This window comes from Pseudomonas sp. NPDC089408 (assembly GCF_044749445.1).
Lineage (GTDB): Bacteria > Pseudomonadota > Gammaproteobacteria > Pseudomonadales > Pseudomonadaceae > Aquipseudomonas.
In genome coordinates this window covers 22,868-79,490 of record NZ_JBIVHY010000002.1, presented here as the reverse complement: position 1 = coordinate 79,490, position 56,623 = coordinate 22,868, and the positions used below count along the sequence as shown (strand labels likewise).

52 protein-coding genes, 4 tRNA genes and 1 pseudogene (1 of these 57 only partly in view) are annotated in these 56,623 nt (G+C 62.4%); 23 read left to right on the top strand and 34 right to left on the bottom strand.

The genetic code is table 11. From position 1 onward, the window contains the following. From ACIP02_RS03820 to ACIP02_RS03805, 4 genes and pseudogenes are all read left to right on the top strand, one after another. Positions 1–1,198, top strand: partial view of an APC family permease gene (locus ACIP02_RS03820; protein WP_400613391.1) — the 3' portion only. The gene continues 155 nt to the left of window position 1, outside the view; only the last 1,198 of its 1,353 coding nucleotides appear in the window; the start codon falls outside the window, past its left edge; it ends in the stop codon at positions 1,196–1,198. Between the two features lie 66 nt (positions 1,199–1,264). Further along, positions 1,265–2,473, top strand: a pseudogene (locus ACIP02_RS03815) (HAMP domain-containing protein); the annotation flags it as partial. 102 nt (positions 2,474–2,575) lie between these two features. Continuing rightward, positions 2,576–3,331 carry a methyl-accepting chemotaxis protein gene (locus ACIP02_RS03810; RefSeq protein ID WP_370739335.1) on the top strand — a complete coding sequence of 252 codons (756 nt, stop codon included), beginning with the start codon at positions 2,576–2,578 and terminating at the stop codon, positions 3,329–3,331. A gap of 128 nt (positions 3,332–3,459) precedes the next feature. Continuing rightward, positions 3,460–4,419 carry a cation diffusion facilitator family transporter gene (locus ACIP02_RS03805; protein WP_400613389.1) on the top strand — a complete coding sequence of 320 codons (960 nt, stop codon included), beginning with the start codon at positions 3,460–3,462 and terminating at the stop codon, positions 4,417–4,419. Between the two features lie 222 nt (positions 4,420–4,641). Here the strand turns inward: ACIP02_RS03805 and ACIP02_RS03800 are convergent. The 18 genes from ACIP02_RS03800 to ACIP02_RS03715 form a co-directional block, all read right to left on the bottom strand. After that, a tRNA-Lys gene (locus ACIP02_RS03800) sits at positions 4,642–4,717 on the bottom strand. Positions 4,718–4,776: 59 nt separating this feature from the next. Further along, positions 4,777–5,451: a 7-cyano-7-deazaguanine synthase QueC gene (gene queC / locus ACIP02_RS03795; RefSeq protein ID WP_201204561.1), complete on the bottom strand. Its 675-nt coding sequence runs from the start codon at positions 5,449–5,451 to the stop codon at positions 4,777–4,779. 17 nt (positions 5,452–5,468) lie between these two features. Beyond that, complete coding sequence (gene queE / locus ACIP02_RS03790; RefSeq protein WP_201204552.1) at positions 5,469–6,116, bottom strand: 7-carboxy-7-deazaguanine synthase QueE; 648 nt, start codon at positions 6,114–6,116, stop codon at positions 5,469–5,471. A gap of 168 nt (positions 6,117–6,284) precedes the next feature. Continuing rightward, a complete protein-coding gene (ybgF, locus tag ACIP02_RS03785) occupies positions 6,285–7,088 on the bottom strand; it encodes a tol-pal system protein YbgF (RefSeq protein WP_201204550.1) in 804 nt (267 codons plus the stop codon). 6 nt (positions 7,089–7,094) lie between these two features. Further along, the gene (gene pal, locus ACIP02_RS03780; RefSeq protein WP_012273762.1) at positions 7,095–7,595 is read right to left on the bottom strand and encodes a peptidoglycan-associated lipoprotein Pal; all 501 of its coding nucleotides are present in this window, start codon (positions 7,593–7,595) and stop codon (positions 7,095–7,097) included. Between the two features lie 54 nt (positions 7,596–7,649). Further along, the gene (tolB, locus tag ACIP02_RS03775) at positions 7,650–8,921 is read right to left on the bottom strand and encodes a Tol-Pal system beta propeller repeat protein TolB (RefSeq protein ID WP_236548651.1); all 1,272 of its coding nucleotides are present in this window, start codon (positions 8,919–8,921) and stop codon (positions 7,650–7,652) included. Between the two features lie 26 nt (positions 8,922–8,947). Next, a complete protein-coding gene (gene tolA / locus ACIP02_RS03770; protein ID WP_400613384.1) occupies positions 8,948–10,057 on the bottom strand; it encodes a cell envelope integrity protein TolA in 1,110 nt (369 codons plus the stop codon). After that, entirely contained in the window at positions 10,057–10,509 is a 453-nt protein-coding gene (gene tolR, locus ACIP02_RS03765) for a protein TolR (RefSeq protein ID WP_008090221.1), read from the bottom strand. The genes tolA and tolR overlap by 1 nt, the downstream gene beginning before the upstream one ends. 14 nt (positions 10,510–10,523) lie before the next feature. Continuing rightward, on the bottom strand, positions 10,524–11,219 hold the full coding sequence (gene tolQ / locus ACIP02_RS03760; RefSeq protein WP_010952367.1) for a protein TolQ: 696 nt from the start codon (positions 11,217–11,219) through the stop codon (positions 10,524–10,526). Positions 11,220–11,221: 2 nt separating this feature from the next. After that, positions 11,222–11,674: a tol-pal system-associated acyl-CoA thioesterase gene (gene ybgC / locus ACIP02_RS03755; RefSeq protein ID WP_400613380.1), complete on the bottom strand. Its 453-nt coding sequence runs from the start codon at positions 11,672–11,674 to the stop codon at positions 11,222–11,224. Between the two features lie 125 nt (positions 11,675–11,799). Further along, the gene (ruvB, locus tag ACIP02_RS03750; protein ID WP_400613377.1) at positions 11,800–12,846 is read right to left on the bottom strand and encodes a Holliday junction branch migration DNA helicase RuvB; all 1,047 of its coding nucleotides are present in this window, start codon (positions 12,844–12,846) and stop codon (positions 11,800–11,802) included. Beyond that, complete coding sequence (gene ruvA / locus ACIP02_RS03745) at positions 12,843–13,460, bottom strand: Holliday junction branch migration protein RuvA (protein WP_110743812.1); 618 nt, start codon at positions 13,458–13,460, stop codon at positions 12,843–12,845. Before ruvA ends, ruvB begins: the two co-directional genes overlap by 4 nt. 109 nt (positions 13,461–13,569) lie before the next feature. Then, positions 13,570–14,094, bottom strand: coding sequence for a crossover junction endodeoxyribonuclease RuvC (gene ruvC / locus ACIP02_RS03740; protein WP_012273769.1), 525 nt, complete (start codon positions 14,092–14,094; stop codon positions 13,570–13,572). A gap of 140 nt (positions 14,095–14,234) precedes the next feature. Beyond that, positions 14,235–14,981 (bottom strand): YebC/PmpR family DNA-binding transcriptional regulator, encoded by a 747-nt coding sequence (locus ACIP02_RS03735; protein WP_400613373.1) that lies wholly within the window; start codon positions 14,979–14,981, stop codon positions 14,235–14,237. 113 nt (positions 14,982–15,094) lie between these two features. Next, complete coding sequence (gene aspS, locus ACIP02_RS03730; protein ID WP_400613370.1) at positions 15,095–16,870, bottom strand: aspartate--tRNA ligase; 1,776 nt, start codon at positions 16,868–16,870, stop codon at positions 15,095–15,097. A gap of 93 nt (positions 16,871–16,963) precedes the next feature. Then, positions 16,964–17,185, bottom strand: a complete 222-nt coding sequence (locus ACIP02_RS03725; RefSeq protein ID WP_027919960.1) for an FmdB family zinc ribbon protein — start codon at positions 17,183–17,185, stop codon at positions 16,964–16,966. Between the two features lie 92 nt (positions 17,186–17,277). Continuing rightward, the gene (locus tag ACIP02_RS03720; protein WP_400613368.1) at positions 17,278–17,607 is read right to left on the bottom strand and encodes a ribbon-helix-helix domain-containing protein; all 330 of its coding nucleotides are present in this window, start codon (positions 17,605–17,607) and stop codon (positions 17,278–17,280) included. A gap of 256 nt (positions 17,608–17,863) precedes the next feature. Continuing rightward, positions 17,864–18,337, bottom strand: a complete 474-nt coding sequence (locus ACIP02_RS03715; RefSeq protein ID WP_028690591.1) for a Dps family protein — start codon at positions 18,335–18,337, stop codon at positions 17,864–17,866. A 281-nt stretch (positions 18,338–18,618) separates the two neighbouring features. Here ACIP02_RS03715 and ACIP02_RS03710 point away from each other — a divergent pair, with 281 nt between their 5' ends. Next, entirely contained in the window at positions 18,619–19,212 is a 594-nt protein-coding gene (locus ACIP02_RS03710) for a cold shock domain-containing protein membrane protein (RefSeq protein WP_201204515.1), read from the top strand. A 351-nt stretch (positions 19,213–19,563) separates the two neighbouring features. On the opposite strand, the gene ACIP02_RS03705 is transcribed toward ACIP02_RS03710, so the two are convergent. Together ACIP02_RS03705 and ACIP02_RS03700 are read right to left on the bottom strand one after the other, a co-directional pair. Next, positions 19,564–19,770 (bottom strand): SlyX family protein, encoded by a 207-nt coding sequence (locus ACIP02_RS03705; RefSeq protein ID WP_400613364.1) that lies wholly within the window; start codon positions 19,768–19,770, stop codon positions 19,564–19,566. Position 19,771: 1 nt separating this feature from the next. Then, positions 19,772–20,191, bottom strand: coding sequence for an HIT family protein (locus ACIP02_RS03700; protein ID WP_400613362.1), 420 nt, complete (start codon positions 20,189–20,191; stop codon positions 19,772–19,774). A 692-nt stretch (positions 20,192–20,883) separates the two neighbouring features. Here ACIP02_RS03700 and ACIP02_RS03695 point away from each other — a divergent pair. From ACIP02_RS03695 to ACIP02_RS03685, 3 genes are all read left to right on the top strand, one after another. After that, positions 20,884–22,167: an OprD family porin gene (locus tag ACIP02_RS03695; protein WP_400613360.1), complete on the top strand. Its 1,284-nt coding sequence runs from the start codon at positions 20,884–20,886 to the stop codon at positions 22,165–22,167. A gap of 160 nt (positions 22,168–22,327) precedes the next feature. Then, complete coding sequence (locus tag ACIP02_RS03690; RefSeq protein ID WP_400613357.1) at positions 22,328–24,043, top strand: proline--tRNA ligase; 1,716 nt, start codon at positions 22,328–22,330, stop codon at positions 24,041–24,043. A gap of 20 nt (positions 24,044–24,063) precedes the next feature. After that, positions 24,064–25,017: a hypothetical protein gene (locus ACIP02_RS03685; RefSeq protein ID WP_400613355.1), complete on the top strand. Its 954-nt coding sequence runs from the start codon at positions 24,064–24,066 to the stop codon at positions 25,015–25,017. A 165-nt stretch (positions 25,018–25,182) separates the two neighbouring features. Here the strand turns inward: ACIP02_RS03685 and dinB are convergent, their stop codons facing one another. Continuing rightward, positions 25,183–26,241, bottom strand: a complete 1,059-nt coding sequence (gene dinB / locus ACIP02_RS03680) for a DNA polymerase IV (protein WP_400614137.1) — start codon at positions 26,239–26,241, stop codon at positions 25,183–25,185. A 221-nt stretch (positions 26,242–26,462) separates the two neighbouring features. On the opposite strand from dinB, the gene ACIP02_RS03675 reads away from it, so the two are divergent. From ACIP02_RS03675 to ACIP02_RS03655, 5 genes are all read left to right on the top strand, one after another. Then, a tRNA-Met gene (locus ACIP02_RS03675) sits at positions 26,463–26,539 on the top strand. A gap of 134 nt (positions 26,540–26,673) precedes the next feature. Continuing rightward, positions 26,674–26,750 (top strand) — tRNA-Met (locus ACIP02_RS03670). A 133-nt stretch (positions 26,751–26,883) separates the two neighbouring features. Next, positions 26,884–26,960 (top strand) — tRNA-Met (locus ACIP02_RS03665). A gap of 262 nt (positions 26,961–27,222) precedes the next feature. Next, positions 27,223–29,865, top strand: coding sequence for a bifunctional lysylphosphatidylglycerol flippase/synthetase MprF (mprF, locus tag ACIP02_RS03660; protein ID WP_400613353.1), 2,643 nt, complete (start codon positions 27,223–27,225; stop codon positions 29,863–29,865). Further along, positions 29,865–31,157, top strand: coding sequence for a virulence factor family protein (locus tag ACIP02_RS03655; protein ID WP_400613351.1), 1,293 nt, complete (start codon positions 29,865–29,867; stop codon positions 31,155–31,157). Before mprF ends, ACIP02_RS03655 begins: the two co-directional genes overlap by 1 nt. 214 nt (positions 31,158–31,371) lie before the next feature. On the opposite strand, the gene ACIP02_RS03650 is transcribed toward ACIP02_RS03655, so the two are convergent. The 3 genes from ACIP02_RS03650 to ACIP02_RS03640 form a co-directional block, all read right to left on the bottom strand. After that, positions 31,372–33,282: a potassium transporter Kup gene (locus ACIP02_RS03650; RefSeq protein ID WP_400613349.1), complete on the bottom strand. Its 1,911-nt coding sequence runs from the start codon at positions 33,280–33,282 to the stop codon at positions 31,372–31,374. 151 nt (positions 33,283–33,433) lie between these two features. After that, positions 33,434–33,760 (bottom strand): helix-turn-helix domain-containing protein, encoded by a 327-nt coding sequence (locus ACIP02_RS03645; RefSeq protein ID WP_400613347.1) that lies wholly within the window; start codon positions 33,758–33,760, stop codon positions 33,434–33,436. Beyond that, a complete protein-coding gene (locus ACIP02_RS03640; protein WP_400613345.1) occupies positions 33,744–33,998 on the bottom strand; it encodes a type II toxin-antitoxin system RelE/ParE family toxin in 255 nt (84 codons plus the stop codon). The genes ACIP02_RS03645 and ACIP02_RS03640 overlap by 17 nt, the downstream gene beginning before the upstream one ends. A 310-nt stretch (positions 33,999–34,308) precedes the next feature. Here ACIP02_RS03640 and rimO point away from each other — a divergent pair, with 310 nt between their 5' ends. Further along, positions 34,309–35,640, top strand: coding sequence for a 30S ribosomal protein S12 methylthiotransferase RimO (gene rimO, locus ACIP02_RS03635; protein WP_201207575.1), 1,332 nt, complete (start codon positions 34,309–34,311; stop codon positions 35,638–35,640). A 71-nt stretch (positions 35,641–35,711) separates the two neighbouring features. Here the strand turns inward: rimO and ACIP02_RS03630 are convergent, their stop codons facing one another. The 4 genes from ACIP02_RS03630 to ACIP02_RS03615 all read right to left on the bottom strand — a co-directional run bounded on the left by ACIP02_RS03630 (position 35,712) and on the right by ACIP02_RS03615 (position 39,988). Next, complete coding sequence (locus ACIP02_RS03630; protein ID WP_400613343.1) at positions 35,712–36,461, bottom strand: hypothetical protein; 750 nt, start codon at positions 36,459–36,461, stop codon at positions 35,712–35,714. 53 nt (positions 36,462–36,514) lie between these two features. Next, the gene (locus tag ACIP02_RS03625; RefSeq protein WP_400613341.1) at positions 36,515–38,227 is read right to left on the bottom strand and encodes a DUF5666 domain-containing protein; all 1,713 of its coding nucleotides are present in this window, start codon (positions 38,225–38,227) and stop codon (positions 36,515–36,517) included. After that, on the bottom strand, positions 38,224–39,069 hold the full coding sequence (locus ACIP02_RS03620; RefSeq protein WP_400613338.1) for a DUF6502 family protein: 846 nt from the start codon (positions 39,067–39,069) through the stop codon (positions 38,224–38,226). The genes ACIP02_RS03625 and ACIP02_RS03620 overlap by 4 nt, the downstream gene beginning before the upstream one ends. A gap of 199 nt (positions 39,070–39,268) precedes the next feature. Further along, a complete protein-coding gene (locus ACIP02_RS03615; RefSeq protein ID WP_400613336.1) occupies positions 39,269–39,988 on the bottom strand; it encodes a hypothetical protein in 720 nt (239 codons plus the stop codon). Positions 39,989–40,185: 197 nt separating this feature from the next. On the opposite strand from ACIP02_RS03615, the gene ACIP02_RS03610 reads away from it, so the two are divergent. From ACIP02_RS03610 to tsaA, 4 genes are all read left to right on the top strand, one after another. Further along, the gene (locus tag ACIP02_RS03610; protein ID WP_400613334.1) at positions 40,186–40,641 is read left to right on the top strand and encodes a GNAT family N-acetyltransferase; all 456 of its coding nucleotides are present in this window, start codon (positions 40,186–40,188) and stop codon (positions 40,639–40,641) included. 120 nt (positions 40,642–40,761) lie between these two features. Then, on the top strand, positions 40,762–41,472 hold the full coding sequence (locus ACIP02_RS03605) for an rRNA pseudouridine synthase (RefSeq protein WP_400613332.1): 711 nt from the start codon (positions 40,762–40,764) through the stop codon (positions 41,470–41,472). Between the two features lie 49 nt (positions 41,473–41,521). Beyond that, a complete protein-coding gene (locus ACIP02_RS03600; RefSeq protein ID WP_400613330.1) occupies positions 41,522–41,983 on the top strand; it encodes a DUF1456 family protein in 462 nt (153 codons plus the stop codon). Positions 41,984–41,989: 6 nt separating this feature from the next. Beyond that, entirely contained in the window at positions 41,990–42,682 is a 693-nt protein-coding gene (gene tsaA / locus ACIP02_RS03595; RefSeq protein WP_400613327.1) for a tRNA (N6-threonylcarbamoyladenosine(37)-N6)-methyltransferase TrmO, read from the top strand. A gap of 210 nt (positions 42,683–42,892) precedes the next feature. Here tsaA and ACIP02_RS03590 read toward each other — a convergent pair whose 3' ends face one another. The 4 genes from ACIP02_RS03590 to ACIP02_RS03575 all read right to left on the bottom strand — a co-directional run bounded on the left by ACIP02_RS03590 (position 42,893) and on the right by ACIP02_RS03575 (position 47,450). Further along, on the bottom strand, positions 42,893–44,215 hold the full coding sequence (locus tag ACIP02_RS03590) for a dicarboxylate/amino acid:cation symporter (protein ID WP_201207850.1): 1,323 nt from the start codon (positions 44,213–44,215) through the stop codon (positions 42,893–42,895). A 475-nt stretch (positions 44,216–44,690) separates the two neighbouring features. Then, entirely contained in the window at positions 44,691–46,037 is a 1,347-nt protein-coding gene (locus ACIP02_RS03585; protein ID WP_400613324.1) for an ATP-binding protein, read from the bottom strand. Beyond that, positions 46,034–46,711 (bottom strand): response regulator, encoded by a 678-nt coding sequence (locus tag ACIP02_RS03580; protein WP_025340281.1) that lies wholly within the window; start codon positions 46,709–46,711, stop codon positions 46,034–46,036. Before ACIP02_RS03580 ends, ACIP02_RS03585 begins: the two co-directional genes overlap by 4 nt. A gap of 133 nt (positions 46,712–46,844) precedes the next feature. Continuing rightward, positions 46,845–47,450, bottom strand: a complete 606-nt coding sequence (locus ACIP02_RS03575; protein WP_201207853.1) for an outer membrane beta-barrel protein — start codon at positions 47,448–47,450, stop codon at positions 46,845–46,847. Between the two features lie 129 nt (positions 47,451–47,579). Between ACIP02_RS03575 and ACIP02_RS03570 the strand changes: the two genes are divergently transcribed. Next, positions 47,580–48,371 (top strand): dienelactone hydrolase family protein, encoded by a 792-nt coding sequence (locus ACIP02_RS03570; protein ID WP_400613321.1) that lies wholly within the window; start codon positions 47,580–47,582, stop codon positions 48,369–48,371. Between the two features lie 201 nt (positions 48,372–48,572). Beyond that, positions 48,573–49,274, top strand: coding sequence for a 4'-phosphopantetheinyl transferase (locus tag ACIP02_RS03565; protein ID WP_400613319.1), 702 nt, complete (start codon positions 48,573–48,575; stop codon positions 49,272–49,274). A 4-nt stretch (positions 49,275–49,278) separates the two neighbouring features. Here the strand turns inward: ACIP02_RS03565 and ACIP02_RS03560 are convergent, their stop codons facing one another. Together ACIP02_RS03560 and ACIP02_RS03555 are read right to left on the bottom strand one after the other, a co-directional pair. Then, entirely contained in the window at positions 49,279–50,886 is a 1,608-nt protein-coding gene (locus ACIP02_RS03560) for an ATP-binding protein (protein ID WP_400613317.1), read from the bottom strand. After that, the gene (locus ACIP02_RS03555; RefSeq protein ID WP_400613315.1) at positions 50,883–51,581 is read right to left on the bottom strand and encodes a response regulator; all 699 of its coding nucleotides are present in this window, start codon (positions 51,579–51,581) and stop codon (positions 50,883–50,885) included. The genes ACIP02_RS03560 and ACIP02_RS03555 overlap by 4 nt, the downstream gene beginning before the upstream one ends. Before the next feature lie 815 nt (positions 51,582–52,396). Between ACIP02_RS03555 and ACIP02_RS03550 the strand changes: the two genes are divergently transcribed. The 3 genes from ACIP02_RS03550 to ACIP02_RS03540 all read left to right on the top strand — a co-directional run. Continuing rightward, entirely contained in the window at positions 52,397–55,276 is a 2,880-nt protein-coding gene (locus ACIP02_RS03550; protein WP_400613313.1) for a ribonucleoside-diphosphate reductase subunit alpha, read from the top strand. 139 nt (positions 55,277–55,415) lie between these two features. After that, a complete protein-coding gene (locus tag ACIP02_RS03545; RefSeq protein WP_400613311.1) occupies positions 55,416–55,544 on the top strand; it encodes a hypothetical protein in 129 nt (42 codons plus the stop codon). Between the two features lie 531 nt (positions 55,545–56,075). Continuing rightward, positions 56,076–56,623, top strand: a 548-nt coding sequence (locus tag ACIP02_RS03540) for a ribonucleotide-diphosphate reductase subunit beta (protein WP_400613308.1), incomplete at its 3' end; no start/stop codon positions are given.

The following is a 56,623-nucleotide window of genomic DNA, read 5'->3' as shown; positions in this document are numbered from 1 at the left end:
CGCCTATATCCTGGCGCTTGCCGGGATCCTGTTCACCGCCGTGAGCTACGGCACCCTGGTAAAACGCTTCCCGCAATCGGGCTCGGCCTACACCTACACCCAGCGCGCGATCAACCCGCACGTGGGCTTCCTGGTCGGCTGGTCGTCGCTGCTGGATTACCTGCTGCTGCCGATGGTCAATGCGCTGCTGGCCAAGCTGTACCTTTCGGCCATGTTCCCGGAAGTGCCGGAGTGGATCTGGGTGGCCGGCTTCGTCACCCTGATCAGCCTGATCAACATGCGCAGCGTGAACCTGGTGGCGCACTTCAACCTGCTGTTCGTGGGCGTGCAGGTAGCGATCATCGCCGTGTTCATCTACCTGTGCGTACGCGGCCTGGACCACGGCGAAGGGCTGGGGACGGCCTGGAGCCTGATGCCATTTGCCGACAGCCAGACCCAGTTCAGCGCCCTGGCCGCCGGTGCGACCATCCTGTGCTTCTCGTTCCTGGGCTTTGACGCGGTCACCTGCCTGTCCGAGGAAACCCGTGACCCGGCCAAGACCATCCCACGGGCGATCTTCCTCACTGCCCTGATCGGTGGCGTGGTGTTCATCACCGTGTCGTACTTCATCCAGGCCTACTTCCCGACCATGGCGCGTTTCCATGACCAGGAAGCCGCCCTGCCGGAAATTGCCCTGTACGTGGGCGGCAAGCTGTTCCAGTCGATCTTCATTGCCTGCACCGTGATCAACACCATCGCCTCGGGCCTTGCCTCGCAGACCAGCGTCTCGCGCCTGCTGTACGTGATGGGCCGCGACAACGTGATCCCGGCCAGCGTGTTCGCCCGCCTGCATTCGCGCTATAAGACGCCGGTGCTGAACATTGCTGTGGTCGGCGTCATTTCGCTGTCGGCGATTTTCTTCGACCTGGTGACCGCCACCTCAATCATCAACTTCGGCGCCCTGGTCGCGTTCAGCTTCGTCAACCTGTCGGTGATCAACCACTGCTACCTGCGCGAAGGCAACCGCAAGGGCCTGGGCAACCAGTTGAAGTACCTGGTGCTGCCGACCATCGGTTTCTGCATTATTGTCTCGCTGTGGCTGGACCTGAATGCGCATTCTCTGATGTTTGGCGGCATCTGGGCTGCGCTCGGGCTGGTTTATCTGGGCTGGCTGACCAAAGCCTTCCGCGCGGCGCCGCCCAACTACGTCGCCGAATGACCCACGCTGCCAACAACGCCCGCGCCTGATCGCGGGCGTTGTACTTGATCGAAAAGGAAAGCCCTCATGCCGCTGCGTCGCCTCTCCATCCAGTGGAAGATCACCCTGCTCGCCGGCCTGTGCCTGCTGGCCATCGTCGCCTTGCTGGTGGCCACCTCACTGACCCAGGCGCAGCGCAGCGCTGCCCTGGTCAACCAGGCCAATACCGCCATGCTCGACAGCAGCGCGCGCCAGCGCCTGCAGGCCCACGCCGAAACCCAGGCCCTGCGCATCCAGCGTTACTTCATGGACGCCTACCAGTACGGCAACGGCTTTGCCCGCCTGGTGCAGGTGCTGAAGGCCCGTGGCGGCAGCGACCTGCGTGCCGAGCTGACTCAGCAGGCGCGTGCCAGCCTGGCCGGCAACCCGGACGTGATCGGCCTGTACCTGGTGTTCCTGCCCAATGCCCTGGACCAGCAAGACACCCAGTACCGCGGCCAGGACGCCATGGGCAGCAACGAGAGCGGGCGTTTTTCGCTCTACTGGTCACAACCAAGCCCCGGCAACCTGGAGCGTGAAGCCATGCCGGAATCGATGCTCGGCGATGCCAGCATCAGCAGCAACGGCGCGGCGAAGAACCGTTGGCTGACCTGCCCGCAGGACACCGGCAGAACCTGCATGCTCGAACCGTATCTGGACGAGGTCAACGGCCGCCAGGTATTGATGACCAGCATTGCCCTGCCCCTGCTGGAGCACGGCAAGGTGGTCGGCGTGGTCGGCCTGGACATCGGCCTGGCCAACTTGCAGCAACTGAGCGTGGACGGCCGCCGCGAGCTGTTCGATGGCCAGGGCCAGGTGAGTATCGCCAGCGCCGCCGGCCTGCTGGCTGGCAACAGCCGCGACGACAGCTCGCTTGGCAAGCCCATGGACCAGGCCGTTGCCGACGGCCTGCTGCGCGTCGCCCACCCGTTCACGCCCATTCCAGGCGCCGCCCCATGGCAGGTCTTGCTGGAGCTGCCGGAAAGCGTGCTGCAGGCGCCCGCCGTGGCCCTCAACCAGCGCCTGGATGCACATAACCAGAGCGCCAACATGACCAGCCTGCTGATCGGCCTGGGGGCCGCCGTGGTCGGTTTACTGCTGGTGTGGCTGACCGCACGCGGCGTTACCCGGCCAATCCTGGCCGTGGCCGCACGCCTGGAAGACATCGCCAGTGGCGAAGGCGACCTCACACGTCGCCTGGACTACGCCCGGCAGGACGAACTGGGCCAGCTCACCGGCTGGTTCAACCGCTTCCTCGACAAGCTGCAGCCGGTCATCGCTCAGGTCAAAGGCTCGCTGCATGAAGCCCGCGGTACCGCTGACCAGTCGGCCGCCATCGCCAGCCAGACCAGCAACGGCATGCAACAGCAGCACCGGGAAATCGAGCAGGTGGCCACTGCCGCCAACGAAATGAGCGCCACTGCGCTGGATGTAGCCCACAACGCTTCGCAGGCAGCCCAGGCCGCACGGGCCGCCGACCAGGCCAGCCAAGAGGGCCTGCAACTGATTGACAGCACGCGCCAGGGCATCGACCGCCTGGCTGCCGGCATGAACACCGCCATGGACGAGGCACGCGCCCTGGAAGGCCGCAGCGGGCAGATCGGCTCGGTGCTGGAGGTGATTCGCACCATCGCCGAGCAAACCAACCTGCTGGCACTCAATGCCGCCATCGAAGCGGCCCGCGCCGGCGAAGCCGGGCGTGGCTTTGCCGTGGTCGCCGACGAGGTGCGCGGGCTGGCCCAACGCACCCAGGTGTCGGTGGAGGAAATCCGCCAGGTCATTGAAGGCTTGCAGCAAGGCACGCAGGATGTGGTGGGCGCCATGCACGAAGGCCAGCGCCAGGCGCAAGACAGTGCCGCACGAATGGAACAGGCATTGCCGGCACTGCAACGCATTGGCGAGGCGGTGGCGGTGATCAGCGACATGAACCTGCAAATTGCCTCGGCCGCTGAAGAGCAGAGCGCAGTGGCCGAGGAAGTGAACCGCAACGTGGCCGGCATTCGCGATGTGACAGAATCGCTGGCCGGCCAGGCCGATGAATCGGCACGCATCAGCCAGGCACTGAACCGGCTGGCCAACCAGCAGCAGGCGCTGATGGAGCAGTTTCGCGTCTAACCTGTAAGGGCCTTTTCGCGGGTAAACCCGCTCCTACAGGGTTGCGCGCCAGACCTTGTCGGAGCGGGTTTACCCGCGAAGAGGCCCTCCCAGGCACTACAGCACTATCGATTTTACCGAGCACATTTATGCAAACCGCAACCCGCTCCACCTTCTTCGACATCACCAGCGAACAGGGCCTGTTACGCACCTCGATCGCTGTCACCCTGTTCATCGCCAGCATCGGCATCGCCTTCGGTGTGGCCTCCGGCTCCTACTCCATCGTCTTCGACGGCGTCTACTCGCTGGTCGACGCCAGCATGAGCGGCCTGTCGCTGGTGGTGGTCAAGCTGATCACCTCGCACACCACCAGCGTGCAGATGTCCCGCAAGCTGCGCGAGCGCTTCACCATGGGCTTCTGGCACCTGGAACCGATGGTGCTGGCACTCAACGGCATCCTGCTCAGCGGCGTGGCCATCTACGCGCTGATCAACGCCGTCAGCAGCCTGCTACAAGGCGGCCGTCACCTGGAGTTCGGCATTGCCATGGTCTATGCCGTGCTGACCGTGATCACCTGCGTGACCATCGCCGTGATCGAAGCCCGCGCCAACCGCACACTGAAGTCGGACTTCGTGGCCATGGACGTCAAGGGCTGGGTGATGTCGGCCAGCATCACCGCTGCGCTGCTGGTCGCCTTCTGCTTTGGTTATGCGGTGCAGGGCACGTCGCTTGAATGGGTATCGCCCTACATCGACCCGGCGGTGTTGGCGCTGGTGTGTCTGGTAATCGTGCCACTGCCGATGTCGGTGGTGCGCCAGGCGCTGTCGGAGATCTTCCTGGTAACCCCTGGCGACCTCAAGCTGCACGTGGATGAAGTGGCCAAGGCTTTCGTCGCCCGCCATGGGCTGCAGTCGTACCGGGCCTATGTGGCCAAGGTCGGGCGCTCGCGGGAGATCGAGTTGTATTTCATCGTGCCCAAGGCCATGGCCGCGAAGACGATCGATGAATGGGATGCGTGGCGCAACGAGATTGGTGATGCGGTGGGGGGTGAAGGGCCGGACCGTTGGCTGACGGTGGTGTTTACTGGCGACCCTGAGTGGGCTGAATAGCCAATTTGAAGCTTGTGCGATCCCTGTAGGAGCGGCCTTGTGTCGCGATCGGGCTGCGAAGCAGCCCCAGGGTGTCAGCCCCGATGCACAAATTGCCGGGGCTGCTCTGCAGCCCGATCGCGACACAAGGCCGCTCCTACAGGGGACCGGCAACCCCAAAAACCAGTGGATAACGAAAAAGCCCGCGACCATTGCTGGTAGCGGGCTTAGACGTACTGAGTATGGTGGGTCGTGTAGGATTCGAACCTACGACCAATTGGTTAAAAGCCAACTGCTCTACCAACTGAGCTAACGACCCGTTGGATGGCGCGTATAATACTGATTTCTAACAGGAAATCAATACCCCATCACAATTTTTCAAGCGTATCGCGTCGGGTCTTGCACACCGGCGGCCTTGAAACCGTCGGCGCGCAGGCGGCAACTGTCGCATTTGCCACAGGCACGGCCATCGTCGTCAGCCTGGTAGCAAGACACGGTCAAACTGTAGTCCACACCACGGGCCATGCCGGCCTGCACGATCTGCGCCTTGCTCATGTTCTGCAGCGGCGCCTGAATGCGGAAGCCCTGCCCTTCTACCCCGGCCTTGGTCGCCAGGTTGGCCATGCGCTCGAAGGCTTCAACAAACTCGGGGCGGCAATCCGGGTAACCGGAATAGTCCACGGCATTGACGCCAATGAAAATGTCCCGCGCCTCCAGCACTTCTGCCCAGCCCAGCGCCAGCGACAGGAACACGGTGTTACGCGCCGGCACGTAGGTGACCGGAATACCTTCGCCGGGGGTTTCCGGCACGTCGATGCTGCTGTCGGTCAACGCCGAGCCGCCAATGCCATCAAGGCTCAAGCCAATCACTTTGTGCTCCACCACGCCCAGGTCGCGGGCCACGCGGGCGGCAGCGTTCAGCTCGGCGCGGTGGCGCTGGCCATAGTCGAAACTCATGGTGTAGCAGCTGTAGCCTTCGGCCTTGGCCATGGCTACCACGGTGGCCGAGTCCAGGCCGCCCGACAACAGGATTACTGCGCGTTTTTCGGTCATGTGTGCTTGCTCCTCAATCAACGTCCGGGTTCGTCGTTCCACAGCAGCTTGTGCAGCTGCAGCTGGAAGCGCACGGGCAGGTTGTCGGCAACGATCCAGTCGGCCAGGTCGCTGGCCTTCACCTGGTGATGGCTGGGCGAGAACAACACCTCACCGGCACGCTCGGCCAGGTTGTACTGGATCAGCTTGGAAACCGCCCAGTCGTAGTCCTCGCGGGAACAGATGACGAACTTGACCTGGTCATTGCGGGTCAGCTGCTCGATGTTCGAGTAGAGGTTACGGTGCGACTCCTCCGAACCCGGGGTCTTCAGGTCGACCACGCGGCTGACACGGGTGTCGGTGCCGGCGATATCCAGCGCGCCGCTGGTCTCCAGCGACACCTCGTAACCGGCATCGCACAGCCGCTGCAACAACGGCAAGGCGTTGGGCTGGGCCAGTGGCTCACCACCGGTGACGCAGACATAGCGTGGCTTGAAGCCCGCCACTTGCTCAAGGATCGAATCGAGGGTGCGAACGGTACCGCCACTGAAGGCATAGGCACTGTCGCAGTACTGGCAGCGCAGGGGGCAACCGGTGAGCCGCACGAATACCGTGGGCAGCCCAGCCGTTCGCGTTTCACCCTGCAAAGAGTAAAAAACTTCGGTTATGCGTAATGTGTCTTGCATGCTCGCCACGGGCGTGACAGCTAAACAGGCTGTCCGCCTCCGTCAGGCACTGTCGCGGACTCGACATGGCGTTATCCGCAGCAGCGTGTTTATGAAAAAAGGGCACAGATTCTAACGAAAAAACCCGCGACTGGCGCGGGTTTCTTTTGAACGGTACTGCTACAACGCTCACAGCTTTTGCAGGTCACGCTGGGCCAGTTGCGCGGCAGAGGTGCCGGGATACTGGGTGATGACCTGTTGCAGGATGCCCTTGACCTTGTCGGTGTGGCCCATGCGGCGCTCGACATCGGCCAGTTTGTACAGCGAATCTGGCACCTTGCTGTGCTTCGGATACTTCTGGCTGACCTGGGCAAAGGCCTGGCTGGCGCCTGGCAGGTCACCCTTGGCCAGGTTCACTTCACCCAACCAGTACTGGGCGTTGCCGGCATACTGGCTGTTCGGGTACTTGCGCAGGAACGCGTTGAACGCCTGGCTGGCCTTGTCGAAGTCTTTCTGCTTGATCAGGTCGAAAGCGGCATCGTAGTAGAGCTTTTCTTTCGCCGGATCACCGGGCTCGCTACTGGCGGCCGGTTGTTGCGCAGCAGCACCGGCTGCTGCACCGGAGGCGGCATTGGATGCACCACCGGAGGAATTGTCAGGGGTTGCGGCAGGCGCAGCGCCACTGTTGATGCGACGGTCCAGGTCCTGGTATCGCTCCAGGTTTTCCTGCTTCATGCGCGACACATCGTTCTGCAGCTCTTCGATGATGCCTTGCTGGCGGGAAAGCTGGTCCTGCATCTGTTGCAGCTGCATGAACAGCTGACCCTGTGCAGAGGCAGGGGCCGAAGCCCCCGACCCGGCATAGGCGCCGCTCGTGCCATAACCCGCAGGCGGATAACTGCCTGCGTTGTCATCTACTACAGGGACCTCAGCCCAGGCCGCGAGCGGCAGGCTGAGTGCGAGGACGGTTACTACACGGCGGCACATACGCATAAGAACTTACTTACGCAGTTCTACGCGACGGTTCTGAGCCCAGGACTGCTCGTCGTTGCCGGTAGCAACTGGACGCTCTTCGCCGTAGGAAACCAGTTCCAGCTGAGCAGGGGAAACGCCCTGCAGAACCAGGTAGCGCTGAACGGCTTTCGCACGACGCTCACCCAGAGCCATGTTGTACTCGCGGGTGCCGCGCTCGTCGGTGTTGCCTTCCAGAACAACGCGGTTGCCGTTGGACTTCAGGTCCTTGGCGTGAACGTCCAGAGCGCGCATGGCTTCTGGCTTCAGGTCCGAGCTGTCGTATTCGAAGTAGAAGGTGGTGATTGCGCGCAGGGCGGCTTCTTCGCTCAGGGAACCGTCAACTGCGCCAGTGTTGGCACCGTAGCCAGCGTTAGGATCTACAGCAGCGCCTTCGCCTGCGTTGTCACCGCCCTTCGAGGAGCAACCTACAGCTACGGCCATGGCCAGTGCCAGCGCAGCAAATTTACCAAACTTCAGCATTTCCATCGTGAAACTCCTAATGAAACCCCAGTGTGTTAAGCAAAACGTATTACGCCGCAATCAGTTCAGGTAAGGGGACCAGGACGGTTCTCTGACTTCGCCTTGAGCGGTAGGAAGTGGGAGCCTCACGCGGCCATTAAGCGACACGAGCATCAAGACTCCCCGGCCCTGCTGGCGGGTGGCGTAGATTAGCATGGTGCCGTTAGGCGCAACAGTGGGAGACTCATCAAGACTTGTTTCAGACAGAATCTTTACACTTCCGCGTTGCAAGTCCTGTGCCGCCACTTTGAAGTTGGTAAAGCCCTGTTGGCGATGGATCATCACCAGGGTTTTTTCGTCTGCCGAAAGTTTCGGGTTGGCGTTGTAGTTACCCACGAACGTTACACGCTCGGCACCACCACCACTGACCGACTGTTTGTAGATCTGCGGTTTGCCGCCACGGTCGGACGTGAAGTAAAGGGTGTTGCCATCTTTACCCCAGAACGGCTCGGTATTGATACCCGGGCCTGCGGTGACGCGGCTGATCTGGCGCGAAGCCACGTTCATTACGTAAATGTCCGGGTTGCCGTCTTTCGACAGCACGAACGCCAGGCGCGAACCGTCGGGCGACCAGGCTGGCGCGCCGTTCAGGCCTTCGAAGTTGGTCACCTGCTCGCGGCGGCCGGTATCGATGTTCTGCACGAAGATGCGTGGGCGCTTCTGCTCGAACGACACGTAGGCAATACGCTTGCCATCCGGTGCAAAGCGCGGCGACAAGATCGGTTCACGCGATTGCAGCAGGGTCACTGCACGCGCACCGTCGTAGTCCGAACGCTGCAGGGTGTAACGGGTGTTGTTGACGGAGAAACGCTCGGCCGTCACGTACAGCATGCGGGTAGAGAACGCACCCTTGATGCCGGTGAGCTTCTCGAACGATTGGTCGGCAATGTAGTGCGCCATGTCGCGCAGCTGGTCGGTGCTGCCCGCCACGCTACCGGTCAGCACTTGCTGCTCGGTGGCGACGTTGAACAGCGCGTACTGCACCTGCAGGCGACCGCCCGACGGCACGATGCTGCCAACCATCACGTACTGGGCACCCAGCGCTTTCCAGTCACGGAAGATGACTTCGCTGGCCTGCGACGGCTGGCTGATCATATTCTGCCGCGGAATCGGCGAGTAGTAGCCAGAGTTGCGCAGGTCGTTACCGATGATGTCGGCGATGTCTTCGGGCAGCACACTGCCGCCCTGCATACCGAAGGGTACGACCGCAATGGGTGTGGCCCGGTCGCTGCCGCTGGTGACCAGGATGTTCTTTTCCTCTGCCACCGCCATGCCTGCCACGCAGCAGAGCATGACCAGCAGTCCTCTCAGACGTTTAATCACAACGCTAGATCCTCAGGGGTAAATGTCATCTTGAACGAACGATAACGGTTGAAATCGCTCGGCTTCATACCCTGCATTTCGGTCAAACGACCAATGTTCTTGACCGCAGCCACCGCCGAACTGTCGTACGGGCCGTCACCACTGGACCGGGCCACGCTGACACTGGTAATGGTGCCGTCCGGCAACATGTTGACCTGCAGGGTCACCGTCATGCCCTTGCGCGCGGAAGGTGGGCGCGCCCAGCCCTCGGCTGCGCGAATGCGGATCAGGTCGTCGAAGTCGCCGGCCACCTGGTCCCCTTGCTCGTCAGCCAGCGCCTGCTGCCGCTCGGTGGTGTCAGACAACAGCTCGGCCAGGGCCTGGGCTTTCTTGTCTTCTGCCGCCTTGCGGGCCGCTTCCTGTGCTTTCTTCTTCTGGGCGTCTGCAGCGGCCTTTTTCTTGGCCTCTTCAGCTGCCTTCTTCTTCGCATCCTCGGCCGCCGCTTTCTTCTTGGCGTCCTCGGCTGCTTTCTTCTTCGCCTCTTCGGCTGCCTTTTTCTTGGCATCCTCGGCGGCTTGTTTCTTCGCCTCTTCAGCGGCCTCTTTCTTGGCCTCTTCTTCGGCTTTTTTCTTGGCTTCTTCCTCGGCCTTTTTCTTGGCGATGTCAGCCTGCTGCTTCTCGGCGGCTTTCTTCGCCTCTTCGGCCTTCTTGGCTTCGGCGGTTTTCTTGGCCTCGGCGGCTTCGGCAACCTTGGCAGCGTCCTCGGCTTTTTTCGCTTCGGCGGCTTCGCGGGCCTCTTCGGCCTTTTGAGCGGCGTCGGCTTTCTTTTGTTCCGCAGCCTTCACGGCTTCCTGCTCGACCTTCTTCTGCTCCAGCTGCTCGACTTCGGTCTGGCGCGAGGCGGTTTTCTTCGCTTCCCCGGCAATCTTCTGATTGGTCTGGGTAGTCGCCTGGCTCTTGGACTTGAGCTGGTACAGGGTAGCCTGAACAATCGGCTTGGATGGCGGCAGCTCAGGCGTCATGGCAAAACTGACGAACAGCAGGGCGAACACCAGCACATGCAGGCCGATGGCCCAGACACTGGGCCAGAAGTAGCTTTCCGAGGCGGATGGCTCTCGCTGTTGCATCAGGGCGCCTCGGTAATCAGGCCAACGTTACCGACACCGGCCTTCTGCAACCCGCCCATGGCGCCCATGACGGCGCCGTAGTCGACAGCCTTGTCGCCCCGGATGAACACCTGGGTCTGCTTGCCCTGGTCACGGCCGGCGGCAATGATCTTGGTCACTGCGCTGGTCATGTCGGGCAAGGTCATGGCCTTGTCCATCTGCTTGTCGGTATCGACTTCGCTGCCGAGGTTCCAGTAGTAGGTTTTATCGGCCTTGATGGAAATGGTGAGGATCTGGACGTTGTTGTCCTGCGGCAAGGCTTCGCTGGAAACCTTGGGCAGGTCGACCTTCACACCCTGGTTGAGCATGGGCGCCGTCACCATGAAGATGACCAGCAGCACCAGCATCACGTCGATGTAGGGAACCACGTTCATCTCGGCGACGGGCTTGCGTTTGTGGCGAACTCGGGCCATGGGCTTCTACCTGATTACTCTTCGCTGGTGTGCACTTTGCGGTGCAGGATCGCCTGGAACTCGTCGGCGAAGGTGTAGTAACGGCCGATCAGCACTTCGCTGCGCGCGGCGAAACGGTTGTAGGCAATAACGGCCGGGATAGCCGCGAACAGGCCGATGGCGGTGGCGATCAGCGCTTCGGCAATACCTGGAGCAACCGTGGCCAGGGTGGCCTGTTGGGCGCTGGCCAGGCCGCGGAAGGAGTTCATGATGCCCCACACGGTACCGAACAGGCCGATGTACGGGCTGGTCGAACCGACGGTGGCCAGGAACGGCAGGCTCTGCTCGAGCTTTTCTTCCTCGCGCGAAATGGCCACGCGCATGGCACGGCCAACCCCTTCCATGACCGCGTCCGGGTCAACACCCGGCTGCTGGCGCAGGCGCGAGAATTCCTTGAAACCGGCGCGGAATACCTGCTCGACACCGGAATCCGGGTCAGGGTTGCTGCCTGCCTGACGGTACAGCTTGGACAGGTCGATGCCCGACCAGAAGCGCTCCTCGAAGGCATCCAGCGCACGACGACCGGCGCGCAGCATGGTGCTGCGCTGGAAGATCATGATCCATGAAGTGACCGAGGCGGCCACCAGGGTCAGCATTACCAGCTGAACTACCACGCTGGCATTGCTGACCAGACTCCACATGGAGGTATGGTCGACGACGTTAGCTTCCACGCTTATTCTCCTGCGTTCGATTGATTACCCGAGCCGTCCGCCGCAAAGGCGTCGCGCAGCTGGGGGGGTATGGCTCGGGGTTTGAAAGTGTCGGCACGCACTGCGGCCACCAGGAACTGCCCTTCGCAGAGCAGCGTTTCATCCTTTTCCCGCCAGACCTGCTGCACAAAACGCAGGCTGGCGCGATTGAGTTCAAGTACTTGCGCGGTGACTCGCAGTTCGTCGTCCAGCCGCGCCGGCGCGTAATAGCGCGCTTCGCTGGAATGGACCACGAACAGCAGGTTGTCTTCGGCCAGCAACGACTGGGAAAACCCCAGGTGCCGCAGGCGTTCGGTGCGCGCGCGCTCCATGAATTTCAGGTAATTGACGTAATACACCACGCCACCGGCATCGGTATCTTCGTAATAGACGCGACAACGGTGTGCGAACGGTTCCAGGCCATTTTGCGCGCGCATACTCTAGTGCTTACTCCTCAGCTTGCCAATCCGCTGTGGCAACTGTTTTTTGTTCATTAATGTCTTATTGCCAGCGCACCTTCGGCATGCCAGCGCTAGGACCACGAAAAGTCGCTTTTGATCTGTCATTCATCGGCCGGCTCGGAAAAATCGCCCCCCTCCCCCAGGCGCCCGGGAATATTCAGGCCGAAGTGCAGGTAGGCATGTCGGGTGACTACACGGCCACGTGGCGTACGCATGATGTAACCCTGCTGGATCAGGTACGGCTCCAGCACGTCCTCGATGGTGTGGCGCTCTTCGCTGATGGCTGCTGCCAGGTTGTCGACGCCCACCGGGCCACCGTCGAACTTCTCGATCATGGTCAGCAGCAGGCGGCGGTCGGAATGGTCAAAGCCGCGCGCGTCGACGTCCAGCAGGTTCAGCGCCATGTCGGCCACGGCCTTGGTGATGTGGCCCTTGCCACGCACCTCGGCATAGTCGCGCACGCGGCGCAGCAGGCGGTTGGCGATACGTGGCGTACCGCGGGCGCGACGGGCGATCTCGTAGGCGCCCTGGTCTTCGATGGCCAGGCCAAGGATGTTGGCCGAGCGGCTGACGATGGTGGACAGGTCCTTGTCGCTGTAGAACTCCAGGCGCTGGACGATACCGAAGCGGTCACGCAATGGGTTGGTGAGCATGCCGGCGCGGGTGGTCGCCCCTACCAGGGTGAACGGTGGCAGGTCGAGCTTGATCGAACGGGCCGCAGGGCCTTCGCCGATCATGATGTCGAGCTGGAAGTCTTCCATGGCCGGGTACAGCACCTCTTCGACGACCGGCGACAGCCGGTGGATTTCGTCGATGAACAGCACGTCGTGCGGTTCGAGGTTGGTCAACATGGCCGCGAGGTCGCCCGGGCGCTCGAGGATAGGCCCCGAGGTGCTCTTTACCGACACGCCCATTTCATGGGCGATGATGTTGGCCAGGGTGGTCTTGCCCAGGCCTGGCGGGCCGAAGATCAGGGTGTGGTCGAGCGACTCGCTACGGCCACGGGCGGCCTGGATGAACAGCGCCATCTGTTCGCGCACCACTGGCTGGCCGATGTATTCGTCCAGGCTCAGCGGGCGGATTGCACGGTCCTGGACTTCTTCACGGTCGCGGCCACTGGCGGCGATCAGGCGGTCGGCTTCGATCACTTGGTAATCATCCCTTTCAGGCTGCGGCGGATCAGTTCTTCACTGCTCAGGCCGGCCTTGTCCTTGATCGCGGCGATGGCCTTGCTCGCCTCCTGCGGCTTGTAGCCCAGCGAGACCAGGGCGCTGACCGCATCGGCCTCGGCGCTGGACTCGCTGGCGACCGGCAACGGCCCGTCGGACACCAGGGTAAACATGGCCGGGGAGGTTTCCCAGGCCTTGAAGCGGTCCTTGAGCTCGACCAGCAGGCGTTCGGCGGTCTTTTTACCGACGCCGGGCACGCGCACCAGCGCTGAGGTGTCCTGGGCCTGCACGCAGCGCACCAGCTCGTCCACTTCCAGCCCGGACATCAGCGCCAGGGCCAGCTTCGGCCCTACGCCGTTCAGGCGGATCAGCTCGCGGAACAGTTCGCGCTCGCGTTTTTCGGCAAAACCGTAGAGCAGGTGGGCGTCTTCGCGCACCACCAGGTGGGTGTGCACGGTAACGGTTTCGCCCACTTTGGGGAGACGGTACAGCGTGGTCATGGGAACTTCCAGTTCGTAGCCCACGCCGTTGACGTCGATAATCAGGTGCGGCGGCTGTTTCTCCGCCAGGGTGCCGCGCAAACGTCCAATCACGTTCCGATCCTTCCTCTCGGGGAGCCGGTCAAAGACCGCTCAACCCTATCAGCAAATGCAGCGGGTGAATGCTTCACCCGGACAAATTTTGTATCTGCGCATGAAGCGCTCAAAGACGCAAGCGCCCACCGCGCCGCCGCGCCGTGGCCAGGCCATGCGGCACCAGGCTGGAACGGGTATGGGCGTGGCACAGGGCAATCGCCAGGGCGTCGGAGGCGTCGATCTGCGGCTTTTGCGTCAGTTTCAACAGGTGCATGACCATCATCATCACCTGCTCCTTGTTGGCCCCACCGGTGCCGGCCACGGCCTGCTTGACCTGGGTAGCGCTGTATTCGGCGATTTCCAGGCCAGCCTCGGCAGCGGCGACAATAGCCGCGCCGCGGGCCTGGCCTAGTTTTAGCGCCGAGTCGGCGTTGCGGGCCATGAACACCCGCTCGATGCCCATGGTCACCGGGCCATGCTGGGCGATGATTTCACTGACACCACGAAAAACGATCTGCAGCCGCTCGTGCAACTCGCCGCTGCCGGTGCGGATACAGCCCGACGCCACGTACTCGCAACCACGGGCGGTCTGGCGGACAACGCCATAGCCGGTGATGCGCGAGCCGGGGTCGATACCTAGAATCAGAGTCATAGTGCCTGTTTGTTCAAAATGTACCGGCCTATTCGCGGGCAAGCCCGCTCCCACAGAGACCGCACCAAACCTGTACCTGATGCAATACCTGTGGGAGCGGGCTTGCCCGCGAATAGGCCCTCAAGACCAAAAACTCAACCTTAGCCGAGGTTTTCCATGATCTCATCGGAAATCTGGGCATTGGAGTAGACGTTCTGCACGTCATCCAGGTCTTCGAGCATGTCGATCAGCTTGAGCACCTTTTCGGCACCGTCCTGGTCGAGTTCCGCGCTGGTGGTCGGCTGCATGACGATTTCCGCGTCAGCGGCCTTGAAGCCGGCCTCTTCCAGGGCGTTACGCACGGCATAAAAGCTGTTGAACGAAGTGAATACCTCGAACGAACCGTCGTCGTTGGCCACCACGTCGTCGGCATCGGCCTCCATCGCCGCTTCCATCAACGCGTCTTCGTCCACACCCGGAGCAAAGCTGATCTGCCCCTTGCGTTCGAACAGGTAAGCCACCGAGCCGTCGGTCCCGAGGTTGCCGCCACACTTGGTGAAGGCATGACGCACGGCGGCGGCGGTACGGTTGCGGTTGTCGGTCATGGTTTCGACCATGATCGCCACGCCGCCCGGGCCGTAACCTTCGTAGCTGAGCTCTTCGACGTTGTCGCTCTCGTTGGTGCCAGCACCACGGGCCACGGCGCGGTCGATGATGTCGCGGCTCATGTTGGCGCCCAGGGCCTTGTCCAGCGCCAGGCGCAGGCGTGGGTTGGATGCCGGGTCAGGGCCGCCCTGCTTGGCAGCGACCGTCAGTTCGCGGATCCACTTGGTGAAGACCTTGCCTCTCTTGGCATCCTGGCGCTCTTTGCGGTGCTTGATGTTCGCCCACTTGGAATGACCAGCCATAACGACTCCGAATTCTTTGAATCACAAACAGCCCCGCCCCATGACGGGGCGGGACGGGAAAATGCCTGCGCCGAAACGCAAAGGCGCATCCATGTGGATGCGCCCGGGACTGCTTATTCGACCTTGGTCTGTTCGCGCAGTCGGATGTGCAGCTCGCGCAGGGCCTTGGCGTCGACCAGGCCAGGGGCCTGGGTCATGACACACGCAGCGCTCTGGGTTTTCGGGAAGGCAATCACTTCACGAATCGACTGGGCGCCGGTCATCAGCATGACCAGGCGGTCCAGGCCGAAGGCCAGGCCACCGTGAGGCGGTGCACCGAACTTCAGGGCGTCGAGCAGGAAGCCGAATTTCTCTTCCTGTTCTTCTGCTTCGATACCCAGCAGGCGGAACACGGCCTGCTGCATCTCTTTGCGATGGATACGGATCGAACCGCCACCCAGCTCGGTACCGTTCAGGACCATGTCGTAGGCACGCGACAGCGCGGTGGCCGGGTTGGCCTCGAGCTCTTCCGGGGTGCACTTCGGCGCGGTGAACGGGTGGTGCAGCGCAGTGAAGCTGCCGTCTTCGTTCTCTTCGAACATCGGGAAGTCGACGACCCACATCGGCGCCCACTCGCAGGTCAGCAGCTCGAAGTCGTGGCCCAGGCGGATACGCAGCGCGCCCAGCGCTTCGCTGACCACCTTGAACTTGTCGGCACCGAAGAACACGATGTCGCCGTCTACGGCGCCAACGCGGTCGAGGATGTTGTTGAGGTTGGCCTCAGGGATGTTCTTGACGATCGGCGACTGCAGGCCTTCGACGCCCTTGGCGCGCTCGTTGACCTTGATGTAGGCCAGGCCCTTGGCACCGTAGATGCCAACGAACTTGGTGTACTCGTCGATCTTGCTGCGCGGCATGCTGGCGCCGCCTGGCAGGCGCAGGGCGGTCACGCGGCACTTCGGATCATTGGCCGGGCCGGCGAATACCTTGAAGTCGACATCTTTCAACTGGTCGGCAACATCAACCAGTTCCAGCGGGTTACGCAGGTCTGGCTTGTCGGAACCGTAGCGGCGCATGGCTTCTTCGAAGGTCATGTGCGGGAATTCGCCGAATTCCAGGTCGAGCACTTCCTTGAACAGCTTGCGGATCATGCTTTCGGTCAGGCCCATGATCTCGCTTTCATCGAGGAAGCTGGTCTCGATGTCGATCTGGGTGAATTCCGGCTGGCGGTCGGCCCGCAGGTCTTCGTCACGGAAGCACTTGGCGATCTGGTAGTAACGGTCGAAGCCGGCGACCATCAGCAGCTGCTTGAACAGCTGCGGCGACTGCGGCAGGGCGAAGAAGCTACCGGCGTGGGTACGGCTAGGTACCAGGTAGTCGCGCGCGCCTTCCGGGGTAGCACGGGTGAGGATCGGGGTTTCGACGTCGAGGAAGCCGTTTTCGTCGAGGAAGCGACGGATGCTGCTGGTAATGCGCGAACGCAGGCGCAGCTTGTCGGCCATTTCCGGGCGACGCAGGTCGATGAAGCGGTAGCGCAGGCGGGTTTCCTCGCCGACGTCGGAGTATTCGTTCAGCGGGAACGGCGGGGTTTCCGCTTCGTTGAGCACGGTCAGCTGGTAGCCGAGAATCTCGATGGCGCCGGAGGCCATGTTGGCGTTGACTGCACCTTCCGGGCGCTTGCGGACCTTGCCGGTAAGCTGCACGACGTACTCGCTGCGCACGCGGTCGGCGGCGGCGAAGGTTTCGGCGCGATCCGGGTCGAACACGACCTGGGCCATGCCTTCGCGGTCACGGATGTCGAGGAAGATCACCCCGCCGTGGTCGCGGCGACGATGGACCCAGCCGCAAAGGGTGACTTCCTGGCCGTCCAGGCTCTCGTTCAGTTGGCCGCAATAATGGCTGCGCATCATGATGGTGGTTTCGCTTCTCGTGATTCGTGTATTCGGTGGAGGCCTTGGCCGCCCGGAGGGCTAATACTGCAAGACCCGGTCACAGCATTCAACTCAGTCGGCCTTGTCGCCGCCTGCCAGATTCTTTTTTGCCCCGGTCTTGAAGTCGGTTTCGTACCAACCGTTACCGCTCAGGCGGAAGCCTGGCACCGACAGCAGCTTCTTCAGCGCTGGCGCCTGACAGGCCGGGCAATCGGTCAGCGGCGCGGCGCTGATCTTCTGCAGCGCTTCCATACGGTGATCGCAGGATGCACATTGATAGTCATAAAGGGGCATGGGTGTCTCTCGTCAACCATAACGCTGGCTGCCGGGGCAGCAAAAAGCGGGATTATATATGGTTAGCAAGCACTGCGCAGCCTGCCAGGCGATCAGCGCACACTTGGCGGGTCTTGCAGCCACGCCACGCAGATCACCCGGATCAGCCCGCTGAAATTGCGCACCCCGCCCTGGCGCAGGTGGACCTCGCGGTCGACATAGGACAATACCGCACTGACCGAACAGCGGTTGGCGGCGGCGATGCGCTCGAGGATGCCCCAGTAGACGGCCTCCAGGCGCAGACAGGTAGAAAAGCCGTTGAGCCGTACCGAGCGCGACACCGGCTGGGTCTGCAGCATGTCGAAATCCGCCCTGAACGGGTCGATGCACTGCTTTCCCGGCCAACGCCCCTGGCCAATTACACGCTTGCTCGCTTGCATCATGCGCCACACTTCCTCGTCACAGGTACCAGGTGGCCTATGAAGCGCTGATGGGCGAGCTTAAAGCAGCGGCAAAATGTTCCTGCACAAAATACATAAGGCCTCCACAGAACCTGTGGGAGCGGCCTTGTGTCGCGATGGGCTGCGCAGCAGCCCCGGCACTCTTTGCGGAGACTGCAATCTTGGGGCTGCTGTGCAGCCCATCGCGACGCAAGGCCGCTCCCACAAGGATCTGTGCAGGCCGGACGGACCTGTGAACTCAATTGCCGTCGAGCAGCACCCGCAGCATCCACGCGGTCTTCTCGTGCACCTGCATGCGTTGGGTCAGCAGGTCGGCGGTCGGCTCGTCACTGACCTTGTCCACCACCGGGAATATGCTGCGTGCGGTGCGCACCACGGCTTCCTGGCCCTGCACCAACTGGCGGATCATCTCTTCGGCAGGTGGCACGCCTTCCTCCTCCTTGATCGACGAGTGCCGTGCATAGAATGCATACGACCCCGGCGCCGGGAAGCCCAGCGCGCGGATGCGCTCGGCGATCGAGTCGACCGCCAGCGCCAGTTCGTTGTACTGCTCTTCGAACATCAGGTGCAGGGTACGGAACGACGGGCCGGTGACGTTCCAGTGAAAGTTATGGGTTTTCAGATACAGCACGTAGGTATCCGACAACAGGCGGGACAGCCCATCGACGATGGACTTGCGATCTTCTTCACTGATACCGATATCGATTGCCATGAAGTTCCCCTTTCCATAAGGCTTGAGACTCAAGCGGGCGCCGACCACTGTAGCAACACTTGGCGCCTGGCGCATGTGACATGGCGCAACACTTCGCCCGCCGGGCGGCCTGCGGTTTGAGTAGCCTGCGGCTTTACTGTTAAATAGGCACGGTGCCACCCGTGCGGACTGTCATTGCCGGGTGCATAGGCTGGCCTGCCACGTGTTCGCGCTTTACACCTCATGCGCACCGTGCTGCCAGCTCTTCCTGTGATCGGCCTTATCAACTGTGAGCCAACCCCATGTTCAAGATCGTCCATCTGGTGACGGGCGTGGCAGCTTTGCTGCTATCGCTCATGCCCAGCCTGAAAACCGATGCAACACCCTTCCTGCAGCAACCCGACGCGGTCTACCTGGCCCTGCTCGGCCTGCTTAACCTGGTCCTGGCCCCGGTCGTGCCCCTGTATTACCGCGGTGCACGCCAGCAACTGCAACACTTGGCCTGCGCCTTGTTGGTGGTCGCCGTGGTGCTGCAGACCCTCACCCTGCTGGCCCGCCCGGAAATGGGCAACCTGGCTGCCCTGGTCTGCGCCACGCTGGCCGTGGCCCTGCACCTGGCCGTGGGCTTTGCCCGCAGCCCGCGCAAGGCACGCAACAGCCAACATACGGTGCAAGATGGCGGCAATCGCGATACGGGTACCGTCAAATGGTTCAACACGTCGAAAGGCTTTGGCTTCATTTCCCGTGACTCGGGTGATGACATCTTCGTGCACTTTCGCGCCATTCGTGGCGAAGGCCACCGCATTCTGGTTGAAGGGCAGCGCGTGGAATTTTCGGTGATGCACCGTGACAAGGGCCTACAGGCTGAAGACGTGGTGGCCGTTACCCGCCGCTGAGAGACGTTCGCCGTGCCTTTAGCATCGCCTATGCGATCGAGCGCCGCCCGCGCGGCGCTTCGCGGCACAAGGCCGCTCCCACATCTGTTTCGGGCCAGTTACTCCTGTGAGATCTCCTGCGCCTGCCTTGTTTGTTCCATTCGATATCGGCTGCGCCTCTGCTCTTCATCAAACGCCAGCCATACACCCAGGGTGCGCGCGCCACAGGCACAGGAATAATTGGCCCGAAACAGATGTGGGAGCGGCCTTGTGCCGCGAAGCGCCGCGCGGGCGGCGCTCGATCTCACAGACACTCAACATTTCAAGGCAAGCCCACCTCAGGCTTTACCGCTTAACTGACTGGCTTCGGGATCAATAATGCGGCGGCGGCGCCTCTTCCCCTTCGCTGCCGTACTGGCCGACCATCTCTTCATAGCGTTTGATCAGCTCGGCCACCTGCATTTGCAGGCGTTCGATCACCCGCCCCTGCTCGACAACCACATCGTTCAACGCCTGAATGGTGTCATCCTGAAACGCCTGACGGGTTTCCAGCTCAACCATACGCATTTCCAGCGACATTTCAGGCCTCCTGGTAACCGGCAAGCTGCAGCCCGCGCAGACGCTCGCGCACGGCCTGCAACTGGTCATCGGTATAAGCCACTGCCGGGCACTTGCCCCACACCGGTGCAGGCCAGGCAGCGTCGTCGCGCTGGCGCACGATCACATGCATGTGCAGTTGGCTGACCACGTTGCCCAGCGTTGCCACGTTCATTTTATCCGCGCCGTAACTGGCCTTCAGCGCTTGCGCCAACTGGGTGGTTTCCTGCCACAGCTGCTGCTGTTCTGCCGCATCCAGATCGAACAGCTCACTGACGTCGGGGCGCTTGGGCACCAGGATGAACCATGGGTAGTTGGCATCCTTGCTCAGCAGCAGCTGGCACAGCGCAAATTCCCCCAGCACCAGGGAATCCTGCTGCAAACGCGAATCGAGGACGAACACGGCATATCTCCTTAAGGCAAAAGCAACCCGCTTCAAGCGGTGAACAGGCCTGCAAGGATACCTTGCACATTCCCGGTAACACAGCGCTACTTTTCGCACCAAAATGAGGCCGATTACTCACACCCACCCCGCTTGCCACACCACAAACGAGTCTGCATGAACAAGTTGCGGTAACACATTGACTTTACTGACAGCTTTTTAAACTTTAATGATTCTCGACTCCAACATGCCAGCAAGGTGGCTTCGCCCAGTATTTACGGCACTTTCCGACCCTCGGTAGCAGGTTTTGTGAAAATTTCATGAAGTGTTGCGAATTTTGAGCACGCTTGTTGCATTCCCTTCACGCCAAGTCGGCACGACATCTGCAGTACCAGGTGTACGCGACAAATAACAACAGCGGCATTGGTTACCAGGGAGTTTCTTCAACCGGAACCACGCGTTACAGGTTCGTTACGGTGACAGGAACAGCGCTGGGGTTATACGACCCTTAAACCGGGGGCGTGATTTGCGACATGGAACTACCTAAAAGCGACATGGTGAAAAAGTTCCGAAAAGAGTGTTTATCGCCATATCGCCAACAACAGTCAGCGTGCTATACCTTTTCGCCGACATAACAAGAAAGAGCTGCCCCATATAACTAAAACACTTGGACGCAGCGGTACTCTTCCTAAAAACCAAAGGAGCAAATCACGATGCGCGTGATGAAGTGGAGCATGATCGCCCTGGCCGTTGCGGCAGGGACCTCGCAGTTGGCAATGGCCTCGGCACAAGACGAGTCCAAAGGTTTCGTTGAAGACAGCAAGCTGAACGTCAAGACCCGCATGCTGTATTTCAGCCGTGACTTCCGCAATAACGAGCCTGGCACTCAGAGCCGTGTTGAGGAAACCGGCCTCGGCTTCCTTGGCACCTTCGAATCGGGCTTCACCCAGGGCACCGTGGGCTTTGGCGTAGACGCCATCGGCATGCTCGGCATCAAACTGGACAGCGGCCGCGGCCGTGCCGGCACGGGCCTGTTCCCGGAAGGCTCCGACGGTCGTTCGCAAGATGACTACTCGGAAGCTGGCGGCGCTGTAAAAATGCGCATTTCCAACACCGTACTGAAGTGGGGCGACCAGTTCACCGCACTGCCAGTGCTGGCCACCGACGACAGCCGACTGCTGCCGGAAGTTGCTGAAGGTGGCTTGATCACCAGCAACGAGATCGATGGCCTGACCCTGCACGCCGGTCACTTCACCGCGCTGAATGCCCAGGCTCAAACCTACCACGACAGCCTGAACCTGACTGAGGCCAACGTCTTCGGTGGCACCTACGCCTTTACCGATAACCTTAGCACCAGCGTTTACTACTCGCACATCGAAGATCACTTCCGCAAGTGGTACGGCAACATCAACTGGGCACTGCCGATCAGCGACAAGCAAGGCCTGGTGTTCGACTTCAACATCTATGATACCAAGTCGATCGGCAACAACCTGACAGGTGCATTCGTCAGCAAGTCCGACGGCAGCAACGACCTGGACAACATTGCAGCCAGCCTGTCGGCCGCCTACAACATCGGCGCCCACACCTTCACCCTGGCTTACCAGAAAGTCAGCGGCGACGGCGACTACGCCTACGGCGTGGACGGTGGCGGCACGGTCTTCCTGGCCAACTCCGTGGCCCGTTCCGACTTCAACGCCGAAGACGAAAAATCCTGGCAGGCACGTTACGACCTGAACTTTGCCGAGTTCGGTGTACCTGGCCTGACCTTCATGACCCGCTACGTGCGCGGTACCGGTGCAACCACCCGCACCACCGACGACGGTAAGGAATGGGAACGCGACATCGACGTCAAGTACGTGATGCAGAGCGGCCCTGCCAAGGACCTGAGCTTCCGCGTACGTCAGGCCACCTACCGTTCGGGCGATGGCGTGTACTACGGCTCCCCATCGATCGACGAACTGCGCCTGATCGTGGAATACCCGCTGAGCATCCTGTAAGCCTGGCTTGCAGTGCCCCCCACCTGAAAAAGCCCGGCGATCACGCCGGGCTTTTTCTTGGCTGACAAGTGTCACGCCCTGGGGCATCCTGTACGCCTTCGTTTCACCCCCGTACAATGCGGGGCTATTTCAACGTCTTAGGCAATCGACACGGCTAACCATGCGCACCAGTCAATATTTGCTCGCCACCCAGAAAGAAACCCCTGCTGACGCAGTGGTCATCAGCCACCAGCTCATGCTGCGTGCCGGCATGATCCGCAAACTGGCCTCCGGCCTGTACACCTGGCTGCCGATGGGCCTGCGGGTAATGCGCAAGGTCGAAGCCGTGGTGCGCGAGGAAATGAACGCCGCCGGCGCCCTGGAAGTGCTGATGCCAAGCATCCAGCCTGCCGAGCTGTGGCAGGAATCCGGTCGCTGGGAACAGTACGGCCCGGAACTGCTGCGCCTGAAGGACCGCCACCAGCGCGACTTCTGTGTTGGCCCGACCCACGAAGAAGTGATCACCGACCTGGCCCGTAACGAGCTGTCCAGCTATAAACAGCTGCCGCTCAACCTGTACCAGATCCAGACCAAGTTCCGTGACGAAATCCGCCCGCGCTTCGGCTTGATGCGTGGCCGCGAGTTCATCATGAAGGACGCCTACTCGTTCCATGCCGACCAGGCTTCCCTGCAGGAAACCTACGACCGCATGCACCAGGCGTACAGCAACGTGTTCACCCGCCTGGGCCTGGACTTCCGCCCAGTGCAAGCCGACACCGGCTCGATCGGTGGCAGCTACTCGCACGAATTCCACGTACTGGCCGAGTCCGGCGAAGACGACGTGATCTTCAGCGACAGCTCCGACTACGCCGCCAACATCGAGAAGGCCGAGGCCATCCCGCGTGAAACCGTGCGCCCTGCCCCTACCGAGGAGCTGCGCCTGGTTGACACCCCGGAAGCCAAGACCATCGCCCAACTGGTGGAAAACCACGGCCTGGCGATCGAAAAGACCGTCAAAACCCTGATCGTGCGTGGCGCCGAAGAGGGCAAGCTGATTGCCCTGGTGGTACGTGGCGACCACGAACTGAACGAAATCAAGGCCACCAAGCTAGAACAGGTCGCCGAGCCACTGGTCATGGCCACCGAAGCCGAACTGCGTGACGCCATTGGCGCCGGCGCCGGCTCGCTCGGCCCGCTGAACCTGCCGCTGGAAGTGGTGATCGACCGTTCGGTTGCCCTGATGAGCGACTTCGCCATCGGCGCCAACATCGACGACAAGCACTACTTCGGCGTCAACTGGGAGCGCGACCTGCCCGTACCACAGGTTGCCGACCTGCGTAACGTGGTAGAAGGCGACCCGAGCCCGGACGGCCAGGGCACCCTGGTAATCAAGCGCGGCATCGAAGTTGGCCATATCTTCCAGCTGGGCACCAAGTACAGCGAGGCACTGAAATGCCAGGTACTGGGTGAGAACGGCAAGCCGGTGGTGCTGTCGATGGGTTGCTACGGTATCGGTGTATCTCGCGTGGTCGCTGCTGCCATCGAACAGAGCTACGACGACAAAGGCATCATCTGGAACGACGCCCTGGCACCGTTCCAGATCGCCCTGGTACCACTGCGCTACGAAACCGAGGTGGTGCGCGAGGCGACTGACAAGTTGTACGCCGAACTGACCGCCGCCGGCTTCGAAGTCCTGCTGGACGACCGCGACAAGAAGACCAGCCCAGGCATCAAGTTTGCCGACATGGAGCTGATTGGCATCCCGCACCGCATCGTGGTCAGCGATCGCGGCCTGGCCGACGGCAACCTGGAGTACAAGCACCGCACCGAGCAGGACGCCCAGGCGTTGCCGCTCAATGAAGTGCTGACCTTCCTGCAGGCCCGCGTTCGCCGCTGATAACCAATGCACGAGTGATCATGTACAAGCGAAGTACCTTTACCCTGGGGGGCGCCGCACTGTGCGGCGCCCTGCTCGTCAGCGGCTGCGCCAACCAGATGTCCCAGCGCAGCGACCATGAGGAGCGCGTCGAGCGCAAACTGCTCGAGCACACCCTGCAGATCGATGTCGGCGAGCCGAAGGTGATGGAGCTTCCGCAGCGACGTGTGCGCGTGCATGAGCAGAAGCGCTTCGAAGTCACCGAGTTCGAAGTCACTCGGCGCTATGACCGCTACACGCCTTACCAGCCCTGGCGGGAGATCTACGAGATCCCGCTGGGTGCAGTGGCCGTGGTGGCGGGCGTTGGCGCCAACGTGGTCAACGTCTTCGCCTTGGGCAACCTGCCGCAAAGCATCACCCACGATTGGCTGATCTACGGCGTGGACGGGCTCAACCCGTTCATGAACGTGGCATCCAATGGCCGTGCCCAGCAGAACCTGGCCGGCATCAGTGAGGTGCAGAAAGGCCAGCGCGAGGAATCCACCAGCTTGCCCTGGAGCGAACGACTGGTCGAGGTCAAGGCTGGAAAGATGAACCATGAGTTGACCACCGATCGTAACGGCGTACTGCGCCTGAACCTGCTCGACAGCCCGTTTTCCGAGCAGAACCTCAACCACGTCGGCACCCTGCACCTGCAGGTGCTCGACGAGGACAACGCGGTACGTGGCGATGCCAGCCTGCTGGTCAGCGCCACCCTGCGCAACAAGCTGCTCGAAGCCCATGAGCTGATTTTCGATGACCTTGAAGATGACGATGTCGGCCAATGGGTACACCGGGTGAAGCGCCTGTCCGAGCTGGGCCTTGAAGAGGAAGCCAGCGAAATGGAACAGAGCCTGATCGAACTGACCCGCAACGACCCGGAGCTGCAACAGGAGTTTCTGCAGTCGCTGACCAAGGCCACAGGGCGGTTGGTGGCTGATCCGGGGGTGCAATAACACGCTCGCAGGCTGCCGCGATCCCTTGTAGGAGCGGCCTTGCGTCGCGATGGGCTGCAAAGCAGCCCCGGCAATTCATGCATTAAAGCTGAAATCCTGGGGCTGCTTTGCAGCCCATCGCGACGCAAGGCCGCTCCTACAGGGGACCGCGTAAAGCTGCTTTCTTTATTCAGGCGTGAACAACTCCAGCTGTTCATGCGCCCCACGCAAGTCTCGCAACCTCACCCCCACCCCCAGCAAGCGCACCGGCTTGCCACCCCGGGCGAACGCCTGCCCCAGCAACTGCCGATAACTTTCCAGGTCCCTGCCCGCCCCCGCCTGTTCCAGGGTGGTCTGGCTGAAGTCATGGAACTTGACCTTGACGAACGGCTTGTCCGGCCGGTAACTGCTGTCCATACGGGCGATGCGTTCGTTCAGGTTCTCCAGCAGCTCCGGCAAGCGCGCCAGGCAACTGGCCAGGTCCGGCAAGTCAGTGTCATAGGTGTTTTCCACACTGACCGACTGGCGGCGGCTGTCGTTGTGCACCGCGCGCTCGTCAATACCCCGCGCCAGCCCCCACAAGCGCTCGCCAAAACTGCCGAACTCGCGCACCAGCGCCAGGCGTGACCAGTCACGCAACTCCAGGCAGGTCTCGATACCCAGCCGGGTGAGTTTTTCCGCTGTGACCTTGCCGACGCCATGCAGCCTGGCCACCGGCAAGGCGGCAACGAACGCTTCCACTTCGCCTGGGGTAATCACGAAAAGCCCATTGGGCTTGCGCCAGTCGCTGGCGATCTTGGCCAAAAACTTGTTTGGCGCCACCCCCGCCGACACGGTGATATGCAGGGTGCGGGCAACACGCCGGCGAATATCCTCGGCGATGCGTGTAGCACTGCCCGAATACCACTGGCTGTCGCTTACATCCAGGTAGGCCTCGTCCAGCGACAGCGGTTCGATCAGCTCGGTGTAGTCGCGAAAGATCGTGTGGATTTCCCGCGAGGCCTCTCGGTAAGCCTCGAAACGCGGCTTGACGATCAACAGGTCTGGGCACAGTTTCAGCGCATGTCGCGACGACATGGCCGAACGCACGCCATAGGCACGCGCCTCATAGTTGCAGGTGGCAATCACTCCACGGTGCTCAGGCGAGCCGCCCACCGCCATCGGCCGACCAGCCAAGCGCGGGTCGTCACGCATCTCGATCGCGGCGTAGAAGCAATCGCAGTCGACGTGGATGATCTTGCGCAAGGACATGGATGACCGTCAGCACTGTAAATTCATACAGATAGTACCGCATGCACCCGGCCCTTAAACAGCTTGCCGCCATCGCCACGCGATAATCGGCCTGAAAGCCCCGTAGCGCCTGAGCTGCGAACCGTTGCGACACGCTAAGGGTTTGAACAAAAAAGGTTTTTCCAAAACAATTGCTTGACAACAGCACGCAAATCCGTAGAATTCGATCTCACAGGCGCGGGATGGAGCAGCCTGGTAGCTCGTCGGGCTCATAACCCGAAGGTCGTCGGTTCAAATCCGGCTCCCGCAACCAGATTCGAGAAAAGGCCACTGTTAACGCAGTGGCCTTTTTCTTTGCGCCTCAAAAAGTAATCGCGAGAAAGTGTCGATAAATCAAAGACTAGCGCTTGACACCTATTCGATTAACTGTAGAATGCGCCCCACAGACGCGGGATGGAGCAGTCTGGTAGCTCGTCGGGCTCATAACCCGAAGGTCGTCGGTTCAAATCCGGCTCCCGCAACCAGCTTTAAGAAAAGGCCACTGTTAACACAGTGGCCTTTTTGTTTGCCTGCAGAAAAGCGTTGCGGGAAAACTTCAGTAATTCAACACATACAGCTTGACACCCTACCGCCAAGCTGTAGAATGCGCACCTCTGACGCGGGATGGAGCAGCCTGGTAGCTCGTCGGGCTCATAACCCGAAGGTCGTCGGTTCAAATCCGGCTCCCGCAACCATATTCGTCAGAACAAACCCCGCCTGTGTAACAGCAGCGCGGGGTTTGTTGTTTCTACCCTCCCCGCTTTTCGTCGCCTCGAATTCCACCGCCCTCAAGCTAACCCTCAGGCTTGAGAGGTCTTGCCCTGCATGAACTATCTTTAACCCTGCCGGACGACTGAAAGTCACGTTGCCCGGAGTAATATCCGGATACGTTTTCCAAAGGGACTTTCACTTGGCCGCACCTTTCCTTCACCTCGCGCTGCACGCACGGGGCATTTCATGACTTCGCACAATCCCGAACCTCCGGTGCCGCTCGCCTCGGCGCTGCCCGGTGCTGTGCAGCGCCTGCCCTTGCTCGAACGCCTCAGCCGCTACCGCCAGCCTATCGGCTTGGCCGTGACCCTGTTGCTGTTCACCATGGCCCTGATTGCCTGCCGCCACCTGCTGAGCGAGCTGGACATCTATGCCTTGCACGACGCCATGCTCAGTGTCCCGGTGCAGTCGTTGCTGGGCGCCCTGCTGGCGACAGTGGCCGGTTTCGTGGTCCTGCTGGGCTACGAGTGGTCAGCCAGCCGCTATGCCGGGGTCAAGCTGCCGGCAAGCAGCCTGGTATTAGGCGGTTTCAGCGCCTTTGCCATTGGCAATGCCATTGGCCTGTCGATGCTCTCGGGCGGCTCGGTGCGCTACCGCTTGTATGCACGCAAGGGGCTGGGTGCTGGCGAAGTGGCGCGCATGACCGTTTTTGCCAGCCTGTCGCTGGGCTGCGCACTGCCGCCCCTGGCCGCCTTGGCAACCTTGAGCAACCTGCCGGCTGCCTCGAGCGCACTGGGTTTGGCGCCAGGCTTGCTGGCGGGCGTCGCCAGCGCCGTGCTGGTGGCCTCTGCCCTGCTGGTTATCGGCTTGTACCGTCGGCGCCTGGCCGAGCAACCACTGGCCAACAACCTGCTCGTGCAACTGGGGCGGCGCACCCTGCGCCTGCCGGATGCACGGCTGGCCGCCCTGCAACTGCTGATCACTGCGCTGGACGTGGCGGCAGCCGCTACCGTGCTGTACCTGCTGCTGCCCGAAGCACCGCCTTTCGGCGCGTTCGTGCTGGTGTACCTACTGGCCTTGGCCGCGGGTGTGCTCAGCCACGTACCGGGCGGCGTCGGGGTGTTCGAAGCAATATTGCTGGCAGCCTTCGCCGACCAGCTCGGTGCCGCGCCACTGGCCGCCGCCCTGCTGCTGTACCGGCTGATCTATGTGGTACTGCCACTGCTGTTGGCCTGCGTGTTGCTGTTGGCCAACGAGGCCCGGCGCCTGCTGTTCGCGCAACAGGCCATCAAGGCGGCCTCGGGGCTGGCCGCCCCCATCCTGTCGATCCTGGTGTTCCTCTCCGGCGTGGTACTGCTGTTCTCCGGCGCCACACCTGAAATCGACACACGCCTGGAACACATGGGTTTCCTGGTGCCCCACCGGCTGATCGATGCCTCGCACTTCGGCGCCAGCCTGATCGGCGTGCTGTGTCTGCTGCTGGCCCAAGGCCTGCGTCGGCGCCTGTCGGCCGCCTGGCTGCTGACCACCGTGCTGTTGCTGGTCGGCGCCTTGTTGTCGCTGCTCAAGGGTTTTGACTGGGAAGAGGCCAGCCTGCTGACCTTTACCGCCACCCTGCTCGCCCTGTTCCGCCGCTCGTTCTACCGCCCCAGCCGGCTGATGGAGCTGCCGTTTTCGCCCGTATTCCTGGTGGCCAGCGCCTGTGTGGTCGGCGCATCGGTATGGCTGCTGCTGTTTGCCTACCAGGATGTGCCATACAGCCATCAGCTGTGGTGGCAGTTCACCCTCGATGCCGACGCCCCACGCGGCCTGCGCGCCGCCATGGGCAGCGCCTTGTTGCTGGCGGCCCTGGCGCTGACCTGGCTGCTGCGCACCGCCCCGCCGGTCATCCACCTGCCCGACGCAGAAGAGCTGCAACGGGCCAACCGCATTCTGCTAGCCTCCGACCAGCCTGATGGCGGCCTGGCGCTGACCGGCGACAAGGCGTTGCTGTTCCACCCGCGGGACAATGCCTTCCTCATGTATGCCCGGCGCGGTCGCAGCCTGGTGGCGCTGTACGACCCGATCGGCCCTGCCCAGGAACGCGCCGAGATGATCTGGCAGTTCCGCGACCTGTGCGACCTGCACCACGCGCGGCCGGTGTTTTACCAGGTGCGAGCGGAGAATCTGCCGTTCTACATGGACATCGGCCTGACCGCGCTGAAGCTGGGCGAAGAAGCCCGGGTCGACTTGCGCCGCTTCGACCTCGAAGCCAAGGGTAAGGAGATGAAAGACCTGCGCTACACCTGGAACCGCGGTGGGCGCGATGGCCTGAGCCTGGAGATTCACGAGCCCGGCCACGCCCCAATGGTAGAACTGAAGGAAATTTCCGACGCCTGGCTCGGTGGCAAGAACGTACGCGAGAAAGGCTTCTCGCTGGGACGCTTCAGCCCGGACTACCTGCAGCACTTCCGGATTGCCCTGATCCGCTTCCAGGGCCGCCCGGTGGCCTTCGCCAACTTGCTGGAAACCCATGGCAACGAACTGGCCAGCCTTGACCTGATGCGCGCACACCCCGAGGCACCCAAGCTGACCATGGAATTCATGATGATTGGCCTGATCCTGCACTACAAAAACCATGACTACGGGCGCTTCAGCCTGGGCATGGTACCGCTTTCCGGCCTGCAGCCGAGGCGCGGCGCCCCTCTGACCCAGCGCCTGGGCTCGATGGTGTTCCGCCGTGGCGAGCAGCTTTACAACTTCCAGGGGCTGCGGCGCTTCAAGGACAAGTTCCAGCCGGACTGGGAACCCCGTTACATGGCCGTGCCCGCCGGGCTTGACCCGCTGGTGGCACTGGCCGACACCGCCGCCCTTATTGCTGGTGGCCTGACTGGATTGGTGAAACGTTGATGACCCGTCGCTATTGGCTGTACCTGCTGGTTCCCCTGTTGCTGGCTGCCCTGGGTGGCGCGCTGGCCTTCTGGCTGTGGACGCGCCCGGCCCCCGAGGCGCGCCTGGAGCAACTGAGCCTCAATGACACCAGCATCACCCGCGTAACCCCTGGCGTGCACCCCAAGGTCCGCGTGGCCATCGGTGTACCTCAAGACCAGGCACTGAGCGACAAGCAACTGCTGGACCTGGCCCAGGCCGGTGAAGCACAACTGGTGCAGGTGATCCTGCCGCCCAACGATTGCAGCAAGCAGCAACAGGCGATGGACCAGGCCCTGACACAACTGCCGGAAAAACCCAACCTGGTCGCTGGTATCGGCCCTGGTGCGGCCCAGGCCTGGCGCTGGCTGGCCGAGCAGAACGATGACAAGGCCCGGGCGATTTCCGTGGACTTCACCGTCGAGCAACCTGGCTGTCAGGCGCCGCTGCCCAAGTCGGCTGCCCATGGCCACTGGAACGTCGCCTGGAACGACAACCCGGATGACGCCAGTGCCGCGTTTGTGCGCGACCAGGCCAATGCCGAAACCAGCATCAGTGACTACGACATCCACCTGCCGCAAGTGCTCAAGGCTCAGTTGACCCAGGCCCTGGTTGGCCACGACGGCAACGCGCTGGCGATCCCGGTGGTTGAAGTGCCGGCCGGGCAGACCACCGACACCGTTACCCTGTTCCTTTCCGGTGATGGCGGCTGGCGCGACCTGGATCGCGACGTCGCCGGGGAAATGGCCAAGCTGGGCTACCCGGTGGTGGGCATCGACACCCTGCGCTACTACTGGCAGCACAAGACCCCGGAGCAAAGCGCCGCCGACCTGTCCGAGCTGATGCAGCATTACCGGCAGAAATGGGGGACCAAGCGCTTTGTACTGGCGGGTTACTCGTTCGGCGCCGACGTGCTGCCGGCCATCTACAACCGCCTGCCGGCCGAGGATCAGCAGCGTATCGACGCGGTGATGCTGCTGGCTTTTGCCCGCAGCGGCAGCTTCGAGATCGAAGTCGAAGGCTGGCTGGGCAAGGAAGGCCAGGAAGCGCCAACCGGGCCGGAAATGGCCAAGCTGCCTGCCGCCAAGGTGGTGTGCGTGTATGGCATCGAAGAAACCGACGAAAGCGGTTGTACCGACGGGACGGCCGTGGGCGAACGCATGAAGCTGCCAGGCGGCCACCACTTCGATGAGAACTACCCGGCGCTGGCCAAGCGCCTGATCGGCGAGATCGAGACACGCCAGGGCAAGTCGAATGTGGCTGAGCAGAACTGACGTCTACCCCTTACAGCCCTGACGCGGACCGTGTAGGAGCGGCCTTGCGTCGCGATGGGCTGCGCAGCAGCCCCTGGATTTGCGCACAAATGCACAAGTTGCCGGGGCTGCTGCGCAGCCCATCGCGACGCAAGGCCGCTCCTACAGGTTCTGTGCATGCCTTGAAGGTGATGCAGGCCAGCTGGGAGTGCGGCCTTGAGGCCTACATTACCCCTCAGATCTCGACCTGGGTCCCCAGCTCGATCACCCGGTTCAGCGGTAGGTTGAAGAAACGCAAGTTACCGTTGGCATTCTTCAGCAGGAATGCAAACAGGTTGCCACGCCAGCGCGACATCCCCTCCAGCCTTGAAGCAATCACCGTCTCACGGCTGAGGAAGTAGGTGGTGCGCATCGGGGTGAAATCCAGGCCGTCCAGGTGGCACAACTTCAACGCCGCGGGCACGTCCGGTTCGTCCATGAAACCAAAGTGCAACAGCACGCGGAAGAAGCCGTCACCATAGGCCTCTACCTCGAAGCGCTCCTGCTCAGGCACCCGCGGCCGGTCTTCACTGACCACGGTCAACAACACCACCTGGCTGTGCAGCACCTGGTTATGCAGCATGTTGTGCAACAGCGCATGCGGTACGGCATCGGAGCGCGCGGTCAGGAACACCGCCGTGCCTTCGACCCGGTGCGGTGGCTGAATGCGGATGCTGCTAATAAACAGCGGCAATGGCAGCGCACCTTCATCAATACGTTCGACCAGGATCTGCTTGCCGCGCTTCCAGGTACTCATCAACAGGAACAGCACACCACCCGCCAACACCGGGAAGGCGCCGCCCTGCACGATTTTCGGCACGTTGGCGGCAAAAAACAGCCCATCCACGAACAGGAAGCCCACCAGAATCGGCACCGCCAGCACGGGCGGCCACTTCCACAACAGCAGCATCACCGCCGATACCAGAACAGTGGTCATCAGCATGGTGCCAGTCACCGCCACGCCGTAGGCCGCCGCCAGGGCACCGGACGACTCGAAGCCGATCACCAGCAACACCACCCCCACCATCAACGTCCAGTTCACCGCACCGATGTAGATCTGCCCCTGCTCGTCGCTGGAGGTGTGCTGGATCTGCATGCGCGGGATATAGCCCAGCTGAATGGCCTGGCGGGTCAGGGAGAAGGCCCCGGATATCACTGCCTGCGAGGCGATCACCGTGGCCATGGTGGCCAGCCCGACCAACGGCAACAGCGCCCAGCCCGGCGCCAGCAGGTAGAACGGGTTACGTGCCGCGTCCGGGTTCTGCAGCAGCAGCGCCCCTTGGCCAAAGTAGTTGAGCACCAGCGCCGGCAGCACCAGGATGAACCAGGCCCGGGCGATCGGCTTGCGGCCGAAGTGGCCCATGTCGGCGTACAGCGCCTCGGCACCGGTCAGCGCCAGCACCACCGCGCCAAGAATGGCTACGCCCATGCCCGGGTGAACCACAAAGAAGTTCACCGCCCAGCCCGGGTTGAAGGCCTTGAGCACCTCCGGGCTTTGCGAGATGCCGTGCACGCCGAGCGCGCCCAACACCACGAACCAGGTGACCATGATCGGGCCGAACAGCTTGCCGATCTTCTCGGTACCGTGCTTTTGCACCAAAAACAGCGCCACCAGCACCACCAGCGAAATCGGCACCACCCAGTGGTCGATACCATCGAAGGCCAGGCCCATGCCCTCCACCGCCGACAGCACCGACACCGCCGGGGTGATCATGCTGTCGCCATAGAACAGCGAAGCGCCGACCAGGCCACAGATCACCATCAGCGTACGCAACCGCGGATAGGCCGCCGTGGCCCGCCGCGCCAGCGCGGTCAGCGCCATGGTGCCGCCCTCGCCCTGGTTGTCGGCGCGCAGGATGAACATCACGTACTTGAACGACACTACCCACAGCAACGACCACAGGATCAGCGACAGGATCCCCAGCACGCCATCATGGTTGACCGGCACCCCGTAGCCGCCGGTGAAGACTTCCTTGAGGGTATACAACGGGCTGGTGCCGATATCGCCATAAACCACCCCGACCGCCGCCACGAGCAGGCCCAGCGACCGCGCCGCGCCCTGCTTCCCCTCGTGCCCGCCCTCAGCGTGACTGCTTGCCTGAACCATCGACCACTCCCGCAGACGGCCATTTAGGCCAGTAGAATTCCCACCTGCGCCAGATTACTGATCGTACCCCTGCCGCAATGGCGCGAAGCATAGCGCAGCGTCCGTCGATTTTCTGCTGGAAAGCCTGTAAGGGGGAATCTTGAGCCTATAACTAAAGGTCCAGAGACTGCATGGGTATCCCGAGCGCTGCGGCAATCTTCTCGCGAGTGGCCTTGCGTGGACGCTCGGCAGCTTCTTGCTGCGCATAGGCGGACTGAGAGATGCCAAGACGCTGGGCAACTTCAGCCTGGGTCAGATCCAGATGCCTGCGCCATGCAGCAATGGCGGTCACGCCCTCTTTCACCATATAACCAACGACTTCGTTGGGCACCAGGTCCGGTTGCGGACGGCTGGCGATGTAATCGGCATACGGCAGCACGACGAAGGCGGGACGCCCGTCGGCATCATTGATGATCTGTACGTTAGTAGGTGTGCTCATCGCGCTTCCTGACCTCCTCGATGTTTACGATTCTCACGCTGCCGTCCCAGTCGAAAAGGACCCGGTAGTTACCCACCCTAAGCCGGTAACCATAGTGGTGATTAACCAAAGCCTTGACGCTTTTAACATGGGGCATGTGGGCCAGAACCTGCACAGCATCGTAGATCTTTGGCTGATCAACCCTGTCGATTTTCCTGAGTTGCTTCACAGCTTTGCGCGTCCAGTTGATCGTATTCATATACACGCCAGCCTTATAAGAAAACTATAAGAATTGAATAAGTTCAAGGGAAGGTTTTACAGACGCGCAGGAGGGTGACGAGTGGGGCCCTTCGATTCAAGGGGAGTCATTGCCGGGCTGTGTTTCGAGGTTTTGCCAGGCAAGCAGCTTGCGGTTAGCTGGCATAGCGCAGCGTTCGTCGTATTTCTGCTGGTCAAGCGACCCCGCGCTCGCTAGAATTGCGCACTTTTTGATCAGAGGCGCCGAAAGCGCCCGTCAAGATCGCCCCCGATTCCGGCCGGGCGACCTGCATTCAATACCGAGGTTAGTCATGTCCACCACGCCCGCCACCCCCAAGGTAGGTTTCGTAAGCCTGGGTTGCCCAAAAGCCCTGGTCGATTCTGAGCGCATCCTGACCCAGCTGCGCATGGAAGGCTATGAAGTCGTGCCCACTTACGAGGACGCCGACGTGGTGGTGGTCAACACCTGCGGCTTCATCGACAGCGCCAAGGCAGAGTCGCTGGAAGTGATCGGCGAAGCAATCAAGGAAAACGGCAAGGTCATCGTCACCGGCTGCATGGGCGTCGAAGAAGGCAGCATCCGTGACGTGCACCCGAGCGTGCTGTCGGTCACCGGCCCGCAGCAGTACGAGCAGGTGGTCAACGCTGTGCACGAAGTAGTGCCGCCGCGCCAGGACCACAACCCGCTGATCGACCTGGTGCCGCCACAGGGCGTCAAGCTGACCCCGCGTCATTATGCCTACCTGAAGATTTCCGAAGGCTGCAACCACAGCTGCAGCTTCTGCATCATCCCGTCGATGCGCGGCAAGCTGGTCAGCCGCCCGGTAGGCGAAGTGCTGAGCGAGGCAGAGCGCCTGGTCAAGGCCGGGGTCAAGGAAATCCTGGTGATTTCCCAGGACACCAGCGCCTACGGCGTCGACGTCAAGTACAAGACCGACTTCTGGAACGGCCGCCCGGTCAAGACCCGCATGCTCGAACTGTGCGAAGCATTGAGCAGCCTGGGTGCCTGGGTCCGCCTGCACTATGTGTACCCGTACCCAAACGTTGACGACGTGATCCCGCTGATGGCCGCCGGCAAGATCCTGCCGTACCTGGACATCCCGTTCCAGCACGCCAGCCCGAAAGTGCTCAAGTCGATGAAGCGCCCGGCGTTCGAAGACCGCACCCTGGCACGCATCAAGAACTGGCGCGAGCAGTGCCCTGAACTGGTCATTCGCTCCACCTTCATCGTCGGCTTCCCGGGCGAAACCGAAGAAGACTTCCAGTACCTGCTGGACTGGCTGACTGAAGCCCAGCTGGACCGTGTCGGTTGCTTCCAGTACTCGCCGGTAGAAGGCGCCCCGGCCAACGACCTGGGCCTGGCCGAAGTACCGGACGACGTCAAGCAGGAACGCTGGGACCGCTTCATGGCCCATCAGCAGGCCATCAGCACTGCCCGCCTGCAACTGCGCATCGGCAAGGAAATCGAGGTGCTGATCGACGAAGTGGAAGAGCAAGGTTCGGTTGGCCGCAGCTTCTTCGATGCGCCGGAAATCGATGGCAGTGTGTTCATCGATGGCGACCACGGCTTCAAGCCAGGCGACAAAGTGCGTTGCCGTGTGGTGGATGCCGACGAGTACGACATGTGGGCTGAGCCTGTCTAAAACGGCTATAACCTGAAAAGCCCCTGCCCCGGCGTTCCCCACAGGGAATGTGCGGCGCAGGGGCTTTTTCGTCAGAACGTGTGAAACAGCATCAACCCGCCTTCGGCATCCGGGCTGGCATCAGAGAACCCTTTGACCGCGTAAAGCTGCACTTTCCACTGCTGGTTGAGCTTGTGGGTGAGAAACAGGGTCAGTTCCTGGATTTGCGAGCCCGTCGAGACCACTTTCTGCCGCCAATCGTAGGAGGCGCCTGCCGAAGTGCCCGTCGCCACCGGTATGGCGAAACCGAGGCTGGCGAAGATCGGGTCGTCGAAATCGCTGTCGGGCGGGTCACCGAACTTCTTCCAGCCCAGCGTGGCGAAACCGGTGACCGGGCCAAAGCCTTTGGTGATATCGACCTGGGCGGTGTAGTCGTACTCACCGGTGCCCAGGCATTGGTCTTCATCGGCCGTGGGAAATTTGACCTTGCCGATCAGGTCGAGCATCAGGCCGCCGTCACTGCCATCGAGTAGCGCATACCCGGCGCTGGCAACCGTGTCACCCAACCCGCTTTCTACATCATGGCAACCGCCTGGCAGGGGGTCACCATTGGGGCCGACTTCGGGGTTAGTGATGCGCAACCAGGGCACGGTGACCTTGTAGGTCAAGGGGCCGGTCTCATATTTGCCGACCAGCGGGACGTACCAGATTTCCGACGTCGTCCCCGTGCCATAGTCACCACTTGAATAGTCCACGCCCGTGGCAATGCTGAAGGTATCGGCCAGGGCCGACGCACTGGTACATGACAACACGCAGGCGATAAGAGGGAGCGCGGGTCTCATCGGCACCTCAGGACGTTTCGGGAAGTGTGGTCGGACTTACCCAGCCTAGTTGGCTAACGCCCGGATCGCTCCGGATGCTCGATTTTTTCGGGAGCCTCGACCTTCTCGACTTTCTCCACCTTCTCGACTTTCTCCACCCTCTCCACTTTTTCTACCTTTTCGACCTTCTCAGGTTTCTCGACCTTTTCAACCTTTTCGACTCTTTCTACCTTCTCCACTTTCTCGACCTTTTCAGGCTTTTCGACTTTCTCCACCTTTTCGACTTTTTCGACCCTCTCTACCTTCTCGACTTTCTCTACCTTCTCGACTTTTTCCGGTTTTTCGACCTTCTCGACCTTTTCTACCTTTTCGACTTCGACCCTCTCCACCCGATCGGAGCGGCCACTGTTGCTGCCTTCGGCTCGCTCCACGGTTTCGACAGGTTCCGACTTGCCAGACTTGTCTACGCGCTCAGAACTGCCAAGCCCAGAGGAGTCCTCAACGGCGCTGCGCCCGCGGTGATCATCACTGCTTTCACTGCGCACGTCGGTCGAAGCGCCGCTGCCATGCCCGTTGCTGCCAGCGCCTGCGGAGTCGTCCGTGTCATGCCCGCTGCCATGTCCCGAATGGTCCCTGTGCGGAGTGTCACCCCGATCATCCTGGAACTCCACGCGAGTTGCCCGTAGTTCGTGAGTACCACTGAGCACCCCACTCACCCGTACGCGCTGATCGAGCGCCTGCTTGCCGACGATCACCGTCCCCTGCCCCAGCGTGACATTGATCCCAGCGACCACCAGTTGCCGCGCCTGTGTACGCTGCACCAGCCCTTCGACCACCGCCTGCTGCACACGGCCTGCAAACGGCAGGCTCGGGTCTGGGCGGGTTTGCGCCACCTCCAGCTGACGCCCCGTCCACTGGCCACGCACCAGCACCTCCCGGGCAGGGGCTACGCGGGTGCCCAGCCTCAGCCCCTGCAGGTTGCCTGGGCTGTCGATCGCGCCAATCGCACTGGCCTCCCTGAGGCCGGGCGCCCGTTCGATACGGGTAGCCACTACTTCGCCACGGGCATCGCGAAGGCCGCTGACCTTGACCGGCTCGCCCGGGCGCAGCCCTTCGGCCACCCGTGCGCCAGCGGCAAGCCGCACCGGCTGGCCCATGACCCGCAGCGGTGCAGAGGCATTGGGCAACGCCGTCAACGGTCCTTCGAACACGTTGAGGATCGAAATGCGCCCTGCTTGCAGGCCACGCTGGGTAGCAAATGCCTCTACCGCCACCACCTGCCCGATGGCCAGGTGGCCACTGCTGGCGGGTGCGCCGTTTTCACTGACCGGCACGTCCTTGCCATAGTGCACTTCCATGCCGTTGACGCAGATCGAGGCGAAGCCGGTGATGGTGCCGACGATGCCGGTACCCCCTGTACCGCCAGGGCGCAGGATCGGGGCGCCAGTCCCCCCGACACCACCGTGACTGTGGTCGAGGTAGGCGCCGTCCACACCGTCGGCCACCGCCCCCGTACCGCCCGTGCCACCGGGGTGCTGAGGAAGTGGCGCGCCGGTACCGCCAACACCGCCGTTGTCACTGCGTACACCTGTACCGCCGACCCCGCCCGCCCTGCCGCCGGTACCACCGGTACCGCCAGGGAACTGCAAGCTTGCGGCACCGGCCATACCCACTTCGTCACGGCTGACGCATACCGGCGCTGCCGCCACCTCGGCAGGCGTCAGCAGGTTCACCCCGAAAACCAGGGCGAACGTGACGGCACTGAGGCAGCGCGCAAACAGGGTCATGGGCCGGGTGTCTTCGACAATTCAGGGTCGGTTGCTTCAGTGTAGAAATAAAGCCCGACAGTGATGCGCTGACGTTGTTCGGCGCTGGGCGCATCCGTGCTTTCCAGCTCTGCAGAAAGCCGGCTGATGGCAAGCAGTGCCTGCATGCCATCCTTCGCAACCACTTCTCGCAATTGTTCGACGCTGGCCGGGCTCAGGGCATCGTAGTGCACGCTGCGTTCGAAAAACGGCGGGCCTTCGCTACTGAGGTTGTGCACCGCAGCGCAGGCATGGTCATGCAGGTTATGGCCGAAGTATGCGGCCTTTTCATCAAAGCCCTTCTGCGGCACGAAGGCCTGGGCTTCCAGGTGCACGCAATCCTGCTCATCAAGCCGCACCACCCCCAGGCGCAACCACTCATCCAACACCACCCGTCCGCGGATATCCGTACTGACCTTGGCCACCAAGGCATCGAATGAGCAATCACCTCCCACACTCGCCAGCCGCGGCAACGCCAGCGCCTGCCCTGGACGCGAACAGAATGGCGGGCTGGTGGTCCAGACAGTGACCAACTGTGCGCCCAGCGTGATGTTTTCCGGGAGGGACTCGCACGCCACTCCGGCGTCACTGCGCAGGCGCCGGACATCCTTACGATGTACGCCTGTCAGCAGGCTGATGCGGCTGTCGGTTGGGGGGGTGTCGTTCAGGCGAAACTCGCGGTGGGCCACATCGACGAACACCTCCTTGAGCAGGTCGGCGAACACCGTATAGGTAACCCCTTTGCGCAGCATCAGGCGTACCAGCGGGCGCATGACACGCCGCAGTGCGCTTAACATCGACGGGGGCAAGGCAGGCGATTGCATCGAGCGCATTCCTTGACAGAGGAACCGAGTATACGACGCGGGAAAACATCCCACACCCACTGCAGCCATTTCCCGAAAGGGACCAGAAAAGGCTGTCGGCGCTCATCGCCAGGACATGATAAGGGCCAGGCAGGCCGGCACCTGCTCACGCAAAACCCGTCCGCTGGGTTTTGCATGTGCTGCTGCAAGTCAGCGCCAATCAGCTTCTGCTGTTGTCATCACCCGGTTCACCACCCACATGATTGCCGTGATCATCACCAGGTTCACCGCCAACATGATTGCCGTGATCATCGCCAGGCTCGCCGCCGACATGATTGCCATGATCGTCCCCGGGCTCACCGCCAACATGGTTGCCATGATCGTCACCGGGCTCACCGCCAACGTGGTTGCCGTGATCGTCACCAACGTGATTGCCATGATCGTCACCCGCTTCAGCATGACTACTGCTGCGCCCGGAGTTCGAGTTGCCGTCGTGGCCCTGGCCATCATGGCCGCTGCCACTGTTGCCGGCATGCCCACCGCCCTCGCCGCCACTGCCGTGGCCACCACCGCTGCCGCTACCACCGCCGTGGCCGCCACCACCGCTGCCGCCTCCACCACCGTGACCGCCGCCGCTGCCACCACCACCGTGACCACCGCCACCGCCACCACCGCCGCCACCGTGACCACCGCCACCGCCACCACCGCTGCCACCACCACCGCCGTGACCACCACCGCCGCCACCGCCATGACCACCACCGCCACCACCGCCACCGCCACCGCCGCCATGACCACCACCACCACCACCACCACCACCGTCTTTGGCATAGGCACTGGACCCATGGGAAATCGAGTCAGGGATCAACACAATTGACGCCGACAGCACGCCAGCTACGGCAGCCGCGAGCAGAGCCTTCTTGAATAGCAGGTGGATTTGCATAGTCCGTCTCCAGGTCTTCGCCACGAGAACGCCAAGTCAGTCAGGAATTCTATTGTCAGTTTGTTCTTTTCACCGCGTGGGATTTTTTCCCACATCAAATTAATAGACCCCGCCAGCCCGGCATTCAAGCGCCGCGCGAACAAGCCGACCAGTGGTTGGCCTGCTATGTTTTCCCTATCGCCACGGAGGAACTCGGCATGCCTGCGCCACTGACGCTGCAAACCCCGCGCTTGAGCGACTACAGCGAACTGGTCCAGGTGTGGGAGGACTCGGTACGCGCTACGCACGACTTCCTGCCAGAGAGCTACATCCTGCTGTTGCGAGAACATGTGCTGCGCCGCTACCTCGACGCCGTGATGCTGATCTGCTGCAAGGACCGCCAACGCATCTGTGGCTTCGCCGGGGTCGCCAATGGCCGGGTGGACATGCTGTTCGTCGCACCGGCCTACCGTGGCCAAGGGGTTGGCAAGCGCCTGCTGCGCTATGCCATCAACGAGCTGAATGCCGAATGCCTTGACGTCAACGAGCAGAACCCACAAGCCTTGGGCTTCTACCTGCATGAAGGTTTCGAAGTGATCGGCCGCTCAGCCACCGACGGCCTGGGGCAACCCTACCCCTTGCTACACATGAGGCTGATGCGTACACCCACCTGAAGTGGCGACTGAATATGCCGCGGCAGGTCGGCAAAATGGCGCAACTGACACAGATTCCCATCATCAACCGCGTAGGGGCAGGTACAATGGTGGTCTTTCCCTGCCTTTGCGAATTACCCCATGTCTGAACCCGTCCGCCTGTCCAAACGCCTCATCGAGCAACTTGGCTGCTCCCGCCGCGAGGCCGAGCAGTACATTGAAGGAGGCTGGGTAACGGTCGATGGCGTGGTGGTCGAGCAACCGCAGTTCAAGGTCGAGCAGCAGCGCGTCGAATTGCTGCCGGGTGCCCGTGCCGAAACCCTCGAGCCGGTAACCCTGCTGTTGAACCAGCCTGCCGGCATGGACAGCGAAACCGCCCGCGCCAGCATGAACATGGGCAGCCTCAGCGAAGCTCACCGTGAAGGCGTGCGCGCCTTGCACGGGCACTTTACCCGTCAGGCCTGCATAGCGCCGCTGGAGCGCGGTGCCAGCGGCCTGCAGGTGTTTACCCAGGACTGGCGGGTAACCCGCAAGGTCGAAGCCGACCTGCGCCGCCTGGAGCAGGAGTTCGTCGTTGAAGTACGCGGCGAAACCACGCCCCAGGCGCTGGAACGCCTGGCCCGCGGCGCCACCCGCAATGACCGCGAGTTGCCCAAGGCCAAGGCCAGCTGGCAGAACGAGACCCACCTGCGCATGGCCCTGAAAAACCCGCAGCCTGGTCAGATCGCCGAGCTGTGCGCCTACCTGCGCCTTGAGCTGGTCAGCATGCGCCGTATTCGCCTGGGTGGCGTGTCAATGGGCAAGTTGCCGCTGGGCCAATGGCGCTACCTGGTCACTACCGAACGTTTCTAAGCAAAACGCCGCGCTGGAACGCGCGGCTACTGAACAGGATTTTGCAGCAATGAACCACAACGACGTCCTGCGCAGCCTGCGCTACATGCTCAAGGTGAACGACGCCAAGATGGCCGAGATCATCGGGCTCTCCGGGCTTGAAGTGAATCCCCTGGTGCTGGCCACCTACCTGAAAAAAGAGGAAGAGGAAGGCTTTGTGCGCTGCCCGGAACGGGTGATGGCGCACTTCCTCGATGGCCTGGTGATCTACCGCCGCGGCAAGGACGACAGCCGCCCGCCACAGCCGGTCGAGCTACCCGTCACCAACAACCTGATCCTCAAGAAGCTGCGGGTTGCCTTCGAACTCAAGGAAGACGACCTGCACGCGATCCTCAAGGCGGTCAACTTCCCGGTCAGCAAGCCTGAACTCAGCGCGCTGTTCCGCAAGGCCGGCCACGACAACTACCGCCCGTGCGGCGACCAGTTGCTGCGCAACTTCCTCAAGGGCCTGACCTTGCGCGTGCGCGGCTAGGTGGCCATGCAGCATACGGTTGCCCCGGTCGGCATCGTCCGCTCGTGCTTCAAGGAGAAGTTCGCTATCCCGCGGCAACCGCAGCTGGCCCCCGCCGCGCGCGGTGTGCTGGAGCTGCTGCCGCCGTTTGACCAGGGTGATGCAGTAGAGGGCCTGGAGCAGGTCAGCCATGTGTGGCTGCTGTTTCTGTTCCATCAGGCCCTTGAAGACAAGCCGCGCCTGAAGGTGCGGCCACCGCGCCTGGGTGGCAACAAGAGCATGGGCGTGTTCGCCACCCGCGCCACCCACCGGCCCAATGGCATCGGCCAGTCGGTGGTGCGCCTGGAGGGCGTCGAGCCTGGGCGCCTGTTGCTGTCCGGGATCGACCTGCTGGACGGCACGCCAGTGCTGGACATCAAGCCCTATGTGCCCTATGCCGACAGCATCGCCGACGCCCGCAACCAGATGGCAAGCGCCGCGCCTGCGGCCATTGCCGTGCAGTGGGCCGACAGCGCCCTGCCCCAGGCCCGCGAGCATGCGCTTCGGTTGGGTGAGCCGCTGGTGGAGCTGATTGAGCAATGCCTGGCGCAGGACCCACGCCCGGCCTACCAGGTGCCACCGGCGGAGCGGGTGTATGGGGTAAGGTTCTGGGATGTGCAGGTGAGGTGGCATTACCCGCAGCCGGAGCAGATCCGGGTGTTGGAGGTGGTGCTGGCCTGACCACGACCCAAGCCTGGTCGCGGTCCCTTGTAGGAGCGGCCTTGCGTCGCGATTGGGCTGCGTAGCAGCCCCGGCAATCTTGCAGGATGGCGGAAATCGTGGGGCCGCTACGCGCCCCGATCGCGACACAAGGCCGCTCCTACAAGGGGACCGCGCAGGCATGAAAAAGGCGACCAGAAGGTCGCCTTTTTCGTTTTTACCGCAACGCTATCAACGCGCCGGGCCTTCCGCCACGCCCAGGTCGTCGGTCGGGCGGGTATCGACCAGCGGTGCACCGCCGGAGGCCAGCTCCGAAGCCAGCTTGTCGTTGTCCATTTCCTTGACCCACTTGGCCACGACCACAGTGGCAACGGCGTTGCCGACCAGGTTGGTCAGGGCGCGGGCTTCGGACATGAAGCGGTCGATGCCAAGAATCAGCGCCAGGCCGGCTACCGGCAGGTGGCCAACGGCCGACAGGGTGGCAGCCAGGACGATGAAGCCCGAACCGGTAACGCCGGCAGCACCTTTGGACGCCACCAGCAGCACCAGCAGCAGGGTGATCTGGTGGGTGATGTCCATGGTGGTGTCGGTGGCCTGGGCGATGAACACTGCAGCCATGGTCAGGTAGATCGAGGTACCGTCCAGGTTGAACGAGTAGCCGGTCGGGATGACCAGGCCAACGACCGACTTCTTGGCACCCAGGCGCTCCATCTTGGCCAGCATGCGTGGCAGGGCCGATTCCGACGAGGACGTGCCCAGCACGATCAGCAGCTCTTCACGGATGTAGCGAATCAGCTTGATCACGCTGAAGCCGTGGGCACGGCAGATACCGCCCAGCACCACCAGCACGAACAGCAGGCAGGTGATGTAGAAGCAGGCCATCAGGTAGCCCAGTTGTACCAACGAACCCACGCCGTACTGGCCAATGGTGAAGGCCATGGCACCGAAGGCACCGATCGGGGCCAGCTTCATGATCATGTTGATGATGTTGAACATGACATGGGCAAAGCGGTCGATCATGTCCAGCACCGGCTTGCCGTAGCTGCCCAGGCGGTGCAGGGCGAAGCCGAACAGTACCGAGAACATCAGCACTTGCAGGATATCGCCGTTGGCGAAGGCGCCGACCACGGTGTTGGGGATGACGTTTAGCAGGAAGCCGACGGTGGTCTGCTGCGCGCCAGCGGCGGCGTAGGCTGCCACGCTGCTGGCGTTCAAGGTGCTGACGTCGATGTGCATGCCAGCGCCTGGCTTGACCACGTTGACGACGACAAGGCCGATGATCAGGGCGATGGTGGAGACGATTTCAAAGTACAGCAGCGCGTAGCCGCCAGTCTTGCCGACCGACTTCATGCTCTGCATGCCGGCGATGCCGCTGACCACGGTACAGAAGATGATCGGGGCGATGACCATCTTGATCAATTTGACGAAGCCGTCACCCAGCGGTTTCAGGGCAACGCCGGTTTCGGGGTAGAAGTGGCCGAGCAGGATGCCGATGGTGATGGCGACCAACACCTGGACATACAGGGATTTGTACAGCGGCTGACGTGTCGTCATGGCTAATCTTCCTCAAGTGTGCCGGTTCACCCTTCCCAGGGTGATGGGGCACCTGAATCGCTAACCCTCCTGCACCCGGAGGGATTTGTCGTTGTGTTCGAGCTGCCTGGGCAGGCCTCTGCGAAGATCAATAGCAAGGGTGGTGCCAAAATGCCCATCAAGGGTGCAAAGGCCATGTTTGCCTGGGATAAATGCCCAACGACAGGGCGATTTGGCTGAGGAAGGCTGGCGGATTTCCGCCCCGTGGCGGGATTTGTACAGGGAGGTGTGGCGGGAATCCGCCCTTTGTGGTTTGCCTGTGCCGGCCCTTTCGCGGGAATCCGCCCTTGTGGGTTGCCTGTGCCGGCCCTTTCGCGGGAATCCGCCCTTGTGGGTTGCCTGTGCCGGCCTCTTCGCGGGTAAACCCGCTCCTACAACGGTACGCGATCGTTGTAGGAGCGGGTTTACCCGCGAAGAGGCCGGCAAAACCAGTCAATCACTCCAGGCTGAAAGTAATTCTGAAGGCAGCACCGCCCAGTGGCGAATCCCCCAGGCTCAACTCGGCGTCATAGCTGTCGACAATATCCTTGACCACCGCCAACCCGATCCCCTGCCCCGGGTGCTGGCTGTCCAGCCGCTCGCCACGCTCAAGAATCCGCTCACGCTGATTGGCCGGCACACCCGGCCCGTCGTCCTCGATACGCAAGGTCAACCGCCCCGGTGCCTGCTCCAAACTTACCCGCACCTGGCTCAGGCTCAGCCGGTAGGCGTTCTCCAGCAGGTTGCCGAGCATTTCCAGTAACGCGCCCTGCTCCATCGGCACCTGAGCCGCGTCGGGCAATTCCAGTAGCACATCTACCCGTTTATCGCGGTAAACCTTGGCCAAGGTGCTGCACAGGCTGTCGAGTAACGGCCGCAACAACACGCTGTGGCGAACCAGGCCACTCTTGCGCAAGCTGGCGCGCTGCAGCTGGTAATCGATCTGCTGGCTCATGCGCTCGATCTGGCTTTGCAGCACCCGCGCCTGCTCACGCTCGCCGCTGCGCTGCTGCAGGCTTTCGCCTACGCCCTGCAGCACCGCCAGCGGGGTTTTCAGGCTGTGCGCCAGGTCGTCCAGCGAATCGCGATAGCGTGTGCGCTGCTCACGCTCACTGCGCAGCAGGCGGTTGAGCGAGCGGGTCAGGCGCAGCAACTCGCGAGGGTGCTCGCCGCTCAAGCCGTCGCGGGCGCCCGACTCCACCTCGTCCAGCTCATGGCTGAGCCGGCGCAACGAGCGCAGGCCCCAGGTCAGGCCGGCCCACAGCAATACCAACAGCGCCAACAAGGCCGCGCCAAAGCCAAGGTAGAGCTTTTCGCGCAGGCCATTGAGGGTGGCCTTGTACTCGCTCACCGGCTGCAGGGCGACAATGCTGTAGGCGGCGCTCTGGCCACCCAGCAGTTTGATTTCGACGTCGTAGACAAAGAACTCTTCGCCATCGGACTGGTGAATGCGGGCAAATTCGTTGCCGCGCCCGTCATACCGCGGGCGATAGTTGATGTGCCGGTCGGCAGTGGCACGCGACTGCCAGACCAGGTTGCCGTCGCGGTCGAAGATATACCCGAGCAAGCCGGTGTACGGCAGGTTGTAGCGCTCGTCCGGCAACAGCGTGGGCATCTGCAACCGGCCATGCTCGATGCGCGCGGCCGATATCAGCGTGGTCACATCCGAAGCCAGGCGCTGCTCGATCGATTCCTGCAGGGCCAGGCTGAAGGCCTTCTGCAAGGCAGGCAGCAAGGCCAGCATGAACAGCAGCGCCAACACGGCGGCGGCCAGCATCAGGCGCACGCGCAGCGAGCGGATCATCGGCAGCGCTCGGTGAACAGGTAGCCCAGGCCGCGTACGGTATCGATCGGTTTGAAGCCATGTTCGCCCTCAAGCTTGCGCCGCAGGCGGCCGACCAGCACCTCGATCACATTCGGGTCGCGCTCCTCGTCACCCGGGTACAACTGCTCCATCAGGCGGTCCTTGGCCACCACCTGCTGGTGATGGCGCATGAGGTATTCGAGGATGCGGTACTCGTAGGCGGTCAGCGCCAGGGGCTGTTCGTCGAGGGTGGCCTGCTTGCGGTTGAGGTCGAGCACCAGCGGGCCGGCGGCGATGGTCGACTGGGTGAAGCCGCTGGAGCGGCGCAGCAAGGCATTCAGGCGCGCTTCGAGCTCTTCGAACTGGAACGGTTTGACCAGGTAGTCGTCAGCCCCGGCGGCCAAGCCCTCGACCTTGTCTTGCCAGTTGCCACGGGCGGTAAGGATGAGAATGGGGAAAGTCTTGTCCTGGCTGCGCAAGCGCGTGATCAACTCCAGGCCACTGATGCCGGGCAGGCCCAGGTCGATGATGGCCAGGTCGAAGTGGTACTGCCCGGCCTGGTACAGCGCCTCTTCGGCATCGGCGACTGCCTCGACCACATGGCCGCTTTCGCCCAGGCGGGTGTAGAGGTGATGGCGAAGCAGGGCTTCGTCCTCGACCACCAGCAGTTTCATGTGCAGCTCCTTGATTTGTGTTGCCTGTGGCGGCCTCTTCGCGGCTAAAGGCGCTCCTACAAGGGAAACGCACTCCTTTGTAGGAGCGGCTTTAGCCGCGAAGAGGCCGCCACAGGATAACGCGACTCGCCCGTCAGAACTTGTAGGAAGCAGCCAGGTAAGTCTGCGCGCTGCTGGTCAGGCGCAGGGTACCGTCCTTCGGCCCGCCATGCGCACCCACTTCGGTCGCAGCATTGGTGCGCAGATAACGGTAGCCCAGTTCGACCGAGGCCTTGTCGGTGATGTCCTGGATCACACCGGCCTGCAGGCCGTAGGCATAACCGTAGTCGGTATCGCGGCTGGCGCCTGGCGAGTCCTGGGTGAGTTTGGTCATGCCCAGGCTGCCGCCGCCGAACAGTTTGGTGGTATCACCCACCGGCAGGAACAGGTCATAGCTGCCCAGCAGGTTTTCCTGGCGCAGCTTCAGGCCGCTGTGGTCGCCCGAGACGTTGTCATAGGTCATGTAGTAGCGGCCCTGATCATTGATCTTGCCCACTCGCACACCCCAGGTGTCATCCTTGCCGATGATACCGTCGGCGTTGAGGTTGTCGGTGTTGCGCTGCAGCAGGCCGGACTTGCGAACCTTGTCGCTGGTCTGGCCGTAGGTCAGGCTGGCAAAGTTGTCGTCGGCGGCCTGGGCGGTGGTGATGCCAGCGGCACAGACGGCCATGGCGGCAAGCAGGGTGTTGAAGGTTTTCATGGCAGGTTACTCCAGTTGGGTGCGCTGTTTCGGTCTGGAAGCTAGAGTAAGCAGGGCACCCTGAACCGCGACTGAACCCTGACTGAACCTCGGCTGAACGAACTGATTGCCGAACAAGGAGTAGTGCCCATGCGTGTCCTGCTGGCCCTGACCCTGATGTGCAGCGCCGCCCTCGCCCAGGCGGCGGTCCAAACCCGCGAAATTCCTTACCAGGACACCGACGGCAACCGCCTGGTCGGCTATTACGCCTACGACGATGCCGTCGAAGGCAAACGCCCCGGCATTGTCGTGGTGCATGAGTGGTGGGGGCTGAACGACTACGCCAAACGCCGCGCCCGCGATCTGGCAGCGCTGGGCTACAACGCGCTAGCCATCGACATGTATGGCGACGGCAAGCACACCGAGCACCCGCAGGATGCCCAGGCGTTCATGGCGGCGGCGATGAAAGAGCCTGCGGCGGCGGCCAGGCGCTTCGACGCCGGCCTTGAGCTGCTGAAGCTGCAACCAAATACCAACAAACATGAGCTGGGCGCCGTCGGCTACTGCTTCGGCGGCAAGGTGGTGCTGGACGCTGCGCGCCGTGGCGAGAAGCTGGACGGTGTGGTGAGCTTCCATGGCCCACTGGCCACACAGACCCCGGCCAAGCCGGGCGTGGTGCGCGCGGATATCCTGGTCGAGCATGGTGCGGCGGACAGCATGGTTACCGCGCAACAGGTAGAGGCGTTCAAGGCCGAGATGGATGCAGCCAAGGTCAACTATCAGTTTGTCAGTATCGAGGGGGCCAAGCATGGGTTTACCAACCCGGATGCGGACCGCTTGAGCCATGGTGAACATGGCGGGCCGGACATTGGCTATAACAAGGCAGCGGACGAGCGTTCGTGGGCGGATATGCAGGCGTTCTTCAAGAAAGTGTTCAAATAAAGCAAATCCAAAGGCTCGCGCGATCTTTGTAGGAGCGGCCTTGCGTCGCGAATGGGGCGCGCAGCGGCCCCGGGGATGTCAGCCACCCTGCAAGATCGCCGGGGCCGCTGCGCGGCCCTTTCGCGACGCAAGGCCGCTCCTACAGGACCGAGTTGCCACGCCTGCTCCCGCAGTGCTTGCACAGCTGGCACAATAGCCCCCATGAACACACTCCCCGCCTGCTGCGCCCCGCTCCTGCATCACTGGCCCCTGCCCCGCCCATTGCCCGGCGCAGTGCTGGTCAGTTGCGCCTTCGACCCCGCCCACCTGGCCCCTGACGACTTCCAGCGTGCCGGCATCGTCCCCAGCGCCAGCCTGCAACGCTCAGTGCCCAAGCGTCAGGCCGAGTACCTGGCCGGCCGCGTATGCGCCCGCGCCGCGTTGCAGCGCCTGGACGGCCGCGACTACGTACCCGGCACCCACGAAGACCGCTCGCCCATCTGGCCCAGCGGCATTCGTGGCTCGATTACCCACGGCAAAGGCTGGGCCGCCGCGGTGGTCGCCGCCGAGGGCAGTTGCCAAGGCCTGGGGCTGGACCAGGAAGCCCTGCTCGATGATGAGCGCGCCGAGCGGCTGATGGGTGAAATCCTCACCCCGGCCGAGCTTGAACGCCTCGACCGCCGCCAGGTCGGGCTGACGGTCACCTTGACCTTCTCGCTGAAGGAAAGCCTGTTCAAGACCCTCTACCCGCTGACCCGTCAGCGCTTCTACTTCGAACACGCCGAAGTGCTCGACTGGTCCGCCAACGGCCTGGCACGCCTGCGCCTGCTCACCGACCTGTCACCGCAATGGCAACAGGGCGCAGAGCTGCAAGGCCAGTTCTGCCTGCAGGAGGGCCACCTGCTCAGCCTGGTCAGCGTCTGACCTTTTACAGCGGCGCCTGCTGCCGCGGCCAATTCAGGCTGAAGCAGGCACCGCCCAGCGCTTCACTGCGCCCCACGGTGGCCCGCCCGGCGTGCCAGTAGATGATCCGCCGCACAATCGACAGACCCAGGCCATGCCCGCCCGAGGCACGGGTACGGCTGTCGTCAAGGCGGGTGAACGGCGTGAAGATGCGATCCCAGACACCTTCAGGTATGCCTGGGCCGTCGTCTTCCACATCAATGCGGCAGCGTTGCTGCCCCAACTGGTAGCTCAAGCGCACCTGCGATTCAGCATGGCGCATCGCATTGCCGACCAGGTTCTGCAGCGCCCGGTGCAGGTAGCGCGGCTCGGCCTCGACCCAGGCGCCGTCGGCATCCGCGCCCTGACACTCACCGCGCACCACGCGCACATCGGCACGCAGTGGCGCCAGCTCTGCGATCACCCGGTCAAGCAAGGCATCCAGGTCGACCCGCTGGAACTGCAAGGCCGGCGCGCCCTGCTCCAGGCGTGCGTAGGTGAGCATCTCGTCAACCAGCTTGTCGAGGTCCTGGATATCGCCGTCCATGCCGGCCAGGTGCTTGGCGCGCGCCTGCTCGGTGCTGGCGCTTTCAATCATCTCCAGGCCAAACCGCAGGCGTGCGACCGGCGTGCGCAGCTCATGGGACACCGCCCGCACCAGTTCGCGCTGCATGGTCAGCGAGCGCTGCAGGTGCTCGGCCATGCCGTTGAAGGCAGCGGCCAGCCGCCCCACCGAGTCGGCGTCGCCGGCCGGTACGCGGGTGTCCAGGCTGCCCTGGGCGATGCGCGTGGCGGCCATTTCCAGGCCAGACACACGGCGCTCCAGCTGGCGCACCAGCAGGTAGACCACCAGGCCGATCAGGCACAAGCCAAGGAACGCGATCAGGATGAGCAACTGCGGCGGGTATGGGTTGAGCTGGTACAGCGGGCCGATTTCCAGCACCCAGGGCGAGCCGGCGAGCCCGGCGAACACCCGGATCGAATCGCCATCCCTGCCCAGCGCCATCACCGTATCACCTTCCTCGACCCGGCGCCGCTGGTCATCGTCCAGGCTGACCCGCTCGATGCGCTGCAGGGCAACACCAAAGCCGAAGCCCTTTTCCTGCTTTATCTGTGCCAGACGCTGCTGCTGTTCGGTTACCGGGTAACGCACCAGTTCGTCGGTCAGCAGGTAAAGAGTAGCCCGCGCCAGCTGCTCGCTGATCTGTTTGATCTGTGCCACCAGCATCAGGTCTTCCTGGCCGACCTTGCGCAGCACTTGTGCCGCATGCGGGCCAGTCTTCTCGACCACCACCAGGCCACGGTACAACCGTGCTCGCTGGCCGCCGTCGAGGCTGCGCGCGGTCATCGGCTGCAGCGTCAGTGGCACGCCGAGCAGGCGCTCCCAGATCAGCAGCGAGCGCTTGCGTTCGGTGTCGTTCTGCATGGCCAGGTTGTCGGCCATCAAGCTGAAGGTGCCCTGGGCCAGGCCCTCGCGGTGCTGGGCGGCGCGCACTTCGTTGACCAAGTGCAGGCTGAGCACGCCAAGCAGGGCCACCAGCACCAGCACGGCCAGCATGCCGCCGTATATACGCAGGAAGATCGAATTGTTCATGGCGCCTCGCCGACGAACAGGTAGCCCTTGCTGCGCAGGGTTTTGATCAGCCGGGGCTGGATGGGGTCATCGCCTATCTTCGGGCGTATCTTTGAGATGCGGATGTCGATGGAGCGGTCCTGGCCGTCGTAGCCGACGCCGCGCAACGCGGTGAAGATCTGCTCGCGGGTCAGCACCCGCCCGGCGTTGCTGGCCAGCAGCCAGAGCAGGTCGAATTCGGCGCCGGTCAGTTCGATCAACTGTTCGCCCAAGCGCGCCTCGCGCAGGCGGTTGTCGATGCGCAGTGCGCCGAAGGCCAGGTCGTGGCGCTTGCTGTCGAGCGCATCGCTGCGGCGCAGCAGGGCCTGGATGCGCGCCAGCAGCAGGCGTGGGCGCACCGGTTTGCACACGTAATCGTCGGCGCCCAGGTCCAGGCCCTGAACCTGGTCGAGTTCGTCGCTGCGGGCGGTAAGCATGAGGATCGGGCCGGGGTATTGGCTGCGCACCCGACGGCAGATGCTCAGGCCGTCCTCGCCGGGCAGCATCAGGTCGAGGATGACCAGGTCGGGCTGGCTGTCCACTATGCGCCGAGCGGCGCGGGCGCCATCGCCCTCCACCGCGACCTCGAAGCCGTTGGCCTGCAGGTATTCGGCGGTGAGTTCGGCCAGGCGCTGGTCGTCTTCGACAATGAGGATACGGGGTGCGGGGTGGTCCATGGCTTTGGCCTTTGCTTGTTATTTTCTGTTGCCTTTGCCGGCCCTTTCGCGGGTGAACCCGCTCCTACACAGGATCTGCACAACAACTGTGGGAGCGGGTTCACCCGCGAAGAGGCCGGCACAGGCAATGCGACCCTTTAACCAAAAGGCAACATCTGCCTCGGATACTACGTCCCGCCTCAGGTACTGCCAACCTGCCAGCTACCCCCTCGACTGAACCGTTTTTTGTGGTAGGGTGCGCCCCCGAAAAAAACTGCTTCGGGGCACCAAGGCGCAGAAAAATACTGCAAACCACTTGGCACAAGGCCTACAGCGAATACCCACCATTCACTCACAAAGTACACACAAGTTATCCACAGGCGCTCGCCTTGCAAAGCCCCCAATACCGCATTATCTTGTATCCCGATCGCAGCGAACCACTAGATATAGGGGTTCGTGCAAAATCACACACAAAAGTCAACCCGCAAGATCAAGCGATTTTGCCGGTGGAACTTCAGGTGATTTCAGCAGCCAAACCGCTCCTGCGGAGGCGACCGAGGCAAGCCCTTCCGGGGCCTTGTTCGGGTATGGGTGTTGCAGGCCAGGCCTGGCATCCATCAGCAACAGTTTTTGGGCCCCGGCCCAGAACCTTTGACTTCGGCCAGGGAGCGGCAAGCTATTGCCCCTTATTCCTGAGTCTGTCCCGAAGTCGGTACGCCCGCGCGGGCGGATGCGCATGCCATTGCGCATCCCCGCGAGGTTATCGAGCAAGTGGACGGAACGGTGGGCGCCCAAAAGGCGCCTGAACAATATAGAAACTGTGGAGACACCCACCCATGCAAACCGACACAACTCGCGAGAACCCGCAGGCCCAGGTGCCGCAGGCCGCCGATTCCAACCAGGATCTGGCTGCCACCGCCCCTGGCCAACTGCGCGTGATCAAGCGTAACGGCACTGTCGTCCCGTACACCGACGACAAGATCACCGTTGCCATCACCAAGGCGTTCCTTGCAGTTGAAGGCGGCACCGCCGCCGCCTCGTCGCGCATCCACGACACCGTCGCGCGCCTGACCGAGCAGGTTACCGCCACGTTCAAGCGTCGCATGCCATCGGGTGGCACCATCCACATCGAAGAAATCCAGGACCAGGTCGAACTGGCCCTGATGCGCGCCGGCGAGCAGAAAGTTGCCCGTGACTACGTGATCTACCGCGACCAGCGTGCCAAGGAACGTGCCACCCGCGCCAACACCGACGCCGTGGTCGAGCCGCACCCGTCCATCCGTATCGCCCTGGCCGACGGCAGCCTGGCGCCACTCGACATGGCCCGCCTGAACACCATCATCAGCGAAGCCTGCGAAGGCCTGGCCGAAGTCGATGGCGACCTGATCCAGCGCGAAACCCTGAAGAACCTGTACGACGGCGTGGCCATCAAGGACGTCAACACCGCCCTGGTGATGACCGCCCGTACCCTGGTAGAGCGCGAGCCGAACTACTCGTTCGTTACCGCCCGCCTGCTGATGGACACCCTGCGCGCCGAAGGCCTGGGCTTCCTGGACGTGGCCGACAGCGCCACCCACCACGAGATGGCCGACCTGTACGCCAAGGCCCTGCCGGCCTATGTCGCCAAAGGTATCGAGTTTGAACTGCTGAACCCTGCCCTGGCCGACTTCGACCTGGAAAAACTGGGCAAGGCGATCAACCACGAGCGCGACCAGCAGTTCACCTACCTGGGCCTGCAGACCCTGTACGACCGCTACTTCATCCACAAGGATGGCGTGCGCTTCGAGCTGCCACAGGTGTTCTTCATGCGTGTAGCCATGGGCCTGGCGCTGGAAGAGAAAGACAAGGAAGCCCGTGCGATCGAGTTCTACAACCTGTTGTCGTCCTTCGACTACATGGCCTCGACCCCAACCTTGTTCAACGCCGGCACCCTGCGCCCGCAGCTGTCCAGCTGCTACCTGACCACCGTGCCGGACGACCTGTCGGGCATCTACCACGCGATCCACGACAACGCCATGCTGTCGAAATTCGCCGGTGGCCTGGGCAACGACTGGACCCCGGTCCGTGCACTGGGCTCGTACATCAAGGGCACCAACGGTAAATCCCAGGGCGTCGTGCCGTTCCTGAAAGTGGTCAACGACACCGCCGTTGCCGTTAACCAGGGTGGCAAGCGCAAAGGCGCTGTATGTGCCTACCTGGAAACCTGGCACCTGGACATCGAAGAATTCATCGAGCTGCGCAAGAACACCGGTGATGACCGCCGTCGTACCCATGACATGAACACCGCCAACTGGATCCCTGACCTGTTCATGAAGCGTGTCTTCGATGACGGCAAGTGGACCCTGTTCTCGCCTTCGGAAGTGCCAGACCTGCACGACCTGACCGGCAAGGCCTTCGAAGAGCGTTACGAGTACTACGAAGCCCTGACCGAGTACAACAAGATCAAGGTGTTCAAGACCATCCAGGCCAAAGACCTGTGGCGCAAGATGCTGTCGATGCTGTTCGAGACCGGCCACCCGTGGCTGACCTTCAAGGACCCGTGCAACCTGCGTTCGCCGCAGCAGCACGTGGGCGTGGTCCACAGCTCGAACCTGTGCACCGAGATCACCCTGAACACCAACAAGGACGAGATCGCGGTCTGCAACCTGGGCTCGATCAACCTTCCGAACCACATTGTCGATGGCAAGCTGGACACCGCCAAACTGCAACGCACCGTGAACACTGCCGTGCGCATGCTCGACAACGTGATCGACATCAACTACTACTCGGTGCCGCAAGCGCGTAACTCGAACCTCAAGCACCGCCCTGTCGGCCTGGGCATCATGGGCTTCCAGGATGCGCTGTACCTGCAGCACATTGCCTACGGCTCCGACGCTGCCGTCGAGTTCGCCGACAAGTCGATGGAAGCGGTCAGCTACTTCGCCATCCAGGCTTCGTGTGACCTGGCCGACGAGCGTGGCGCCTACGAGACCTTCCAGGGTTCGCTGTGGTCCAAGGGCATCCTGCCGCTGGACTCGCAACAGATCCTGATCGAAGCCCGTGGCCAGAAGTACATCGACGTCGACCTGAACGAGAGCCTGGACTGGGCGCCAGTTCGTGCCCGCGTACAGAAAGGTATTCGTAACTCGAACATCATGGCCATCGCGCCAACCGCGACCATCGCCAACATCACCGGCGTGTCGCAGTCGATCGAGCCGACCTACCAGAACCTGTACGTGAAATCGAACCTGTCGGGCGAATTCACCGTGATCAACCCGTACCTGGTTCGCGACCTGAAGGCCCGCGGCCTGTGGGACTCGGTCATGATCAACGACCTGAAGTACTACGACGGTTCGGTGCAGCAGATCGAGCGCATTCCGCAAGAGCTGAAAGACCTGTACGCCACTGCGTTTGAAGTTGAAACCAAGTGGATCGTCGACGCAGCCTCCCGTCGCCAGAAGTGGATCGACCAGGCTCAGTCGCTGAACCTGTACATCGCCGGCGCCTCGGGCAAGAAGCTGGACGTGACCTACCGCATGGCCTGGTACCGTGGCCTGAAAACCACCTACTACCTCCGTGCCCTGGCCGCGACCAGCACCGAGAAGTCGACCATCAACACCGGCAAGCTCAACGCCGTTTCCAGCGGTGGCGACAGCGCCCCGGTCCAGGCAGCCGGCCCTGCGCCAGTGCCGAAGGCCTGCGCGATCGACGAGCCTGACTGCGAAGCCTGCCAGTAAGGCCTGAATGCCGCGCCGGGTGCCCTTGGGTGCCCCGCGCGGCATTTTTGTATCTGCGCCACGGAGAAACCTTGCCCTTTGCCCAGCGCTCGCACAGCTCGGTAAAAGAACAGGACCTCTCAAAAAAGGACGTAAGCCCATGGCGCGGAAAAAAGTGGCATCTCGCAAGATTGGTCGTAACGCTGAAACCGGCCGCTTCACCTCGGTCGAGCAGGCACGCAAGCACCCCAAGACACACATCGTCGAAACGCTGCACCCGACTCGCTAGCTGCGAGTTGACTCGTTCCCTGTAGGAGCGGCCTTGTGTCGCGATGGGGTGCGAAGCGCCCCCACGATTTCAGCTTCGCAGCATGGATCGACGGGGCCGCTAGGCGGCCCTATCGCGACACAAGGCCGCTCCTACAAGGATCGCGCCAACCCCACATGATGTGTTCTGAAAATAAAAATCTACAACATGTAGTGCCTCCCGCTTTTTACCGCTACACTCCATCCCCGTAGTAACAACACAAACCCGGTGAACGGACGCACGCAATTCCGGTCGAAAAACTTACCCTCGCCCGCAAGAGACGCGCCCCGATCCAAGGCGAAATCCTATATACTTCGCCCCCTCTGAAAAGAGCACCATTCGATTGTCCTGGCCCCTCCCCGAGGCCTGGCCAGGTACATGCCAGAACACATTCAGATGTAAACGAGAGTCAGCCTCTCGAGCTGATCATTTGCCCATTGGCCGTGCGTCAGGCATCACATTCTTTAAATCCAAGCGGTTGCCCCAGGGCAACCCTCAAGCAGGAGCCAAACCATGCTGAGCTGGGACGAATTCGACAAAGAAGACGGCGAAGTAGCCGCCAAAGGCAATAACCCTGCGCAGGCCGCTGCCGCCGCTACCCTCGACAAGCTGGACAGCGCCGGTGGTGCTGCCGCCTTGGAAGCCCGTGCGGCTACCGCTTCTGACTCCGAAGCCGTCAAGCGTGCCAAGGCCGCCCTGGACGCCCTCGACGTTGCCGAAGGCCTGGCCGAGCTGGAAGGCTCCTCGGCCCGCGTTGCCGTTGACGAAAAGCGCATGATCAACTGCCGCGCCGACCTCAACCAGCTGGTCCCGTTCAAGTACGACTGGGCCTGGCAGAAGTACCTGGACGGCTGCGCCAACCACTGGATGCCGCAAGAGGTCAACATGACCGCCGACATCGCCCTGTGGAAGAGCCAGGACGGCCTGACCGAAGACGAGCGCCGCATCGTCATGCGCAACCTCGGCTTCTTCTCCACCGCCGACTCGCTGGTTGCCAACAACCTGGCCCTGGCCGTGTACCGCCTGATCACCAACCCGGAGTGCCGCCAGTACATCCTGCG

Coding starts and splice junctions, on each gene's coding strand:
- ACIP02_RS03810 (WP_370739335.1), top strand. CDS start 2,576: ATGCAACAGCAGCACCGGGAAATCGAGCAGGTGGCCACTGCCGCCAAC.
- ACIP02_RS03805 (WP_400613389.1), top strand. CDS start 3,460: ATGCAAACCGCAACCCGCTCCACCTTCTTCGACATCACCAGCGAACAG.
- queC (WP_201204561.1), bottom strand. CDS start 5,451: ATGACCGAAAAACGCGCAGTAATCCTGTTGTCGGGCGGCCTGGACTCG.
- queE (WP_201204552.1), bottom strand. CDS start 6,116: ATGCAAGACACATTACGCATAACCGAAGTTTTTTACTCTTTGCAGGGT.
- ybgF (WP_201204550.1), bottom strand. CDS start 7,088: ATGCGTATGTGCCGCCGTGTAGTAACCGTCCTCGCACTCAGCCTGCCG.
- pal (WP_012273762.1), bottom strand. CDS start 7,595: ATGGAAATGCTGAAGTTTGGTAAATTTGCTGCGCTGGCACTGGCCATG.
- tolB (WP_236548651.1), bottom strand. CDS start 8,921: ATGCTCTGCTGCGTGGCAGGCATGGCGGTGGCAGAGGAAAAGAACATC.
- tolA (WP_400613384.1), bottom strand. CDS start 10,057: ATGCAACAGCGAGAGCCATCCGCCTCGGAAAGCTACTTCTGGCCCAGT.
- tolR (WP_008090221.1), bottom strand. CDS start 10,509: ATGGCCCGAGTTCGCCACAAACGCAAGCCCGTCGCCGAGATGAACGTG.
- ybgC (WP_400613380.1), bottom strand. CDS start 11,674: ATGCGCGCGCAAAATGGCCTGGAACCGTTCGCACACCGTTGTCGCGTC.
- ruvC (WP_012273769.1), bottom strand. CDS start 14,094: ATGACTCTGATTCTAGGTATCGACCCCGGCTCGCGCATCACCGGCTAT.
- ACIP02_RS03735 (WP_400613373.1), bottom strand. CDS start 14,981: ATGGCTGGTCATTCCAAGTGGGCGAACATCAAGCACCGCAAAGAGCGC.
- aspS (WP_400613370.1), bottom strand. CDS start 16,870: ATGATGCGCAGCCATTATTGCGGCCAACTGAACGAGAGCCTGGACGGC.
- ACIP02_RS03725 (WP_027919960.1), bottom strand. CDS start 17,185: ATGCCCCTTTATGACTATCAATGTGCATCCTGCGATCACCGTATGGAA.
- ACIP02_RS03720 (WP_400613368.1), bottom strand. CDS start 17,607: ATGATGCAAGCGAGCAAGCGTGTAATTGGCCAGGGGCGTTGGCCGGGA.
- ACIP02_RS03715 (WP_028690591.1), bottom strand. CDS start 18,337: ATGGCAATCGATATCGGTATCAGTGAAGAAGATCGCAAGTCCATCGTC.
- ACIP02_RS03710 (WP_201204515.1), top strand. CDS start 18,619: ATGTTCAAGATCGTCCATCTGGTGACGGGCGTGGCAGCTTTGCTGCTA.
- ACIP02_RS03705 (WP_400613364.1), bottom strand. CDS start 19,770: ATGTCGCTGGAAATGCGTATGGTTGAGCTGGAAACCCGTCAGGCGTTT.
- ACIP02_RS03695 (WP_400613360.1), top strand. CDS start 20,884: ATGCGCGTGATGAAGTGGAGCATGATCGCCCTGGCCGTTGCGGCAGGG.
- ACIP02_RS03690 (WP_400613357.1), top strand. CDS start 22,328: ATGCGCACCAGTCAATATTTGCTCGCCACCCAGAAAGAAACCCCTGCT.
- ACIP02_RS03685 (WP_400613355.1), top strand. CDS start 24,064: ATGTACAAGCGAAGTACCTTTACCCTGGGGGGCGCCGCACTGTGCGGC.
- mprF (WP_400613353.1), top strand. CDS start 27,223: ATGACTTCGCACAATCCCGAACCTCCGGTGCCGCTCGCCTCGGCGCTG.
- ACIP02_RS03655 (WP_400613351.1), top strand. CDS start 29,865: ATGACCCGTCGCTATTGGCTGTACCTGCTGGTTCCCCTGTTGCTGGCT.
- ACIP02_RS03650 (WP_400613349.1), bottom strand. CDS start 33,282: ATGGTTCAGGCAAGCAGTCACGCTGAGGGCGGGCACGAGGGGAAGCAG.
- ACIP02_RS03645 (WP_400613347.1), bottom strand. CDS start 33,760: ATGAGCACACCTACTAACGTACAGATCATCAATGATGCCGACGGGCGT.
- ACIP02_RS03640 (WP_400613345.1), bottom strand. CDS start 33,998: ATGAATACGATCAACTGGACGCGCAAAGCTGTGAAGCAACTCAGGAAA.
- rimO (WP_201207575.1), top strand. CDS start 34,309: ATGTCCACCACGCCCGCCACCCCCAAGGTAGGTTTCGTAAGCCTGGGT.
- ACIP02_RS03630 (WP_400613343.1), bottom strand. CDS start 36,461: ATGAGACCCGCGCTCCCTCTTATCGCCTGCGTGTTGTCATGTACCAGT.
- ACIP02_RS03625 (WP_400613341.1), bottom strand. CDS start 38,227: ATGACCCTGTTTGCGCGCTGCCTCAGTGCCGTCACGTTCGCCCTGGTT.
- ACIP02_RS03620 (WP_400613338.1), bottom strand. CDS start 39,069: ATGCAATCGCCTGCCTTGCCCCCGTCGATGTTAAGCGCACTGCGGCGT.
- ACIP02_RS03615 (WP_400613336.1), bottom strand. CDS start 39,988: ATGCAAATCCACCTGCTATTCAAGAAGGCTCTGCTCGCGGCTGCCGTA.
- ACIP02_RS03610 (WP_400613334.1), top strand. CDS start 40,186: ATGCCTGCGCCACTGACGCTGCAAACCCCGCGCTTGAGCGACTACAGC.
- ACIP02_RS03605 (WP_400613332.1), top strand. CDS start 40,762: ATGTCTGAACCCGTCCGCCTGTCCAAACGCCTCATCGAGCAACTTGGC.
- ACIP02_RS03600 (WP_400613330.1), top strand. CDS start 41,522: ATGAACCACAACGACGTCCTGCGCAGCCTGCGCTACATGCTCAAGGTG.
- tsaA (WP_400613327.1), top strand. CDS start 41,990: ATGCAGCATACGGTTGCCCCGGTCGGCATCGTCCGCTCGTGCTTCAAG.
- ACIP02_RS03590 (WP_201207850.1), bottom strand. CDS start 44,215: ATGACGACACGTCAGCCGCTGTACAAATCCCTGTATGTCCAGGTGTTG.
- ACIP02_RS03585 (WP_400613324.1), bottom strand. CDS start 46,037: ATGATCCGCTCGCTGCGCGTGCGCCTGATGCTGGCCGCCGCCGTGTTG.
- ACIP02_RS03580 (WP_025340281.1), bottom strand. CDS start 46,711: ATGAAACTGCTGGTGGTCGAGGACGAAGCCCTGCTTCGCCATCACCTC.
- ACIP02_RS03575 (WP_201207853.1), bottom strand. CDS start 47,450: ATGAAAACCTTCAACACCCTGCTTGCCGCCATGGCCGTCTGTGCCGCT.
- ACIP02_RS03570 (WP_400613321.1), top strand. CDS start 47,580: ATGCGTGTCCTGCTGGCCCTGACCCTGATGTGCAGCGCCGCCCTCGCC.
- ACIP02_RS03565 (WP_400613319.1), top strand. CDS start 48,573: ATGAACACACTCCCCGCCTGCTGCGCCCCGCTCCTGCATCACTGGCCC.
- ACIP02_RS03560 (WP_400613317.1), bottom strand. CDS start 50,886: ATGAACAATTCGATCTTCCTGCGTATATACGGCGGCATGCTGGCCGTG.
- ACIP02_RS03555 (WP_400613315.1), bottom strand. CDS start 51,581: ATGGACCACCCCGCACCCCGTATCCTCATTGTCGAAGACGACCAGCGC.
- ACIP02_RS03550 (WP_400613313.1), top strand. CDS start 52,397: ATGCAAACCGACACAACTCGCGAGAACCCGCAGGCCCAGGTGCCGCAG.
- ACIP02_RS03545 (WP_400613311.1), top strand. CDS start 55,416: ATGGCGCGGAAAAAAGTGGCATCTCGCAAGATTGGTCGTAACGCTGAA.